The sequence below is a fragment of the Streptomyces novaecaesareae genome (assembly GCF_000716875.1).
Lineage (GTDB): Bacteria > Actinomycetota > Actinomycetes > Streptomycetales > Streptomycetaceae > Kitasatospora > Kitasatospora novaecaesareae.
The window spans coordinates 1-56,710 of record NZ_JNWQ01000033.1; the positions used below are offsets into that span (position 1 = coordinate 1).

Consider the following 56,710-nt stretch of genomic DNA (forward strand, 5'->3'; position numbering starts at 1 on the left):
GTTGCCCAGCAGCTGCGCCGGGGTGCAGCTGCCGCCGCCACCGGTGGTCACCGTCCAGGTGAAGCTGGTGGTGCCCGACTTGCCGGCCGAGTCCTTCACGGTGACGGTCACGTTGGAGGTGCCGGCCGCGGTCGGGGTGCCGGTGATCGCGCCGGTGGAGGCGTTGATCGCCAGCCCGGCGGGCAGGCCGGAGGCCGAGTACGACAGCGGGGCGGTGCCGCCCGAGGCCTTGATGGCCAGGTTGACCGCGGTGCCGACGGCGGTCGACTGGTTGCCCGGGCTGGTGACGGTGACGCCGCCCGGGTTGGGCAGCGAGCCGACGTTGACGGCGGCCCAGGCGGTGGCGACCGCGTTGTACTCGGCGCTGTTCGCGCCGTACAGGTCGGTGGCCGCGTTCAGGGTCGCGGTGCGGGCGGCGGCGTAGTCGGTGGTGGAGGTCATGTACGCGGTCAGCGCCTTGTACCAGACCTGCGCCGCCTTGTCCCGGCCGATGCCGGTGACGGTGATGTTGTTGACCGTCGGGCTGTTGTAGCTGACGCCGTTGATCACCTTGGCGCCGCTGCCCTCGGCCAGCAGGTAGAAGAAGTGGTTGGCGACACCGGACGAGTAGTGCACGTCCAGGTTGCCGACGCCCGAGTACCAGGAGTCCGCGGACTGACCGTCCTTGGAGGGCTTGTCCATGTAGCGCAGCGGCGTGCCGTTGCCGTTGATGTCGATCAGCTCGCCGATCAGGTAGTCCGGCACGTCCTTCGGCAGGTTCGCGTAGAACTCGACCATGGTGCCGAAGATGTCCGAGGTGGCCTCGTTGAGGCCGCCGGACTCACCCGAGTAGTTCAGGTTGGCGGTGGCGGACGTGACGCCGTGGCTCATCTCGTGGCCGGACACGTCGAGCTCGGTCAGCGGGTGGGTGTCGCCCGAGCCGTCGCCGTACGTCATGCAGAAGCAGCCGTCGTCCCAGAACGCGTTGACGTAGCCGGTGTCGTAGTGGACCCGGCTCATGGCGCCGACGCCGTCGTTCTTGATGCCGCTGCGGCCGAAGGTGTTCTTGTAGAAGTCCCAGGTGACGGCGGCGCCGTACTGGGCGTCCACGGCGGCGGACTCGCGGTTGCTGGCCAGGCCGTTGCCCCAGGTGTCGCTCGACTTGGAGAACAGCGTGCCGTTGCCGGAGGTGCCGTTGTTCATGTCGGTGGTGGACTGGCCACCGCGGGTGGCGTCCTTCAGCGAGTAGGTCGAGCCGCTCTGGGTGGTGGTCAGCGGCACGTTGCCGACGAACACGCCGTTGCCGGAGCCGCGCTTGATGCCGTCGGCCTTGCTGAGCACGTCACCGGTCTTGGCGTCGGTCACCACGTGCAGCTTGCTCGGGGTGCCGTCGGACTCGCGGCCGGAGACGACGGTCTCCCAGGCGAGCTTCGGGGTGCCGTCGGCGGCCCACACCACCAGGCGCGGGGCGGTGTCGACGGCGGAGCCCTCCTCGGCGGCGAGCGCGGCGGCCTGGGCCTTCGGCGCGGCCAGGGCCGGGGCGGTGTCGACGCCGGCGAGGTTGGCCTCGCTGGCCTTGGTCACGCTCTTGGTGGCACCGTTCGCGTCCTGGTGGACGATCAGGTCGCCGCCGAGCACCGGGAGTCCGGCGTAGGTGCGCTCGTAGCGCAGGTGGCGACCGCCGCTGGAGTCCTGGACGACGTCCTTGGTGACCAGCTTCTCCTGGCCGCTCAGGCCGAGGGCCTGGGCGAGGGAGGTGGTCTGCTGGTTCGCCGAGGCGATCAGCGCGGCCCGGGTGGTCTGCTGGGCGGCGACGGCGGCCGGCGCGTCCGGCGTGGCGGCCTGGGCGATGACCGGTATGCCGGTGACCAGCAGCGCGGTGGTGGCGGCCATGACGACCGCCGCCTTCCGGGCGTGAGCGTAACGGGACATGCGGACTCCTTTTCCGACCGGCACTGGGTCGCACCGGTGGAGAGAAAACCTGGGCCGCGGGGTTGCGGCGCAGTGGGGGCCCCCGCCGGGTGCGACGGAGGTGCGGTGGCGGGTTGCGGTGCTCTCAACCCGTTGCGAGGTCAGGACGCGCTGCACCTGGACTGGAACAGCTGCACCGGGAGGTGGGGCCCCCTCGTCTGCAGCCTGAGGAATCGTGGCAGCAAACCGGCCGCCAATGACAGATCCATGCCACGGATTGGCCGGTTCATTACCGAAACCGTATGCATGGTGGTTCATCAGTTGTGCTACGGGATTGCAAACTTGTGAACACGGTTTTCATGGTCTAGACAAAGTTCGATCACTACCGGCGGTCACTGACCAGCACTCAGGACCACAGCTCCTACTGCCGGGTAGCGCGCAGCGCCGCGCGGGCGGGGCACGTCACAGTTCCGGCCGTGCCACGGGCTGTTTCCGGCCAGTTCACGGCCGGAACGGAACCGGGCCCCGCGCCACCTCAACGGTGGTGCGGGGCCCGGTAATCGGTGAACTGTACCGATCAGTACCGGAATCGGCGCCGGGTCGGTGTCGGCTTCAGTGCCGGGTCAGTGCTGGACGAACACCGCCACGGTGCGGCCCGGCACGGTGAACGTGCCGGTCGCGGCGTCGAAGCCGGACTGCTTCACCACCTGGTCCGCCCCGCCCGCCTGGACGGGGTGCAGCGCCTGGCTCGTCCCCTTCAGGGCCGCCACGGTCTGCCCCTGCGCGGAGGGCGTGGCGTTGAAGACCACGGTGATGCCCTTCTCCGCGCCCGTCAGCCCGGCCCCGTCCAGGTGCAGGGTGATCACCCCGGGCGTCTCGCCGGCCGTACCGGAGAGCGGGTACGAGAGCCGCTGCTGGACGGCGGCCAGGGTCGGCAGGGAGAACAGCGGCGAGGACTGCTTGATCCGCAGGAACTCCTGGTACTGCGTCGAGGCGGCCCGGATGTCGGCCACGCCGACCGTCAACTTCGGGTTGGCCAGCAGCGATCCGGCGGTCGGCCACATCCCCTTGTTGTCGGCCGCCTGCGGCAGGCCGCGGCCCCAGCCGTTGCCGTCGACCGCCCCCGTCGACGGATCGGGCCAGTGGATGGCGTTGAACCAGTCGCCCGAGTCGAAGGAGTTGGAGTCCAGCGACTTGGAGCGCAGCAGGTCGCTGCCGGCCTGGGCGAAGCCCGTGCCCTGGGTGAGCGCGGTGAGCGAGAGCCCGAGGGCCTGCATCCGGGCCCGGTCGGCGGGCGCGGTGCCGGTCGGCAGCTTGTACGCGAGCGCGTCGAACAGGTCGGTGTTGTCGTGGGCGTCCACGTACTCCACCGCCTCGCCCGGCTTGGCCGCGTACCCGGTGGGGGCGCCGTTGTAGTCGACCTGGGCGCCGGTGACGGCCTTCCCGGAGCTGTCGGTGAAGGAGTAGCCGGCCAGGTTGCCGGTCAGCCCGACCTTCAGCTGGTCCATCTGGTGCAGCAGCCGGGCCTTCTGCTCCTCCGGGCTGCCGTTCGCGGCCGAGCCGTTGGGGTCGGTGAACAGGCCCGAGGCGAAGCCCTGTTGCGGCGCGGAGTCGAGCATGAAGTTGCCGCCGCGGGCGGCGTCGCGGATCCGGTCGTCGAAGGTGGCGATGCCGGTTCCGGCCATCGTGAGCTGGGTGGCCTGCTCGAACCGGGCGTTGTTCGCGACGGCGCCGAAGTTCCAGCCCTCGCCGTACAGGAAGACGTTCTTGCCGTCCACGCCGTCCGAGTCCGGTGTCATCTTCCGCAGGGCGGCCTGCACGTCCAGCATGGTGGACTTCGGGTCCAGGCCCATCAGGTCGAAGCGGAAGCCGTCCACCTTGTACTCGCGGGCCCACAGCGCCACCGAGTCGACGACCAGGCGGTTCATCATGGCGTGCTCGGGCGCGGTGTCGGCGCAGCAACTGTCCGTCGTCACCTTGCCGTTGGCGTCCAGCCGCTGGTAGTAGCCGGGCACCACCCGGTCCAGCACCGAGTGCTCGGCCTGCCCGCTGGCGGCGGTGTGGTTGTAGACCACGTCGAGCACCACCCGCAGCCCGGCCGCGTGCATCGCCTGCACCATCTGCCGGAACTGCACCGTCCGCGCCGTGCCGTTCGGATCGGTGGCGTAGGAGCCCTCCGGCACGTTGTAGTGCAGCGGGTCGTAGCCCCAGTTGTACGCGTCGTCGGCGGCGACGGCCGCCACGCACTCCTGCTGCTTCGGGCCGTCCGGGGGAAGGGACTTGAGGTCGCAGGCCGGCAGCTTCTGGTCGGCCCGGTTCTCCCGGATGGTGGCGATGTCGAAGGTCGGCAGCAGGTGGATCGTGGTCACGCCGGCCTTGGCCAGGTCCCGCAGGTGCTGCATGCCGGCCGAGTTCGACTCGGTGAACGCCAGGTAGGTGCCGCGCTCGGCGGCCGGGACGGTGGAGTCCTCCACCGAGAAGTCCCGGACGTGCAGTTCCTGGATCTGCTGCTGCGCGGGCGGGACGGCCTGCGGGCGGGCGTGGTCGTCCCAGCCCGCGGGCTTGAGCTCCTTGGCGTCGAGGTCGGCGACCAGGCTGCGCCGGGAGTCGGTGGACAGCGCCACCGAGTACGGGTCGGTCACGGTGTTGACCACGACCTGCTGGGCCGCGGGCGCCCAGACCTTCACCTGGTACAGGTAGTACTTTCCGTCCAACTCGCCCTTGTCGCGGACGACTTCCCAGACACCGGTCTCGTCGTCGAGCTTCAGCGGCAGCGTCTTCGGGGTGCCGCCGGTGGCGCCGTCGAAGACCTGGACGGAGACCTCCTGCGCGGTCGGCGCCCAGAGCGACAGCGCCACCTTGCCGTTGTAGTACGCCGGGCCGAAGTCGACCTTGCCGGTCCGCCCGGCGTACAGGTCGTCCAGCACGCCCGGGAGCTGCACCCCGGTGCCGGCCAGGACGGCTCCGCTGGGCAGGTGTTCGGTGAACAGCAGCTGGCTGCGCAGCGCGGCCGGGACACGGGCGGCGTCGCGGGCGTCCACGGTGAAGGCCCGGTAGCCCGCCAGGTGCGGGAACCTGGCCTTCTGCGCGTCGGTCAGCCCGCCCTTGACCGGAGTGAGCCGCAGCCACCGGCCGGGCTTGGTCAGTACGCCCTTGTCGGCCCGGATGCCGCCCTGCGGGTCGTAGACCAGCTGGGCACTCGTACCGCCGGCCAGGGCCTCGTCGGTGGCGCCGTAGTTCGCCGGGACGACGACGGTCTTCGCGTCGATCCACTGGGCCTTGGCACTGCCGAGGTCCACCTGCGAGGAGGCGGCCGGGTTCTGCGGCAGCAGGTAGCCCTCGCGGCCGCCGAGGATCCAGACCTCCCGGCCGTTGACCGCGAAGTCCAGCGACTGGTCGGCGGGCACGTCCTTGTCGTTGCCCTTGTGCAGGATGTAGCTGAGGCTGGTCGCGCCGGGGGCCAGCGGCACCTCGAAGACGGCGCCGAAGGCGTCGCGGCGCACCGGGGTCAGCGGCTTGCCCCAGTCGGTGGGGTTGGCGGCGCCGGTCCAGTCGTGCAGGCCCCAGCCGTCGTAGTCGCCGTCGGCCCGGTTGTAGTGGATGACGGCGGTGTTCGCCGGCTGGGTGTTGGTCGGGCCTGGGTTGGCGGTGCGGACGGCCGGGTCGCCCTGCTTGAGCCAGACCTCGCCGGTGCTGCCGACGTCGACGTGCCGGTCGGCGTCCACGTCCTTGACGCCGTTCTTCTCCACGATGAACCCGACGTCGGAGGCGCCCGGCTTGAGCTTCACGTACGCGAAGGCGCCGTACGCGTCCCGGCCGGTGAAGGCGTGTCCGGCCGGCCACTGGGTGGCCTCGCCGTCGGCGAGGTCGCCCCAGGCGTAGAGGTTCCAGCCGTCGTAGTCGCCGTCCGGCCGGTTGTAGTGGACGACGGCGTACGGGCGGGCTCCGGCGGTGGGCACCGGCTTGGGCGCGGGGGTGCCGGTGGTGAAGCTGCCGGTGGCCGAGCGCAGGTGGCCGCCGGAGTCCTGCACGACGGCCTTGTAGCGGACGACCGTGCCGGGGGCGACGGCGCTCAGGTCCTGGGTGACGCGAAGGAGTCTCTGGCCGTCGGAGCCGGACGCCCCGTTGTCGGCGGTGCCCAGCGTCTGCCAGGCCCCGTTGCCGATCTGGGCGGCGAAGCTCACCCGGTCGAAGCCGCCGCCGTCGACCTTCGCCCCGACGGTGACCAGCCCGGTCCCGCCGTCCGCGGGCGGCTGCACGGCGAGCTGCGGCGCGGCGCTCACGGCCGCGAGCCTGCCGCCCGCCTTGAACACCACGGAGGAGAGCGCCGGGACGGTCACGGTCACCTTGCGGTCCGCACCGCTGGTGACCGACGAGCCCGCCGCCGGGTAGATCCGGTCGAAGCCCATCCCGGCCGAGAAGGTGTCCAGCGTGACGGTCTTCGCCTCGGCGGCGTTGTTGACCGCCACCAGGTACTCGACCTGCTGCCCCGCGTCGATCCGGGAGAAGGCGTACACGCCCGCGCCGTCGGCGGCGTACCGCTCGATCTGGGCGCCGTCGGCCAGCGCCGGGTTGTCGCGCCGCAGCTTGGCCAGCCCCGCGATGCCCTGGTAGAGCTCGCCGCCCTGCCCGTACCGGTCGGCCGGGCCGGCGGGGCCGCCGAGCACCCGGTCGCTGTTGTAGGAGGCCGTCTTCGAGGCGAACAGGTCCTGCCGGGCGTCCTTGTCGCCGCCCGCGCCGGTGAAGCCCTGCTCGTCGCCGTAGTAGACGACGGGCTGGCCGCGGGTGAGGAACTGCAGCTCGTTGCCGAGCCGGTCCTTCCTCAGCAGGGTCGCCTCGTCGGCGCCCGGGTTGTCGGCGAGCAGGAAGGAGCCGAAGCGGCCCATGTCGTGGTTGCCGAGGAAGGTCGGCAGCTCGTACGCGTCGGTGTCGGCGCCGGTGTAGCGGTAGTCCTGGCCGTAGACGTCGGAGAGGGTCTTCGCCGAGCCGCCCTGGGAGACGTACGAGCGGGCCGCGCCCTGGAACGGGAAGTCCAGGGTGGCCTGCAGCTTGCCCTTGGTCACGTACGGCGAGGTGATCGCCGGGTCCCCGGAGTAGACCTCGCCGAACATGAAGAACTTCCTGTTGCCCTGCTTCGCCGCGAAGTCCTTGAGCGCGGGGGCCCACTGCTGCCAGAACGCCAGGTCGACGTGCTTGACGGTGTCGATTCGGAAGCCGTCCACGCCGGCGTCCTTGACCCACTGCTGGTAGACCTTCTCGAAGCCCTTCACCACCCGGGGGTTCTGGGTGTCGAGGTCGTCCAGGCCGCTGAAGTCGCCCTCGGTGGCGGACTCTCCGACGAAGGTCGAGTCGCCCCGGTTGTGGTAGAGCGCGGGGTCGTTCAGCCAGGACGGGGTCTTGGCGTTCGCGTCGGCGGGGTTGCGGAAGACCGGGGTGTAGGGGAAGGAGTCCTTGGTGATCCGCGGCCAGGGCGCGCCCGCGTCGGCGACGGCCGTCTCGTCCACCGGGTTGCCGTCCGCGTCGAGCGTCGGGTAGGCGCCGGTCGAGCGGTAGCCGTGCTGCTGCTCGGCGGCGTCGATGACGTCGGCGGTGTGGTTGGTGATGACGTCGAAGAAGACCTTGATCCCGCGGGCGTGCGCCTTGGCTATCAGCTCCTTGAGCTGCTCGTTGGTGCCGAAGTGCGGGTCGACCTGGGTGAAGTCGGTGATCCAGTACCCGTGGTAGCCGGCCGAGGCGTCCGCTCCGCTGCCCTGCACCGGCTTGTTCTTGAAGATCGGCGCCATCCAGATCGCGGTGGTGCCGAGGTCCTGGATGTAGTCGAGCTTCTGGATCAGGCCGGCCAGGTCGCCGCCGTGGTAGAAGCCCTTGTCGGCGGGGTCGAGGCCGTTCTCCAGCCTCCCGCCGGTGATGCCTCCGGTGTCGTTGGCCTGGTCGCCGTTGGCGAAGCGGTCGGGCAGCACGAAGTAGAACTGCTCGCGGGTGAGGTCGTGCCGCCCGGCGGTGGCGGCGAGCGCGGCGTCCGAGGGCGGGGCCGGCGGGGCGGCGGCCAGGGCCGCGGGGGCGCTGCCGAGGGTGGCGGCGGTCAGCGCGGCGGCCAGCAGGACGGCCGTACGGCCTGGCCTGCGTCGGCCAGCGCTCTGTCTGGCAGTGCTCCGTCGGGGGCGGAGCGGGGCGTCGGCCACTGAGGGCTCCCTTAGGGGGAAGGGGCGATCGATTTCCCAGGAAGCTAGCGGCCTGCAATATGTTTCAGCAAGATGCAGAAACGGTTTCTTCGGGGGAAAATCCAGGTCGGCGCCCCGCTCCGACCACCCCGATTACTCCCTCGGAGGGACGGGCGTGACAATGGGACGTATGCCAGTCCCACCGGTACGCACCAGAACCCCGAGCACCCCCTACCCCGGTGGGAGTCGCCCCCTAGCCCTCAAGGGGGACAGCCGGTGAAGAATCCACTTCCAGAGGATGAGCGGACGGCGACGAGCGGTCTGGCAGACTTGCCGCCCATGGGGGAACCGACCGAGATCCAGCGAGGCGACACCGTGCGCGCCGACGCGGCCAGCGGTGGCGGTTCCGGAACGGAGACGGCCGCCCCCGGCCGCCTGCCCGACGGAGCCACCCGCGCTGCCCAGACCCGCACCGCCGCCCTGCGGGGCTACGTCCGCGCGCAGCGCCGCTCACCCGCCCGGCCCCGGATCTGGTTCGAGCTGGCCCTGATCGGCATCAGCTACTGGATCTACTCGATCGTCCGCAACGCGGTCCCGGAGCAGGAAGCGATAGCCCAGAAGCACGCGCGCTGGATCTGGGACCTGGAGCAGAACCTCGGCATCGCCGTCGAGCGCTCGGTCAACCACGCCGTGGACGGCGTCGGGTGGCTCATCACGGGGATGAACTACTACTACGCGACGCTGCACTTCATCATCACGATCGGCGTCCTGGTCTGGCTCTACCGCAGCCACCCCGGCCGCTACGTCGCTGCCCGCACCGTGCTGTTCGTCACCACCCTGATCGCCCTGGTCGGCTTCTACTCCTTCCCGCTGGCCCCGCCCCGGCTGATGGCCGACGGCGGCTTCGTCGACACCGTGAAGACCCACGGCACCTGGGGCTCGTTCGCCTCCGGGCCCGCCGCGCACGTCTCCAACATGTACGCGGCGATGCCCTCGATGCACATCGGCTGGTCGATGTGGTGCGGCCTGGCGATCTTCTTCCTGGCCCGCCGGACCTGGGTCCGGGTGCTCGGCCTGCTCTATCCGGCGGCCACCCTGGTGGTCATCGTCTCCACCGCCAACCACTTCTGGATGGACGCCGTCGGCGGCGAGATCTGCCTGGCGGTGGGCTTCCTGGCCGCCCGCTGGATCTACCACGAGTGGGTCTACAAGCTGCCGCAGGTCCCCGTCCGGGAGACGGCGGCCGAGCAGCCGATCACCGTTCCCGAGCAGTGGAGCGAGCCCGCGGTCAGCACCGCGCGCCGCTAGCGACGACCTTCGAGAAGGGGCCCCGAGCAGGGGCCCCTTCCGCATGTCCGGGGCCACTGCGCACCGTTGCTGGGGGGACCTCCCGCCCCGCCGGTGGGCGCGGACTCACCCGACCCCGTAGCGGACTCACCCGACCCCGTAGAACAGCCGGTCCACCACCACCCGGGCCCGCCGGGTGGTCCGCCGGTAGTCGTCCAGCAGCTCACCGCTGTGCCCGGCGCCGTACCCGAGGTAGCGGGCCACCCCGGCCAGCTCCCGGGCCTCCCCCGGGAAGCTGTCCCCGGGCCGGCCGCGCACCAGCATCACCGCCGACCGCACCCGGGAGGCCAGCACCCAGGCCGCCTCCAGCACCTGCGCGTCCTGCGGCTTCACCAGCCCGGCCGCCACGGCGGCGGCCAGCGCCGCCCTGGTCCGGGTGGTGCGCAGGGCCGGCAGCTCGTGCCCGTGCTGGAGCTGGAGCAGCTGCACCGTCCACTCCACGTCCGCCAGCCCGCCCCGGCCGATCTTGGTGTGGGTGGTCGGGTCGGCCCCGCGCGGCAGCCGCTCGGCCTCGATCCGGGCCTTGATCCGGCGGATCTCCACCAGGTCCCGCTCCGGCACCCCGCCGCCCGGGTAGCGCAGCGGATCGATCAGCTGCCGGAACCGCGCGCCCAGCTCCGCGTCCCCCGCCACCGGCTCGGCCCGCAGCAGCGCCTGGCTCTCCCAGGCGTGCGACCAGCGCCGGTAGTACGCCGTGTACGAGGCGAGGGTGCGCACCAGCGGGCCGCTGCGCCCCTCCGGCCGCAGATCGGCGTCGACCAGCAGCGGCGGCTCGGTGGACGGCGCGCCCAGCTGCGCGCGCAGCTCGTGGCAGACCGCCTGGGCGGCCCGGGCGGCCTCCTCCTCCAGCGAGCCGAGCAGCGGCTCGTGGACGAAGAGCACGTCCGCGTCCGAGCCGTAGCCCAGCTCGTGGCCGCCGAAGCGGCCCATCGCGACGATCGAGATCCGGGTCGGCAGGTCCCCGTGCTCGGCCTCCCAGCCGGCGATGCAGGCCCGCAGCGCGCCCTGCAGGGTGGCGGCGTTGAGCGCGGTGAGCGCCTCCCCCGCGGTGTCCAGCGCCTCGCCCGGGTCCTCCCCGAGCCGACCGAGGACGTCCGCGGCGGCCGTACGGAACAGCTCCCGGCGGCGCACCGAGCGGGCCGCCGCCACCGCGGCCGTGGTGGACCCGGCCCGGCCGACGGCGGCCAGCACCTCGCCCTCCAGGGCGGACCGGCCGCGCGGCTCCAGGCCCTGCGGGTCGCCGAGCATGGCCACCGCCTCGGGGGCGCGCAGCAGCAGGTCGGGGGCGAGCCGGCCGGCCGACAGCACCCGGGCCAGCTGCTCGGCGGCGGCGCTCTCGTCACGCAGCAGCCGCAGGTACCAGGGGGTGCGGCCGAGCGCGTCGGAGACCTGGCGGAAGTTGAGCAGCCCGGCGTCCGGGTCGGCCGAGTCGGCGAACCAGCCGAGCAGCACCGGCAGCAGGGTGCGCTGGATCGCCGCCTTGCGGCTGACCCCGGAGGCGAGGGCGCTGATGTGCCGCAGCGCGGCCGCCGGGTCCGCGTAGCCGAGCGCCTCCAGCCGGGCCCGCGCGGCGTCCGGGGTCAGCCCGGCCGCGCCCGGCGGCAGCTCGGCGACGGCGTCGAGCAGCGGCCGGTAGAACAGCTTCTCGTGCAGCCGCCGGACCTCCACCGCGTGCCGCTTCCACTCGCGCTGCAGCGCGGCCACCGGGTCGGCACGGGTGTCGTCGTTGATCAGCGCGGCCAGCGAGCGGGCCAGTCGGCGCAGGTCCTCCGCCTCGGTGGGCATCAGGTGGGTGCGGCGCAGCCGGTACAGCTGGATCCGGTGCTCCAGCGAGCGCAGGAAGCGGTACGCGGTGTCCAGCGAGGCGGCGTCCGCCCGGCCGACGTACCCGCCCCGGGAGAGCGCGGCCAGCGCCTCCAGGGTGTTGCCGCTGCGCAGCGCCGGGTCGGTGCGCCCGTGCACCAGCTGCAGCAGCTGGACGGAGAACTCGACGTCGCGCAGCCCGCCCGGGCCGAGCTTGAGCTGGCGGTCCAGCTCGGTGGCCGGGATGGAGTCGATCACCCGGCGGCGCATCTGCTGCACGTCGGTGACGAAGTTGTCCCGGGCGGCGGCCTGCCAGACCATCGGGGCGAGCGCCTCGACGTACGCGGCGCCGAGTTCGGCGTCCCCGGCGACCGGCCTGGCCTTGAGCAGGGCCTGGAACTCCCAGGTCTTGGCCCAGCGCTGGTAGTAGGCGAGGTGGCTGGCCAGGGTGCGCACCAGCGGGCCGTTGCGGCCCTCCGGGCGCAGATTGGCGTCCACCGGCCAGATGGTGCCCTCGCCGGTGGTGTCCGCGCAGAGCCGGGTGAGGGCGGCGGCCAGCCGGGTGGCCGCCTTGGTCGCCACCTGTTCGTCCACGCCCTCGCGCGGCTCGGCGACGAAGATCACGTCCACGTCCGAGACGTAGTTGAGCTCGCGGCCGCCGCACTTGCCCATGCCGATCACCGCGAGCCGGCAGGCCGCGGCGGCGTCCGGGTCCTGCTCGGCGGCGAGGTCCAGGGCGGTCTGCAGGGTGGCGCCGGCCAGGTCGGCGAGTTCGGCGGCGGTCCGGGCGAGGTCGCTGGTGCCGGTCAGGTCACGGGCGGCGATGGCGAGCAGGCAGCGGCGGTAGGCGATCCGCAGCGCGTCGGCCGGGCTGCGGCCGCCGCCGCGGACGGGCTCGGCCCGGGCCCGCTCGGCTCGTACGCCCTCGGTCCGCACGCTCTCGGCCCGCACGCTCTCGGCCTGGGCCCGCTCGCCCCGGGCCCGCTCGGCCCGCACGCTCTCGGTCAGCGCGCGGCGGAAGTCCTCCGGGCCGGGGTGCATGTCGCGCAGTTCGAAGGTGACCAGCGCGTGCCAGTCGTGCGGGTGCCGGGCCAGGTGGTCGCCGAGCGCGGTGGAGACGCCGAGCACGCCGAGCAGCCGGTCGCGCAGCGGCTTGGAGGTGGTGAGGGTGTCGCGCAGGGTGTGCCGGTCCGCATCGTCGGCGGCCTCCAGCAGCCGGGCCAGGCCGAGCAGCGCGAGGTCCGGGTCGGCGGTGGCTCCAAGCGCGTCCAGCAGCACCGGATCGTCGGCCAGCCCCTCCAGCCCGGGGCCCTCCAGCAGTCGCACCGCCCGCGCCGGGTCGCCGAACCCGCGCCGCACCAGCCGGTTCTCCGGCCGGCTGACCCGGCTCCCGGCCCGCTGCTCCTCCACCGCCATCGGCCCCTCCGTCCGTCCGCCCAAGGGCCCCCAGGGCCCCAGGCCCTAGCAGGTTACGCGCCCGCGCGGCCCTCCGCCCTCCGCCGGCCGCCGGGACGGGGGCGCACGCCGCCGGCGCCCCACCCTCCCGGCCGGCTCCACAGCAGGGGCCCGCCGTCGTCCTCTCGAACGACAACGGGCCCGAAGCGGTTTGAACGGCCGTCAGCCGCTCACAGCACCTGGAGGTTCTTCCGCAGCTCGAACGGGGTGACCTCGGAGCGGTACTCCTCCCACTCCTGGCGCTTGTTGCGCAGGAAGAAGTCGAAGACGTGCTCGCCCAGCGTCTCGGCGACGAGTTCGCTGCGCTGCATCAGGTCGATGGCCTCGCCGAGGTTCTGCGGCATCGGCTGGATGCCGAGGGCGCGGCGCTCGGAGTCGGAAAGCGCCCACACGTCGTCGTCGGCGCCGGGCGGGAGCTCGTAGCCCTCCTCGATGCCCTTCAGGCCGGCCGCGAGGGTGACGGCGTAGGCGAGGTAGGGGTTGCAGCCGGTGTCGAGGGAGCGGACCTCGACCCGGGTGGAGCCCTGCTTGCCGGGCTTGTACATCGGCACCCGGATCAGCGCCGAGCGGTTGTTGTGGCCCCAGCAGATGTAGGACGGCGCCTCGCCGCCGGCTCCGGCGGTGCGCTGGGAGCCGCCCCAGATGCGCTTGTAGGAGTTCACCCACTGGTTGGTGACGGCGGCGGTCTCGGCGGCGTGCTTCAGCAGGCCGGCGATGAAGGATCTGCCGACCTTGGAGAGCTGGTACTCGGCACCGGACTCGTGGAAGGCGTTGCGGTCGCCCTCGAACAGCGAGACGTGGGTGTGCATGCCGCTGCCGGGGTGCTCGGAGAAGGGCTTGGGCATGAAGCTCGCGTGCACGCCCTGCTCCAGCGCGACCTCCTTCATGACCAGACGGAAGGTCATGATGTTGTCGGCGGTGGACAGCGCGTCGGCGTAGCGCAGGTCGATCTCCTGCTGGCCGGGGGCGCCCTCGTGGTGCGAGAACTCCACCGAGATGCCCATCGACTCCAGCATGGTGATCGCCTGGCGACGGAAGTCGTGGCCGACCCCGCGCGGGGTGTGGTCGAAGTATCCGGACTGGTCGGCGGGGATCGGCGCGGTGCCGTCGCCGGGCAGGTTCTTCAGCAGGAAGAACTCGATCTCCGGGTGGGTGTAGAAGGTGAAGCCCAGGTCGGAGGCCTTCTCCAGGGTGCGCTTGAGCACGAACCGCGGGTCGGCGTAGGACGGCGAGCCGTCCGGCATCAGGATGTCGCAGAACATCCGGGCGGTGCCCGGGGTCTCCGAGCGCCACGGCAGGATCTGGAAGGTCGTCGGGTCCGGCTTGGCGATCATGTCGGACTCGTACACCCGGGCGAAGCCCTCGATCGCGGAGCCGTCGAACCCGATGCCTTCCTCGAAGGCCTGTTCCAGCTCGGCCGGCGCCACCGCGACCGACTTGAGGAACCCGAGGACGTCGGTGAACCACAGCCGGACGAACCGGATGTCACGCTCTTCGAGCGTCCGAAGCACGAACTGCTGCTGCTTGCCCATGGGGACAGTCTCACCTCTGCTCTTTACGCTCGTGTTACGCCCCGGAGGCCTCCGGGCGACCCCTCGCGCGACTGCCCCCATCATGGCCGATCATCGCCCCGCGTCCACCCCGGGGGCACTCACCAGCCCGATTCGAACGGGTTCACCACCGGAACGCCGGCCCGGGCGACGTCCTTGGTGTTGCGGGTGACCAGCGTCAGCCCGTGCACCTTCGCGGTGGCGGCCAGCAGGCCGTCGATCGGAGGGAGCGGGTCGGGCACGTTCAGCCGCGCCCAGACCTCGGCGATCTCCGTCGTCACCGGCAGGATCCGGTCGGCATAGCCGCGCTTGACGGTCAGCAGCCATTCGGCGAGCCGCTCGGCCTGCACCCGGTCCCGTCGCCGGATCTGCTCAACGCCCTGCCGGATCTCGCCGATGACCAGGGAACTGGTGAACATCGGACCGTCCTGGTTCTCGGTCGCCCACGCCTCCACCGCCGGGTCCGGTCGGCGTTTGCGCAGCTCCGACAGGACATTGGTGTCGAGCAGGAATCCCATCAGTCGTCCTCCCCGAACGGCAGCGGGCGCGGCAGGTGGTCGGCCCGCCGAGCCACGATCTCGTCCAAGATCTCGGCCATCACGTCGTCGACGTACGGTTCGTCGCGACGGAGCAGGAAGTCCTCGAAGGAGACGTCCTGGCCCCGCAGCCGCCGGTACTCCCTTATGTCGATGACGACCGCGACCTCGTCGCCGTGGCGGGTGACGACCTGCGGCCCCTCGGCCTCCGCGAGCCGCAGCACCTCGCTGAACTTCTGCTTCGCTTCCTGCACTTGCCATCTCATATGACCATCACCTAATTCCGTCCAGACTGTCCAGACCCTGCCCCCATGCTACCCCTCCCGGGACATTGCGTCAGATAGACGATTACACTTTGAGCCATGCCCAATCTCCGTCTCGCCCTGAGCCAGATCGACCCCTGGGTCGGTGACCTCGACCGCAACAGCGATGAGGTGGTGCGCTGGACCAAGCAGGCCGTCGAGGCCGGCGCGCAGCTGGTCGCGTTCCCCGAGATGGCCCTCACCGGGTACCCGGTCGAGGACCTCGCCCTGCGCCGTTCGTTCGTCGAGGCCTCGCGCGGTGCGCTGGTCGAGCTGGCCGGCCGGCTGGTGGCCGAGGGGCTGGGCGAGGTGCCGGTGGTGGTCGGCTACCTCGGGCGTTCCGAGCACGCCTCGCCGCGCTTCAACCGCCCGGCCGGGTCGCCGCAGAACTGCGCCGCCGTGCTGCACCGGGGCGAGGTGGTGACCCGCTTCGCCAAGCACCACCTGCCCAACTACGGCGTGTTCGACGAGTTCCGCTGGTTCGTGCCGGGCGACCAGCTGCCGGTGGTCCGGGTGCACGGGGTGGACGTCGCGCTGGCGATCTGCGAGGACATCTGGCAGGACGGCGGCCGGGTGACGGCGGCCCGCGAGGCCGAGGCCGGGCTGCTGCTGGTGATCAACGGCTCGCCGTACGAGCGGAACAAGGACGACCAGCGGCTGGAGCTGGTCCGCCGCCGGGCGGCCGAGGCGGGCTGCACCCTGGCGTACGTCAACATGGTCGGCGGCCAGGACGAGCTGGTCTTCGACGGCGACTCGATCGTGGTCGGCGCGGACGGCGAGGTCCTCGCCCGCTCCCCGCAGTTCGAGGAGCACCTGCTGGTGCTGGACCTCGACCTGCCGGCCGCCAGCAGCGACCACACCGACGGCCTGCTGCTGAGCGACGGGCTGCACCTGGTCCGCTCCGAGCTGGGCGGCGAGCCGGGGCCCGCGCCCGCCGGGAGGCTGACCGCCGAGGTCGCGCCGCGGCTGTCGGACGAGGCCGAGATCTGGGCCGCGCTGGTCTCCGGCACCCGGGCGTACGTGGAGAAGAACGGTTTCCGCTCGGTGCTGATCGGCCTCTCGGGCGGCATCGACTCGGCGCTGGTGGCCTCGATCGCGGTGGACGCGATCGGCGCCGAGAACGTGTACTGCGTCTCGATGCCCAGCCGCTACTCCTCCGAGCACTCCAAGGGCGACGCGGCCGAGCTGGCCCGCCGCACCGGGCTGCACTTCCGGACCGTCTCCATCGCCCCGATGTTCGACGCCTACCTGGCCGCCACCGAGCTGACCGGTCTGGCCGAGGAGAACCTGCAGTCCCGGCTGCGCGGCACCCTGCTGATGGCGATCTCCAACCAGGAGGGGCACATCGTGCTCGCGCCCGGCAACAAGAGCGAGCTGGCGGTCGGCTACTCGACCCTGTACGGCGACTCGGTGGGCGCGTTCGGGCCGATCAAGGACGTCTACAAGTCGCTGGTCTTCCGGCTGGCCCGCTGGCGCAACGAGGAGGCCGAGCGGCGCGGCGAGGTGCCGCCGATCCCGGAGAACACGATCACCAAGCCGCCGTCCGCCGAGCTGCGGCCGGACCAGAAGGACAGCGACTCGCTGCCGGACTACGACCTGCTGGACAGCGTGCTGGCCCGCTACATCGAGGGCGACGAGGGCCGGGACGCGATCGTGGCGGCCGGCTTCGACCCGGCCGTGGTGGACCGGGTGGTGCGGCTGGTGGACACCGCCGAGTACAAGCGGCGCCAGTACCCGCCGGGCCCGAAGGTCTCGGTCAAGAACTTCGGCCGGGACCGGCGCCTGCCGATCACCAACCGCTGGCGCCGCGGCTGATCCTCACGCGGCCATCGTCACGCGGCCGATCCTCACGCGGCTGATCCTCACGAGGAGTACCGGTAGGTGGCGGCCACCGCGAGGTGGTCGCTGCCGTCCCGGGCCAGGGTGCGGGACTCGACCGGCTTGAGCCCGCCCTTGCTCATGATCTGGTCGATCCGGGCCATCGGGAAGGACGCCGGCCAGCTGAAGCCGAAGCCGTCCCCGGCGGCGCCCTGGGCCGAGCGCATCTGCGAGCTGACCGGCGCCAGGCTGCGGTCGTTCATGGTGCCGTTGAGGTCGCCGAGCAGCAGCACCTTCTTGACCGGCTCGGCCTGGATCGCGTCGCCGAGCGCCTGCGCGCTGACGTCCCGCTGGTCGACGGTGAAGCCGCCCTCGGCCTTCAGCCGCACCGAGGGCAGGTGCGCGACGTACACCGCGACCGGGCCCTGCGGGGTGGCGACCTCGGCCCGGAAGGCCCTGGTCCACCCCATCCTGAGGTCCACCGGCGAGATCCCGTCGATCGGGTACTTCGACCAGAGCCCGACCGTGCCCTGCACCGTGTGGTACGGGTAGGCCCCGGCGAGCCCGGTCTCGTACGAGCGCAGCGACGTGCCGGCCAGCTCCTGCAGGGCGACGATCTGGGCGCCGGAGGCCACCAGCCCGCGGACGGTGCCCGGCACGTCGGTGTTGCCGGCGGCGACGTTGTGGCTGACCACCGTCCAGTCGCCCTTGCCGCCGCTCTTGTCGGTCAGCAGGCCGCCGAACAGGTTGACCCAGAGCACGACGGGCAGCAGCAGGGCGAGCAGCGCGGTGGCGGAGCGACGCAGCAGCGCGGGCACCAGCAGCACCGGGACGGCCAGGCCCAGCCAGGGCAGGAAGGTCTCCATCAGGCTGCCGAGGTTGCCGACGCTGTTGGGCACCTCGGCGTGGAAGGCGAGCAGCGCGGCGGTGAGCGCGGCCAGGGCGGCGATCACCAGGCCGCGCCGCCAGGTGGTGGCGCCACGGGCGTCCCGGCCCCAGTGCCGCAGGCCGAGGAAGCCGCCGGGGCGTCCCGCGGGGGCCGAGTCGTCGGCTCCGCCGGGGGCCGCGATCCGTTCGGTCCTGTCCGCCTGCGCCATTCCGTGGCTCCCGTTCGCTCGTGCCGTCCGCCGGTCCGGAGTCCGGCCCGCGGGGTACGGGCACAGTGCCGGACTGGTGCCGGTTCGATCGGATTCCCGGCTCAGCCTATGCCGGGACAGACGTCACGCCTTCGGAGCGGGTTCCGGCGTGGCCCGGTTTGGTGAGCCAGGCCACGTCCGGCTGCGTCGGGGCCGGTCCGGCGCCGTCGGGGCCCGTCCGGCTGCGTCGGGGCCGGTCCGGCGCCGTCGGGGCACGTCCGGCGGGGTCGGGGCAGGCCCTACCGGGGCGCGAGGCCTTCGAGTACGGCATCGACCATCGTGCGGGCCAGGTCCGGGTCGTCCAGGTCGGAGTCGTCCCACAGGATGCTGCGGTAGAGGATCGGGCCCATCAGGAGGTCGCCGAGCAGGTCCACGTCGAGGTCGGCGCGCACCACGCCCTCGTCCACGGCGCGGCGGATCAGGGCGAGCCCGGCCTCGCGGCGGGGCTTGATCACCCGTTCGCGGTAGGCGTTGTGCAGTTCGGGCAGGCTGGCCATCTGGCCCAGGGCGGCCTTGAGCACCCAGCGGGTGCGCTTGGCGAGGCCGCGCCGGCGCATGTAGTCGATCATCTCGATCAGGTCGTCCCGGGCGCTGCCGCCGGTCGGCTCCGGCATCGGGGTCTCCAGCTTGCCGACCACGTCGACGAGCAGGGCCTCCTTGTTGGGCCAGCGCCGGTAGATGGTGGCCTTGCCGACGCCGGCGGCGGTGGCGATGCCCTCGATGGTGAGCTCGGACATCGTCGTGCCGCCTGCCATCAGCTCCTCGACCGCGGCGAAGATGGCCTGTTCGGCGGCCTCGCTGCGCGGCCGGCCGCGGCGTGCGGTGGCGCAGGCCTGCCCGGTGTCGGCGGTCGAGGTGTCCGTCTTCATCCCCGCTGCTCTCCCTCGCTGTCCCCGGGCGCGCGGGCGCCGTCCGTGTCGTTGGCGGTCCGTACGGCGGGCAGGGGCCCGCCGTACCGAGCCCTGCCACCCCTGGCGTGTTCGGGGTGGCAGGGACATTGTCACTCAGTCGTCATCGGCTGTTCGGCCCCGGGCTGGACATCCGCGGATCAGGTGCCCGCGGATCAGGCGTCCGCGGTCTCCCGGGGCTGGTCCTGCTGCTCGCCGGCCGGACCGGCGGGCGCGGCGGGACCGGCCGGGCCGCCGGGCGCGGCCGTACGGCGCGGCAGCAGGAACCAGGCGATCAGCGCGCCGCCCACCGAGATGCCCACGGAGAGCCCGGCGACCACGTGCATGGCGTGGATGAAGGCGTCGTTCGCCGGGGCGATCAGCGCCTTGCCGCCGGGGATCCGGTCGGCGATGGCCAGGGTGGCCTCCAGCGACTCGCCGGCCTTGTCCCGCAGGTTCTCGGGCAGGTGGGTCAGCGTGTCGGCCATTCCGTCGCGGTAGACGGTGGAGAGCACCGCGCCGAGCACGGCGACGCCCAGCGAGCCGCCGACCTGGCGGAAGGTGTTGTTGACGGCGGAGCCAGCGCCGGCCTTCTCCCGGGGCAGCGAGCCCATGATCGCGACGGTGACCGGCGGCATGACGTGGGCCATGCCGGCGCCCATCATCAGGCCGAGGACGATCAGCACCCAGATCGGGGTGGTGGCGGTCAGCACGGTGTAGCCGACGAAGCCGAGCGCGACCAGCAGCATGCCGACGGCGGCGGTGGCGGCGACGCCGAAGCGGTCGACCACCAGCCGGGCCCGCGGCGCGAACAGCAGCTGGGCGACGGCCAGCGGCAGCATGAGCAGACCGGCCTGCAGGGCGCTGTAGCCGCGCACGCTCTGGATGTAGAAGACGCCGAAGAACGAGACGCCCATCAGCGCGAAGAAGATCACGCCGAGGACCACCACGGAGGCGCTGAACACCTTGTTGCGGAACCAGGTGACGTCCAGCGCGGGGAACTTCGTGCGGCGCTCGAACCAGACGAAGGCGACCAGCGCGACCACGCCTACCAGGGTCGGCGCCCAGGCCTCGACGGCGGTGAAGTCGGCCAGCTCGCCGCCCTTGATGATGCCGTAGATCAGCGCGACCAGGCCGATGATCGACAGCAGCACGCCCACCGGGTCGAGCTTGCCCGGGTTCGGGTCCCTGGACTCGGGCACCAGGATCGCCATCGCGATCACCGCGACGATCACGATCGGGACGTTGATCAGGAAGACCGAGCCCCACCAGAAGTGCTCGATCAGCAGACCGCCGGTGATCGGGCCGATGGCGATGGCCAGGCCGACGGCGCCGGCCCAGACGCCGATCGCCTTGGGCTGCTCGGAGCGCTCGAAGACGTTCATGATGATCGCCAGCGTGGCGGGCATCGCGAGCGCGGCGCCGGCGCCCATCAGGGCGCGGAAGCCGATGAGTTCACCGGGCGAGCCGGCCATCGCGGACAGCAGCGAGGCGATCCCGAAGACCACCATGCCGGCCAGCAGCGCGAGCTTGCGGCCGAAGCGGTCGCCGAGCAGGCCCGAGGTGAAGAGCAGCCCGGCGAACACCAGGGTGTAGGAGTTGATCGACCACTCCAGGTCGCTCTGGGTGGCGCCGAGGCCGACCGGAGCGGGGGTCGCGATGGTCTTCATCGCGACGTTGAGGATCGAGTTGTCGAGCACGACGACGAGCAGGGCGAGCACCAGGGTGCAGAGGATCGCCCAGCGCCGACGGTGGATGGCTTCCGGCACGCGCGGTGGCGCGGCTGCGGTGGTCATGGTCTTCCCCGTCCGAGTTGGCGTGGCACTGGCGGGCAATTCCGAGTCGCAGACGTCTCGTAACCCCCCGCACCAGAGTAGCGGGGAATACGATACGAGACGACCCCGTTTCGTAAAAACCCGGCAAAGCCCGACGGGTGTGGCGCGGAGCACACCGGGACGAACGCACCCCTCTTTGCGCCCGCGCCGGGGCGTGCAAGCATGGAGGTGATCCGGGGACGCCGCACGGCGCCACGAGACGACAACCCTTCAGGAGCCCGTTCCATGAACGCTTCTTCGCCTTCGCCTGCCCAGAACCAGGCGTCGACCGCCACGCTCTACGGCGGTGTCACCAACCGCCGCGTCACCGTCCGCGACCTCGCCACCGCCAAGCAGCGCGGCGAGAAGTGGTCGATGCTGACCGCCTACGACGCCCTGACCGCAGGCGTGTTCGACGAGGCCGGCATCCCGGTGCTGCTGGTCGGCGACTCGGCGGGCAACTGCCACCTCGGCTACGAGACCACCGTGCCGGTGACCATGGATCAGATGGTGATGCTCTCCGCCGCCGTCGTCCGCGGCACCAAGCGCGCGATGATCGTCGCCGACCTGCCGTTCGGCTCGTACCAGGAGTCCCCCGCGCAGGCCATGCACAACGCGGCCCGGCTGATGAAGGAGGCCGGGGTCGGCGCGGTCAAGCTGGAGGGCGGGGAGCGCAGCGCCCGCTCGATCGAGCTGCTGGTCGAGGCCGGCATCCCGGTGATGGCGCACATCGGCCTCACCCCGCAGTCCGTGCACGCCTTCGGCGGCTACCCCGTCCAGGGCCGCGGCGACGAGGCGGCGCACCAGCTGCTGCGCGACGCCAAGGCCGTCCAGCAGGCGGGCGCCTTCTCGGTGGTGCTGGAGGCGGTGCCGGCCGAGCTGGCCGCCCAGGTCACCGAGCAGCTGGCGATCCCGACCGTCGGCATCGGCGGCGGGCCCGACACCGACGCCCAGGTACTGGTCTGGACCGACATGGCCGGCATGACGGCCGGGCGGGTGCCGAAGTTCGTCAAGAAGTACGCCGACCTGCGGACCGTCCTGGGCGACGCCGCCCGGGCGTTCGCCGAGGACGTACGCGGCGGCGCCTTCCCGGCGGAGGAGCACAGCTTCCACTGACCGAGCCGACTCGGCCCCGCTCCCTCGCCGGAGCGGGGCCGCCGTCGTCCCCGGACAACCGCTGACAACCGCTGACAGCGGCCCGACAGCGTCGTGACAGCGGGCCGTCCGGGCCGCGGCCGCGCTGACAGGGGGCTGACAGCCGGGGCGGACAACCTGATGGCATGACACGAATCGCCACCGCCCGGAACGACCGGGGAAGCGCCGCGGGCAACGCCGTCGAGGTCCACGGCATCGTCAAGCACTACGGCGCCACCAAGGCCCTCGACGGGGTCGACCTCACCGTGCAGGAGGGCACCGTCCTCGGTGTGCTCGGCCCCAACGGCGCCGGCAAGACCACCCTGGTGCGCGTTCTCTCCACCCTGATCAAGCCGGACGCCGGCACCGCGTTCGTCGGCGGCTACGACGTCCTGCGCCAGCCCAAGCAGCTGCGCCGCACGATCGGCCTCACTGGCCAGTACGCCTCCGTCGACGAACTGCTCTCCGGGTACGAGAACCTCTACCTGATCGGCCGCCTCCTCGACCTCCCCCGCCGCGAGGCCAAGGCCCGCGCGACCGAGCTGCTGGAGCGCTTCTCGCTCACCGAGGCCGCCAAGCGGCCCGCCAAGACCTACTCCGGCGGCATGCGCCGCCGCCTCGACCTGGCCGCCAGCATGATAGGCCGCCCCCGGGTGCTCTACCTGGACGAGCCCACCACCGGCCTGGACCCGCGCACCCGCAACGAGGTCTGGGACGAGGTGCAGCGGATGGTCGCCGAGGGCACCACCGTGCTGCTCACCACCCAGTACATGGAGGAGGCCGAGCAGCTCGCCGACGAGCTGACCGTCATCGACCGCGGCAGGGTGATCGCCAACGGCCTGGTGGCCGACCTCAAGGCCAAGGTCGGCGGCCAGACCCTGCAGGTCCGCCCGGTCGACCCGGGCGAGCTGCCCCGGATGGCCCGCTGCCTGCACGACACCGGGATCACCACCGCCACCTACTCCGCCGACACCGGCCTGCTCGCGGTGCCGATCACCGGCGAGGAGCAGCTGACCGCGGTGATCGGCGTGCTCGGCGGCCACGGCTTCGCGATCGCCGGCATCGACACCAAGGTGCCCAGCCTCGACGAGGTCTTCCTCGCCATCACCGGCAAGCCCGCCTCCGCGGACGCCGCCCCCAGCCTCGTCAAGGAGCCCGTCGCATGACCACCGCCACGCTCGCCCCCGCCGTCCGGGCGGAGGACTCCCGGATCGGCCTGGCCGGCACCCTGCGCCACGTCGGCGCACTGACCCGGCGCAACCTGATGCGGATCAAGGCTGACCCGGAGTCGATGTTCGACGCCGTGCTGATGCCGATCATCTTCACCGTCCTGTTCGTCTACGTCTTCGGCGGGGCGATGGCCGGCAGTCAGGACGACTACCGGCAGTACCTGGTCCCCGGCCTGCTCGGGCAGACCGGCCTCACCCTCGCGATGGCCGTCGGCACCGGTCTCAACACCGACTTCCAGACCGGGGTGATGGACCGCTTCCGGACCCTGCCGATCGGCCGGGCCTCCGTCCTGCTGTCCAAGATCGTCGCCGAGACCCTCCGGGGGCTGCTCTCCTTCGCGATCCTGATCGGCTTCGCGATGTGCATCGGCTTCGAGGTCAGGACCGGCCCCCTGGAGGTGCTGGCCACGATCGGCCTGGCCCTGCTGTTCGGCATGTCGATCGTCTGGATCTCGATGCTGCTGGGCATGGCGCTGCGCAGCGCCCAGGCCGTCCAGGGCGTGGCCATGCTGGTCCTGATGCCGATGCAGTTCGGCAGCTCGATCTTCGCCAGGACCGACACCATGCCGGGCTGGCTGCAGTCCTTCACCAAGATCAACCCGCTGTCGGCGCTGGCCGACGCCTCGCGCGCGCTGCTCAACGGCGAGGGGGCGGTGGCCCACCCGGTGATGATCGTGCTGGTCTGGTCCGCCGCCGTCACCGCGGTCTTCGCGCCGCTCGCGGTCGCCCGCTTCCGCAAGCGGACCTGACCTCCGGACCACCGTCGGCCCGCCTCCGGGAGGGCCGACGGACGGGGGGCCGGCCGCCCGGGACAGGCGCCGGCCGTCGTACGGGCCCGGCGGGCCGGTGACCAGGGGACGGACACCGGCCCGCCGGGCCCACACCTGTCGGGGGGGGGCAGTGCCTGGTCGGGCAGTGCCCGGTCGGGCAGTGCCCGGTCGGGCAGTGCCCGGTCGCGCAGCGCCTAGTCGAGCAACTCCGCCAGCAGGGCCTGGGTCTGGTCCTGCGTCATCCCGTCGCCGCGGCCGTAGGCCTCCTCGTACGCGGCGTCGCCCAGCAGCTCCCGCAGGGCGGCCGCCGACCGCTCGCGCTCGACGCGGTCCAGGTAGCCGCCCTTCGGGCCGTTCAGTCCGCTGTGCGCACCCAGCAGGAGCGCCGCGAGCCCGGCCCGCTCCAGGTCCCGGTCGCGTTCGGCGAACACCCGCAGCACCCCGACCACGGCCGGCACCACCATGACCGTCATCTGCTGCACGAAACCGTTGGCCGTGACCGAGCGCAGCGTCCGCCGGCCCTCGCGGAGCAGTTCGAGCCCCTGCTCAGGCTCTCCGGCCCGGGCCGTGATCCAGCCCCGGGCCGCGCTCAGCAGCCCGGCGACGACACTCGGCGCGAAGAAGTCGATCTTGGCCAGGTGCAGCCGGTCCAGCTCGGCCAGGGCCTGCGCGTACTCGCCGCGTTGGGCGTGCACGCCGCAGAGCGTCAGGTGGCCGAACAGCCAGGCCCCGGTGCCGGACTGGTTCATGCCCGAGGAGTCGAGGTCCGCCAGCGCCTCCCGGACGACCCGCTCGCCGCGCTCCAGGTCCAGCTCCAGCAGGGCGTTGCCGAGGTTCACCTGCAGCATCGGCACCTCCTGCGGTGCCCCCAGTTGCTCGGCCAGCTCGATCGCCCGCTCGTACGCGGCGGCGGCGGCCTCCGGCTCGCCCCGGTTGGCCAGCGCCTCGCCCTGCGCGGACAGCGCCTGGGAGATCCCCCAGAGGTTGCCGGCCTGCCGGTACAGCTCCAGGGAGCGCTCGCCGTCCAGGACGCCCTGCTCCTCCCCGCCCGGCCAGTCGTTCATCACCTTGGCCCTGAGCTGCAGGATGAACGCCATGTCGTTGGCGCCGCCGTGGCGCTCGCAGCCCTCGACGGCCTCGTCGAGCAGTTCCTTCATCACGTCCACCCGGCCGGCCAGGAAGGCGCCGAAGACCCGCATCAGACCGGGGAAGCGGTAGGCCTGCGGCAGCTCCGGAGTGTAGGCGTCCAGGAGCCGCTGGGCGACCTCGACGGCCCGCGGGTCGCCGAGCACCTCCAGGTTCCCCTCGAAGAGCCCGATCAGCCGGTACATCGCGAGCAGTCGGCGGGCCTCCTCGACCACCCCCTCGGGCATCGGCAGGCCGTACGCGAGCACGTTGCGCTCCAGCGGCACCGGCGGCGGGACGTCCGGGCCGAACGGGTCCGGGCCCAGCGCGGCCACCGCGTTGTACCAACTCCTGGCCTCCAGGCTGTAGTTGCGCAGCGACCAGTACCAGCTCATGCCGAGGGCGAGGGTCAGCGCCTGCTCCTCGTCCCAAAGGTCGATCGCGCGGCGCAGCGCGGCCCGGATGTTGTCCAGCTCGCGCTCCAGCACGGTCAGGCAGTGCAGCTGCCGGGGGCCGTGGACCTGCAGGTCGGCGTCGACCACCACGGAGCGGAAGTGCGCCAGGTGGCGGGCCTCGGTGGCGGCGCGCTCGGCGGCGGACGCGGCGAGGCGCTCGGTCGCGTACTCGTGGATGGTCTCCAGCATCCGGTAGCGCGGCAGGCTGGCACCGTCCAGGTCGGCGACCAGCAGGGACTTGTCGACCAGTGACAGCAGCAGGTCGGCGACCTCCCCCGGGGGCACCTCGACGCCGTCGGCGCAGACCGCCTCGGCGTCCTCCAGCTGCCAGCCGCCCGCGAACACCGAGAGCCGGCTCAGCACCGCCCGCTCCCGCTTGCCCAGCAGGTCCCAGCTCCAGTCGACCACCGCGCGCAGGGTCTGCTGGCGCGGCAGCAGGGTGCGGCTGCCCGCGGTGAGCAGCGCGAACCGGCCGTCCAGCCGGTCGGCTATCTGGCGGGCCGTCATCACCCGTAGCCGGGCGGCGGCCAGTTCGATGGCCAGCGGCAGCCCGTCCAGGCGGCGGCAGATCTCCGCGCAGGCCTCCGGCTCGCCCTGCGGATCGAAGCCCGGACGGGCGGCGGCGGCACGCTCGGCGAACAGCTGCAGCGCGACCGGGTCGGGCAGCGGCTCGACCGGTAGCACCGTCTCGCCGGGCACGCCGAGCGGCTCGCGGCTGGTGGCCAGCACGGTCAGCCCGGGGCACTCGGCGAGCAGCACGTCGACGAGGTCGGCGGCGGCCTGGATCAGGTGCTCGCAGTTGTCCAGGACGAGCAGCATCCGGCGGTGCCCGCAGTACTCGACGAGTCGGCGCAGCGGGTTCTCGACGCGCTTCTCCATCACCTCGGCGACCATGCTGGCGCTGTGCAGCACGATCTCGCGCAGGCCGAGCGCCGAGACCACGGCGGCGGGCAAGGCCTCCGGGCTCTCCAGCGGGGCGAGTTCGGCCACCCAGACGCCGTCCGGCCAGGTCCCGGCGGCCTGTTCGGCCCGGCCGGCCTCGACCGAGAGGCTGGTCTTGCCGGAGCCGCCGGGGCCGGTCAGGGTCACCAGCCGACGCTCCGTCAACAGGTCGCGCAGCGAGGCGAGATCGGACTCCCGGCCGACGAAGCTGGTCAGTCGGCCGCGCAGGTTGCCGCCGGCGCGCGGGAGTTGGGCGGCGGGCTCCGGCTTCGGCGCCGGCTCCGGCGTCGACATCGGTGCCGACATCGGCGCCGGACTCGAACTCGACTCCGGCGCCTGCTCCGCCACCGGGGCGAGCAACTCGGCGTGGAGGGCCTGGAGTTGACGGCCCGGGTCGACACCCAGCTCATCGACCAGGGCCCGCCTGGTCCGCTCGTAGTGGCGCAGCGCCTCGGCCGTCCGGCCGCTCGCGTGCAGGGCCCGGATCATCAGCAGTTGCAGCGGTTCGTCCAGCGGCTGGCGCTCGCACAGCTCGGCGAGCTCGGCCACCAGCTCGGCCGCCCGGCCGAGCCCGAGGTCGGCGGTGATCCGGTGGCGGCGGACCTCCTCCCGCTGGGCCTCCAGCCGGGCGCCCGGGCCGGTGCGGTCCGGCAGGTCGGCGAGGGCGGGGCCGCGCCACAGTGCCAGGGCGGCGCGCAGCCGCTCGGCGGCGAGCACGTGGTCCCCGGCGTCCAGGGCGCGGCGGCCCTCGGCGGTCAGCCGCTGGAAGTCGGCGAGGTCGGTGGCGGGGCCGGTCAGCCAGTAGCCGGCCGGGCCGGAGCCGACCTCCTCCCGGCCGATGGTGCGGCGCAGTCGGCCGACCAGGGTCTGCAGCGCGGCGGAGGAGTCCTGCGGCGGCTCGGCGTCCCAGACCTCGTCCACCAGCAGGTCGGCCGGCACCGGGCGCCCCTGCCGCAGGGCCAGTGCGGTCAGCAGCGCCCGCAGCCGGGCGCCGCCGAGCGGTACCGGGGTGCCGTCGTCGTGGTGGGCCGTGGTCGTACCGAGGATCCCGTAGTGCACCGGACCATTCTGGTCGATCGGCGAGGATGGGGGCGCACAATTGTGCGTAGCCCCCGTACGCGCACGGGAACGCGGAGGAACACGGCCGGGCGGCCGGACGTTCATCCGGAGCGGCTTGTCCGGTCACGGCCCGCCCGGCATGATCGAGCCCGACCCGTTCCACCCCTTCCCTCTGCCCACGGAGCACCCACACCATGACCTTCGCCGCCACGCCGCGCTCCCGCAGCGAGGACCGCCGGATCAGCCCGGTGTTCTGGGTGCTCCTCGCCATACTCGGCACCTCCGGCTGGGCGGTGTACGCGGGCTACGGCAACGCGTCCTTCGGGGTGTTCCTGTTCGTCGTCGCGGGCTGGATGGTCTCGCTCTGCCTGCACGAGTACGCCCACGCCCGCACCGCGCTGCACGGCGGCGACATCACCGTCGGCGCCAAGGGCTACCTCACGCTCAACCCGCTGAAGTACGCCAACGTGCTGCTCAGCTTCGTGCTGCCGATCGTCTTCGTGATCCTCGGCGGCATCGGCCTGCCCGGCGGCTCGGTCTGGATCGAGCGGCACCGGATCCAGGGCCGGCTCAAGCACAGCCTGATCTCGGCGGCCGGCCCGCTGGTCAACCTGCTGATCGCGGCGGCGCTGCTGATCCCGATCGGCGCGGGCTGGCTGGACGACCCGACGGTGCACGCGTTCTGGAACGGCTACGAGCTGACCATCTCGCCGTTCTCCGGCGCGCTCGGCTTCCTCGGCTTCCTGCAGCTCAGCGCGGCGGTGCTGAACCTGCTGCCGGTGCCGGGCCTGGACGGCTACGGCATCGTCGAGCCCTGGCTGTCGTACAAGACCCGGCGCGCGGTCGAGCCGTTCGCGCCGTACGGGATGCTCGCGGTGTTCGCGCTGCTGTGGCAGCCCGAGGTGAACTCGTTCTTCTTCGGGATCGTCCACGACCTGATGAACCTCTTCGGCGTGGACCAGGACTACGCGACGCTCGGCCGGTACCTGTTCAGCTTCTGGAAGAACTAGGGCGTGTCTGTTCAGCCCTGCTCGGCCGCCGCCGCGGCCTCGGCGATCTTCGCCCGGCGGCGGTTCAGCCACAGCACGTTGCTGGCCACACCGGCCATCGGCAGCCAGATCAGGCCCAGCCAGAAGCCCTGGGTCAGCGAGAAGACGGCGGCGGCCAGCGCGAGGACGACGACGATCAGGGCGAGCAGGGACGTGCGGGGCATGGCGGAAGGCTCCTAGAACGGGTGCGGCCGACCGGGTCGCGGCCGCCACCCATTGTCGCCGACCTCACCTCCGGGACGGGCCCAGGGGTGAGGTCGACACGGGTGAGGTCGACACTGCGGAACCGGCGGATCACACGTCGGTGATCCGCAGGCCCGCGTGGGCCTTGTAGCGGCGGTTGACCGAGATCAGGTTGGCCACCAGCGCCTCGACCTGGTGGGCGTTGCGCAGCCGGCCCGCGTAGATGCCGCGCATGCCGGGGATCCGGGCGGCCAGGGCGCGCACCACGTCGGTGGCGGCGCGCTCGTCGCCGAGCACCATGACGTCGGTGTCGATCGCCTCCACCGACTCGTCCTGCAGCAGCACCGCCGAGAGGTGGTGGAAGGCGGCGGTGACCCGGGAGTCCGGCAGCAGCGCGGCGGCCTGCTGGGCGGCGCTGCCCTCCTCCGGCGTCAGCGCGTACGCGCCCTGCTTGTCGAAGCCGAGCGGGTTGACGCAGTCGACGACGATCTTGCCGGAGAGTTCCTCGCGCAGCGCGGTCAGGGTGGCGGCGTGGCCGTCCCACGGGACCGCGATGATCACCACGTCGCTCTCCCGGGCGACGGTGGCGTTGTCGGCGCCGCGCACGCCGAGGCCGAGTTCGGCGGCCGAGGCCTCGGCCCGGGCGGCGTCGCGGGAGCCGATGATCACCTGCTGGCCGGCCTTGGCCAGCCGCAGGGCCAGGCCCCGCCCCTGGTCGCCGGTGCCGCCGAGGACGCCGACCACCAGCTGTGAGACGTCCGGCAGTTCGTGGGCCGGGTTTGTCGCTGAATCGAGGGAAGTCATGGGCCGATCCTGCCAAATCCCCGGCCCGGCGCGACATCCTGGCCCGCATGGACGCGGTGAGAGTTTCGGCACTCCGGGAGCGGCTGACGGGCACGGGCTGGCTGGAGGCGGTCGGCGGCTTCGCCGGTTCGCTGCGGCGCTCGGTGGAGCGGCGCGGGGCCGCCGGGCTGCTGCTGGTCGGCACCGAGGCGTACGAGCCCTGGCACCTGGCCGCCCACCTGGAGGACGAGGCCGCCTGGTCGGCCGTCCCCCGGCTGGCGCCCACCCTGCTGCGGCACCGTCCGCCGGCGGGCGCCCCGGCCCACCTGGCGCACGACCTGCGGCGGCTCGCCGAGGCCGGGCGCGGCGCCACCGTCCTGCTGGTGGCCCCGGAGGCGGCCGGGGCCCCGCTGCTGGAGCGGGTGCACGACGCCCGGCGGCAGGGCGCGACCGTCCTGGCGCTGGACGGCGCGGCCGCCGCCGAGCCGGGCGACCTCGGCGGGCTCGCGCACGAGCGGCTGGCCGTCGGCACCGCCGCCGAGGAGCCCTTCGACCTCGCCCAGCACCTGGTCAGCGCCGCCGCGGGCCACCCGCCCGGCCACCGCACCGCCCTGAACCGCCTGGCCGCCCTCGCCGCCCGGCTGACCTCCGCCCCCACGATCAGCCGCTGGTAGGCCCGATCGCGCGCGGTTGGTCACGAACGCTGCGTCATCACGTGTGGTAGACCGTGGAACGGTGGCCGACATGGACGACCCACACCACCAGCTGTCCGTCGTCGATCGTGTAGATGATTCGGTAGTCGCCCACGCGCAGGCGTCGGCGATCGGGCTGCGACACCAGCGCAGTGGTGCTGAAGCCGAACGGATCGCTTTCCAGCTCCGTCAGCTTGGCCAGGATACGAAGCGCCATGTCGCGGGGGATCTTCCGGAGTTCGGCCTGAGCCTCCGGCCGGAAGACGGTCCGGTAGTCACTCACTGCGGGCCAGCGTCTCCCTCATGACGTCCTCGATGGCAATGCCCGGCGAGGAGTTGGCCATGCGTTCGTCGATGATCCGGTTGATCTCCCGCTCTTCCCACTCCTGGTACTTCCGCAGGACCTCGATCGACACGACGGCGGCGACCTCCTTTCCGCGGCGCGTGATCACGGTGGGCACGTCATCCCGGTCGGCCCGCTCGACGACCTCGGCCAGGTGCGCGCGGACGTCGCGGATCGACTCTATGGGCAACGGTTGCGTCATGCGCCCAAGCGTACAGGGTGTCCCATGTGTACACAACGGTTATCGGTCGCGCGCGGCTGGAAAACCCTTTGCGGGAGCGGGGGCCGCCGTCTCAGGATGATGGTTCGTGAACGTCGACGAACCCCCGCATCCCCCCACGCCCGGGCGGGCCCGGGCGCTGCTGCGCTCGCTGACGCCCGATCTCGCGCCCTGGCGTGCCTCGCGCGACTTCCGCTACCTCTGGACGTCCGGCTGCGTCACCAGCTTCGGCAGCTTCCTGACCCTCGTGGCCGTGCCGATGCAGATCAAGGAGCTCACCGACTCCTCCCTCGCGGTCGGCCTGGTCGGCGCCGTCGAACTCGTCCCGCTGATCGTCTTCGGCCTCTGGGGCGGCGCCCTCGCCGACGCCCTGGACCGCCGCAGGCTGGTGCTGCGCGCCGAGGCCGCGCTCGGCCTGCTGGCCGGGCTGCTGCTGCTCAACGCCCTGCTGCCGCACCCGCTGCTCTGGCCGATCTACCTGGTCGCCGCGCTGGTCGCGGCCGCCGACGGCCTGCAGCGCCCGGCGCTGGACTCGCTCACCCCGCGGATCGTCCCGCACCAGCACCTGACCGCCGCGTTCGCCCTCAAGTCCCTGTACCACAACGCCGCTTCGGTGGCCGGGCCGGCGCTGGCCGGTGTCGTGGTGGCCTTCGCCGGGGTGCAGACCGCGTACGCGCTGGACGTGCTCACCTTCGCCGTCTCGCTGCTGCTGCTCGTCCGGATCAAGGCCGTCCCGCCGCCCACCGGTGCCGAGCGGCCGTCGGTACGGGCGGTGCTCACCGGCGTCCGGTACGCCTGGAGCCGCAAGGACCTGCTCGGCACCTACGCGATCGACGTCTGCGCCATGCTGTTCGCCTACCCCGTGGCCGTCTTCCCGTTCCTGGCCTCGGACTTGGGCGCGGACTGGGCGCTCGGCCCGATGTACGCGGCCTCCGCGGCCGGCGCCCTGCTGGTCGGGGCGACCAGCGGCTGGACGTCCCGGATCCACCGGCACGGGCGGCTGCTGGTCGCCGCCGCCGTCGCCTGGGGTGCGGCGATGGCACTCGCCGGGCTGTCCGGGAGCATCTGGCTGGTGCTGCTCGGGCTGGCGCTGGCCGGCGGCGCCGACGAGATCAGCGGGCTCGCCCGGTCGACCATGTGGAACCAGTCGATCCCGGACGAGGTCCGCGGCCGGATGGCCGGTGTGGAGCTGCTCAGCTACTCCGTCGGCCCCCAGCTCGGCCAGGTCCGGGCCGGCACGATGGCCGGGCTGGTCGGGGTGCGCGCCGCCGTCTGGACGGGCGGTGTCGCCTGCGTCGTCGCCGTCCTCGCGGTCGCCGCCGCGCTGCCGAGGCTGCTCGCCTACGACGACCGCACCGACCCGCACGCCGCCGCCGTCCGTGCCGAGCACGAGCGGGCGCAGCGGGAGGCGGCCGCTGCGGCGTGACGCTACTGCGCGCGGTCCTCCGGCTTGTCGCTCCACCGCGGGTCGTTGCTCCACTCCCGGTTGCGCTCGTCCGCGATCCGCAGCGCCTGGGCGGCCTCCTCGGGGCTGTCGTACGGCCCGAGGCGGTCCTTCGCCGGGCACTCCGGGCCCTCCTCGACCTTGTTGTGCTTGATGCAGTAGAACCACTCGCCGGGCTTGCCGGTCGGCTTTCGGTGGAATCCGAGGGGCATGGCGCTCTCCCGTTCAGACGGCTGGCGTTCAGAGGTTGGGTCGGTACCGATCATTCCCCGCCCCGGGCCGCCCTGCACACCGCCCACCCCTGCGACACCCGCGACTAGACTCGCGGCCATGGCTCTCGTACCCGGCATCCAGTCCCCCACCCGCAAGGTCCCGGCGCACATCGCGCGTCCCGAGTACGTCGGGCGGCCCGCTCCGACGCCGTACACCGGGCCCGAGGTGCAGACCGCCGAGACGGTCGAGAAGATGCGGATCGCGGGCGGGATCGCCGCCCGGGCGATGGAGGAGGCGGCGAAGCTCATCGCCCCCGGCGTCACCACGGACGCGCTGGACGCCGTCGCCCACGAGTACATGTGCGACCACGGCGCCTACCCGTCCGACCTCGGCTACCGCGGCTTCCCCAAGTCCGTCTGCACCTCGATCAACGAGGTGATCTGCCACGGCATCCCGGACTCGACGGTGCTGCAGGACGGCGACATCGTCAACATCGACGCCACCGCCTACATCCACGGGGTGCACGGCGACCTCAACGCCACCTACCTGGTCGGCGACGTGGACGAGGAGTCCCGGCTGCTCGTCGAGCGCACCCGGGAGTCCCTCAACCGGGCGATCAAGGCGGTCAAACCGGGCCGTCAGATCAACGTCATCGGACGGGTCATCGAGTCCTACGCCAAGCGCTTCGACTACGGCGTGGTGCGGGACTTCACCGGACACGGCATCAACACGTCGTTCCACTCCGGCCTGATCGTCCCGCACTACGACAGCGAGCGGGCCACCGAGGTGATCAAGCCGGGCATGACCTTCACCATCGAGCCGATGCTGACCCTGGGCACCTACGACTACGAGATCTGGCCGGACGGCTGGACGGTCGTCACCAAGGACCGCAAGCGCACCGCCCAGTTCGAGCACACCCTGGTGGTCACGGCGGACGGCGCGGAGATCCTCACCCTGCCGTAGGTCAGCCCCGGAGCCCCGTCAGCCGATGAGCCACTGCTCCTCGGCGACGGCGCCCACCTCGGTGCAGGCGTCGGTCAGCACGTCCAGGACGCGCAGCGGGTCCGGCAGCGGCTGCTCGGGCCCGCGCAACCACCGCACCTGGGAGCCGTCCGGCAGCGCGGCCGGCGGGAGCAGGGTGTACGAGCCGCGGCAGTGCCAGCGCAGGCCGGGGTGCTCGGACATGGTGTCGGGGGTGGAGTCGAGCGCGCTTGGCCACCACTCGTCCTCGTCCTGCGGGGTGCCGCGGGTGGCGGTGAAGAACAGGTACCGGTCCTCGCCGACGGCGGCGACCGGGCCTTCGACGCCCAGTGCGGTCAGCCGCTCCAGCGCCAGCCGTCCGGCCTCGGCCGGGACGTCCAGGACGTCGTGCACCCGGCCGGTGGCAGTGATGAAGTTGGCCTGCGGGTCGCGGGCGAGCCAGCGGGACAGCTGCTCGGGGTCGGTGGTGGCCTGCGTCTGCCAGGCGAAGGAGACCGGGTGCTGGGCCGGGGCCGGACAGGCCACCCGGTCGCAGGAACATCGGTAGCCGGCCGGGTGTGCGGCCGGGGCGAGCGGGAATCCGGCGCGCGCGGCGCCGAGCAGCTGGTCCAGCCCTTCGGCCGGACCGTCCGGGCCCCCCGCCCGAACCCGCTGACGATCACGCTTCTGCCACCAGGTCGTCCACCTGCCGCCGGCTTCCATCGGGCCCCTTCCGCGCAACTGCCGTGCCTGGTGCGACACAGCGTTCGACGTACCACTCCGACGCAACGCGCGGCGCCCCCCACTGCTTCCCGGGAGTGCTCGGCCCTGCCGTCCGCGCCCTGTCGGCCGCGGCCCGGGGTCACCGGACGGCCGACGCCCGGGTCACGGTACGCAGTCACGGCAGCATGCTGTCCGCGCCAATTCGGCCGGAGGGCGCGCGGATCCGCGCCTCGCCCGGCCCGTACGGGGCCCGCTGACCCGGGGGAACCCCGAGGGCGTACAGGAAAGGATAGGGGTGCGCGGGGCCTCCGGATGACCGGGGGCGGTGCCTCTCCGGTCACACTCCCGTGCGCACCCCGGGCACACTCCCGGCACGCGGCCCTCACCAGGCCTCCCGCTCCCCGTCCCACCCGGGTGTTCCCGGTCACGCTCGCGGGGGTGAGACCCTGGGGGGATGAAGAGCGCGGACACCGAATTCGTCGGCGGCCCCCTGGACGGGCGGATCCTGCCGATCCCGCTGGGGCCGATGCTCGGCGTGCCCAGGAAGTACAAGGTCCCGGTCCCCGCGCACGGCGAGGCTGCCGCGCGCACACTGGTGTACGTCCGGGCCAAGCAGGTACGGGGCCTGAGCTGGTTCTGGCGCTACGAGTACGACGAGGCGGCCACCGCCAAGGCCTCCGCCTGACGGCCGCCCGCTTCCTCCGCAGTCCCCCCGGGGAGGTCGGCATGGCGAGGACGGTACGGCACCCGAGGGACCGCTCCCGGGCGGTCGCCCACCACAACCGGCAGGTCGCCGCGGTCACCGGGGTGCTGCTGCTGGTGGTGTGCCTCTACAGCGTGGCCATCGGGCCCGACGGCTGGCTCTGGTTCGGCTGGGGGGTGCTGCTGCTCGTCAGCGTGGCGCTGTTCCTGGTCCGCCCCTGAGCAGCAGCACCGCCCGTCGTGCCGGCGCCTCTCCCCCTCGCCGGCCGGTCTCCCTCGCCGGTTGGTCCCCCCTCGCCGGTCAGTCATCCTCGGCGAGGATGAGGTACAGCTTCTTGCGGGCCTCGGTCAGCACGGCCAGGCCCTTGGCGCGCTGCGCCTCGGTGCCGGTCCGCATGACCTGCTGGACGGCCTGCTCGACCGCGGCGAGCGCCTGACCGACTTCCTGGACGGCCTCCCAGTCGACCTCCCGGCCGGCCTCGGCCCACGGCTCCGCCGGCCCGGCCTCGGCCTCGACCCGGCCCGCCTCGGTGAGCGAGACCAGCCGCTTGCCGCCGACCTCCTCCGCGGTGATCAGGCCCTCCTCCTCCAGCAGCTGGAGGTTGGGGTAGATCGAGCCCGGGCTGGGCCGCCAGGCCCCGCCGGTCCGCTCGGCGATCTCGGCGATCATCTCGTAGCCGTGCATCGGCCGCTCCTTGAGCAGCGCCAGCAGCGAGGCGCGGACGTCACCGCGCCGGGCCCTGCCACCGCGCCGCCCGTGCGGGCCGCCGCGCCGCCCGCCGTGCCCACCGAAGCCGTGCCCGAACGGGCCGCCCATCGGCCGGCCGGGGCCGGGGCCGCCGAACGGCGGGCCGAACCCGCCGAACGCCTCCCGGCCCCCGAAGCCCTCCCCGGGCATCCCCCGGAACTCCGACCCCGGCCCGCGCCGGCGACCGCCGCCGGGGCCCTCTCCGCGAAATCGCATTCCTGAGCGCATGGCGCCCACCTCCTGGTTCTCCGAACCACTTCGCCGAAACAGTCGAGTTACTGTCTCGATAGTTCGACGATATATCGGTGACTGTCGCTCGTCAACGGTTTACCGATAGCCCGCCGACTGCCGCCCGACCACCGCCCGGCGACCCCGACACGGCCAACACCCGGGCGCGTCCGGCGCCCAGCCGCTACGGTGACGGGCATGGCCGGAGAACGAGATCTTGCGACGCTGCTGCGCGGGATGCGCCCGCTGCTCAACCCGGGGCGGTACGTGTACTGCACGCTCCCCGCGAAGGTGCCCGCCGGCATGCGTCCGGTGGTGACGGTCGCCGAGCCCGAGGGGGTGACGGTGGTGGTCGCCCAGGAGGAGGCGGACGCGCTCGGGCTGCGCTACGAGTTCGTGGCGGCCTGGATCACCCTGCAGATCCACTCGGCGCTGGAGGCCGTCGGGCTGACCGCGGCCGTGGCCGGGCGGCTCGCCGAGGAGGGGATCAGCTGCAACGTGGTGGCCGGCTTCCACCACGACCACCTGTTCGTCGCCGCCGACGACGCCGAACGCGCCGTCCGCGCCCTGGCGGAGCTCTCCGAGCGATAGGGACGGCAAGACACGCCCTGGGGCTCTCTGACAGTCCCGCCGGGTGGCCGCCGCCGACCGGGCCTTCGACACTGGGAACAGCCGCCCCGCCGGGGGCGGCCCCACCGGAAGGAGACGGCCGCCATGGCCATCTGCGTCACCTGCGGCAACGACTACTGGCTGGCCTTCGAGATCAAGACGGTCACCGGCGACACCTACACCTTCGACAGCTTCGAGTGCGCGATGGAGAAGCTCGCGCCGCGCTGCGAGCAGTGCAACGTCCGCATCGTGGGCCACGGCGTCGAAGTGGCCGGGATGTTCTTCTGCTGCGCGAACTGCGCCAGGGTCAACGGCGGCCTCGGCGAGCAGATCCGCGACGCCGTCGGCGCGCACCCCGCGTAGCCGGGGCGCGGCCCCGCCCGGTCACCGGGCGGGAAGGGGGCGGAAGAGTCGGCCTGTACGCCGGGTTCTGTCTCCCGGGTTGCTTGCGCGGCCCGGGGAGGCGGCCATCCATCTAGGGCTGCCGTTGCCGACAGCCTCGTGCGGTCCACCCGCGGACTCGGGCGAGCAGCCTTCAATCGTCCGCGCACGGCGCCCGCAGGCGCCGATCTTGACCTTGCTCCAGGTGGGGTTTACCTAGCCGGCCGGGTCACCCCGGTCGCTGGTGGTCTCTTACACCACCGTTTCACCCTTACCCACCACGAAAAGCGGTGGGCGGTCTGTTTTCTGTGGCACTGTCCCGCGGGTCACCCCGGGTGGGCGTTACCCACCACCCTGCTCTGTGGAGCCCGGACGTTCCTCGGCGGGTCCGATGACCCGTCGCGACCGCCCGGCCGACTCTTCCGCCGTAGTGGTCATCGTAGCCGCTCGGGCGGTGCCTCCCGTACACCGGACCGGACGGCCGGCGGCTCGCCGCCGAGGCGGGCGGCCACCCGGGCGGCCGTCGCGCTCGCCCAGGCGGTGGTGACGGCGAGGCCGAGGACGAGGATCGCGCCGCCGAGGCCGACCAGGATCCACCAGCCGGCGTGGCTGGCCGGGGCGAAGCCCGTCGCGACCGGGCCGACCACGGCCGAGGTGACGACCGTGCCGATCACCGCCACGCCCAGCGACTGGCCGACCTGACGGCTGGTCGAGGCGACCGCAGCCGCCACGCCCGCCTGGGCGCGTGGCATCCCGGAGACGGCGGCGTTGGTGATCGGCGCGTTGACCATGCCGAAGCCGAAGCCGAACAGCGCGTACGCGACCAGCAGCAGCGCCGGCGGGGAGTCGGCGGCCAGGCGGGTCAGCAGCACGCCGCTCGCGGCGAGGCCCAGCCCGGCCGCGACCAGCGGCAGGCGCGGGCCCCGGCTGCCGACGATCCGTCCGGACAGCGGCGCACAGACCAGCATCATCCCGGCCATCGGCAGCGTCCACAGGCCCGCCTCGACCGGGCCGTAGTGCCGGACGTCCTGGAGGTAGAGGGTGTTGAGGAAGAGGAAGCCGCCGAGCGCGGCGAAGGCGCAGACCGCGGTGACGGTGGCGCCGGCGAACGGCGCGCTGGCGAAGAACCGCGGGTCCACCAGCGGCTCCGCCACCCGCCGCTCCCAGAGCGGGAAGGCGACCAGCGCGGCCAGCGCGGCCGCGGCGAGGGCGAGGATCAGCGGGGAGGTCCAGCCGTTGGCCGGGCCCTCGATGATCGCGGCGGTGCCGCAGCCGAGCAGCACGACCATCAGCAGCTGCCCCACCGGGTCCAGTCGGCGCGGCCGGGGCGAGCGGGACTCCGGCACGAAGCGGGCGGTCAGCAGGATCGCGGCCAGCGCCACCGGGACGTTGATCAGGAAGATCGACGGCCAGCCCGCGCCGTCCACCAGGAAGCCGCCGAGCAGCGGGCCGAGCGCCATCGAGATGCCGACCACGCCGCCCCAGACGCCGATCGCCCGGGCCCGCTCCCTCGGGTCGGTGAAGGTGTTGGTGATGATCGACATCGCCACCGGGTTGAGCATCGAACCGCCCACCGCCTGCAGCGCCCGGAACGCCACCAGCCACTCCAGGCTCGGCGCCAGGCTGCACAGCAGCGAGCCCAGCGCGAAGCACACCAGCCCGGTCTGGAACACCCGGCGGCGGCCGAACCGGTCCGCCACCGAGCCGAACAGCATCAACAGCGAGGCCAGCACCAGGGTGTAGGCGTCGATGATCCACTGCAGCCCGGAGGCCGGGGCGTCCAGGTCCCGCTGGATCGCCGGCAGGGCGATGTTCACCACGGTGTTGTCGAGGCCGACGATGAACAGGCTCAGGCAGCAGATCGCGAGGACGAGCAGCCGGCGGCGGCGCCCGGACGCGGGCGCGGGCGCGGTGGTGAGGGGCAGGGCTTCGGGCACGGACCGATCCTCCCACCACGCGGCGGCGCCGGGCAGACCGGACGGACCGTACGGGTCGCGGGCCGGACCGCCGGCGAACACAGGCCCTAGACCGCCGCGAAGCGGACGGTCCGGGTGGCCGGGTCCGCCGTCGTCAGCCGGACGTCGATCACCCGGCCGAGCGGCAGCCGGCCCGCGTCGCCGTCGGCCTTCGCCTCGCAGCGGGCCCGTACGGCCGGGTCGCGCAGTTGCACGGTGCCGGTGGCGGGCCGCTTCTCGTCCACGTCGATGACCACCGCGGAGAAGCCCTCGCCCTCCCGGCCCGCCAGCAGCTCCGCCTCCACCAGGTCCACGCAGGCGCGTTCGACCTCCCCCGCGCGGCGGTCCCCGCTCGCCATCAGCGCCGGAACGGCCGGCAGCGCCTCCCGCGCCCAGCTCGGCACGTCCTCCCCCGCCGCCACCGCCGCGCACACCTCCTGCGCGAAGCGGTCGCCGAGCCGGCGCAGCGGCGCGGTGCAGTGCGCGTACGGGGCGGCCAGCGCGGCGTGGTCCGGCTCGGGGGGCGCGGGCAGGCCGCGGGCTTCGTCGAAGGCGTGGTAGCCGGCGCCGCGCAGCAGGCCGGTGCAGGCGTTGAGGAAGGCGGCGTTCAGCGGGACGTCCGGGTCCAGGGAGCGGATCAGCTCCGGGTACGGGAGCGCCTGCGGCCACTCCACGTCCAGGGCGGCGGCGATCCGGCGCAGCCGCTCGTACGCGACGGCGGGCGCGGCGGGCAGGGTGCGCAGCAGGCCGACGCCCGCGTCCAGCATCAGCTCGGCCGCGGCCATGCCGGTGAGCAGGGAGATCTGGGCGTTCCAGCCGTCGGCGGGGTTCGGCGCGCGGTAGCCGAGGACGTAGCCGTGCAGGGTCTCCTCGACCTCCTGCTCGGGCACCGGCAGGCTGATCCCGCCCCGGGCGCGCTCCTGCTCCTCGCGCAGGCGGCCGACGGTGGCGAGCAGGGCGAGCTGCTCGTCGGCGCCGCCCAGCTCCACCGCGCGCTGGACGGCGAGGTAGTCCAGCCGGCGGTGGGAGCGGACCAGGGCGCGGCGCAGGTCGGCGAGGACGACGGCGCCGTCGGCGTCCAGGTCGAGCTGCCAGAGCAGCGCGGGCCGGGGCTCGCCGGGGAGCAGGCTGGCGGCGTCCTCGGAGATCCGGGTGGGGTGCAGCGGGACGCGGTGGTCCGGGAAGTAGAGGGTCTCGACGCGGCGGCGGGCCTCGGCGTCGATCGCCCCGCCGGGGCGGACGAAGGCGGCGACGTCGGCGATCGCGTAGTACACGCGGTAGCCGCCGCCGGAGCGGTGGGTGAGGTGCATGGCCTGGTCGAGGTCGCGCGAGCCGGGCGGATCGACGGTGAACAGCGGCAGGTCGGTGGCGTCGTGCTCGGGCAGCCGGGGGCGCTCGGCGGCCTCCTCCGCCTCGGCGAGCACGGCCTGCGGCCACTCGGTGTGGATCTCCAGGCGGGTGCGGAGTTCGGTCAGCTCGGTGTTGATCCGGGCGGAGTCGGCGGCCTTGACGCGCAGTTTTCGGCGAGGCATGGAGGCAGCGTAGGGCGAATCGGGTGATTCCGGACGGAGGCTCAGCGCCCGGGCAGGACTTCGGGCCTTCGCCGCGGGCCCCACCGCGTCCTCGTGGCCCCCCGGTGGCGGGCCGCGGTGCGGCCGTCGACGGGGGTGTAAGGGTTCGTAGGGTGGAGGCAGGTGGGCTTCGGCGGAGGGGGTTCGGGTGATGAGCGGTGCGGTGCGGGTGGCGGGGGCCGCGGTGGCGGCGGTGTTGGGGGCGACCGGGGCGCTGCACGCGGTGTGGGCGGTGACGCCGTGGCCGTTGGGGACGCCGGAGGAGTTCGCGGACGCCGTGGTGGGGACGGGCGACGGGGTGCCGCCCGCGGCGGCGTGCGTCGCGGTGGCGGGGCTGCTGGGGACGGCCGCGTACCTGGTGGGGGCGGAGGCCGGGGTGCTGCCGGGGGTCGGGCCGGAGCGGTTGCGGCGGGCCGGGGTGCGGACGGTGGCCGGGGTGCTGCTGGCGCGCGGGGTCGGCGGGCCGGTGGTGTTCGGGCGGGTGTCCGAGCGGTCGGAGCGGTTCCGGCGGTTGAACGTGCGGTACTACTCACCCCTCTGTGTGGCTCTGGGGGCAGGAGCGGCGGCAGTAGGGTGGCGGGGTTCGTCCGCCACAAACTGTTGAGGAGTCCGCTGTGCTGGTGCTGTTGCCGCCCTCGGAGGGCAAGGCCGCGTCCGGTGACGGCGGGCCGGTGGAGCTGGACGGGCTGTCGCTGCCCGGGCTGACGGCGGCGCGCGGGGCGGTGCTGGACGCGCTGGTCGGGCTCTGCCGGGGCGACGAGGACGCCGCCGCCGAGGTGCTCGGCCTCTCCCCCGGGCTGCGCGGCGAGATCGCCAAGAACGCCGGGCTGCGGACGGCGGGTGCCCGCCCGGCGGGCGAGGTGTACACCGGGGTGCTGTTCGACAACCTCGGGCTGGCCACCCTGGACCCGGCCGCGTACGACCGGGCCGAGCGCTCGCTGCTGGTCTTCTCCGGCCTCTGGGGCGCCGTGCGGATCTCCGACCGGATCCCGTCCTACCGCTGCTCGATGGGCGTGAAGCTGCCCGGGCCGGGGGCGCTCGGGCCGTACTGGCGCGGCGCGATGGCCGCCGTGCTGCCGGAGGTGGCGGACGGGCTGGTGCTGGACCTGCGCAGTTCCGCGTACGCGGCGGCGTGGAAGCCGGCCGGTGAGGTGGCCGCCCGGACGGCGACCGTGCGGGTCCTGCAGGAGCGCAACGGCAAGCGCACCGTGGTGAGCCACTTCAACAAGGCGACCAAGGGCCGCCTCGTCCGGGACCTGCTGGTCGCCGGGGCCGAGCCGAAGACGCCCGGCGAGCTGATGGACGCGCTGCTGGAGCTGGGCCACCACGTCGAGCTGGCGGCGGAGGGCACGGCGCGCAAGCCGTGGCAGCTGGACGTGGTGGTCACCGAGGTGCACTGATCCGCTCCTGCTGGGCTGACCCGCCTTCCGCGGGTCAGTGCCGGGCAGGTCAGCGCAGGTGCGAGGTGTCGTTGAGCAGCCGCAGCGAGGCGTTGCCGTCCCCGTAGTACTGGACGGCGCAGATCGAGGCGGCGCTCAGCTCCATCCGGTACATCGAGTCCGGCGGGGCGCCGATCGCCAGCCGGACCAGCGTCTTGATCGGGCTGACGTGCGAGACCACCAGCACGGTCTTCCCCGCGTACCGGGCGATGATCTTGTCCCGGGCGACGCCCGCCCGGTGGGTGAGGGTGGTGAAGCTCTCGGCGCTGCCGGTCGGCTTGGCCTTGGCGGAGCCGAGCCAGGCCGACAGGTCGTCCGGGTACCGCTCCTGCACCTCGGCGAAGGTCAGGCCCTCCCAGTCGCCGAAGTCGACCTCGCGCAGCCCGTCCTCGTACCGGACCTCCAGGCCGAGCCGGGCGGCGACGGTCTCGGCGGTCTGCCGGGTGCGGAGCATCGGGGAGGCGACGACGGCCTGGATGCTGCCGCGCGCGGCGAGCGCCTCGGCGGCCCGCTCGGCCTGCCAGCGGCCCTTGTCGGAGAGCTCCGGGTCGGTGCCGCCGCTGCCGGAGAAGCGCTTCTCCGGGGTGAGCGGGGTCTCGCCGTGGCGCAGCAGGACGAAGGTGGTCGGGGTGCCGAGGTCGGCCGGGGCGGCCCAGCCGGCCTTGGGGGCGGCGGTCTCCAGCGGCGGCTCGTCCGCGACGGCGACGGCAGCGGCGGGCTTCCGGGGCTCCCACTGGCGCCCGGCCTTGCCCGCGTCCATCGCCTCGTTGGCCAGCCGGTCGGCGTCCTTGTTCCGCTCGCGCGGGATCCAGGTGTACGTGACCCGGCCGCGCGGGAGGACGGTGCGGGCCTCGGCGGCGAGCGGCTGCATGTCGGGGTGCTTGATCTTCCAGCGCCCGGACATCTGCTCGACGACCAGCTTGGAGTCCATCCGGACGTCCACCGAGGCGTCCGGGTCGAGCTCCCGGGCCGCCTTGAGGCCGGCGATCAGGCCCTTGTACTCGGCCACGTTGTTGGTGGCGTGGCCGATGAACTCGGCGGCTTCGGCGACGATCTGCCCGGTGTCCCCGTCGCGGACGACCGCGCCGTAGCCGGCCGGCCCCGGGTTGCCCCGGGACCCGCCGTCCGCCTCGACGATGAAGCGCGCCGCCATCGGATCAGACGCCCGCGTCGGCGGTGCGCACCAGGATCCGCGAGCAGTTCTCGCAGCGGACCACCTTGTCGGCGGGCTCGGCCTTGATGGCGTTGAGCTCGGTGATCGAGAACTCGGTGCGGCAGCCCTCGCAGCGGCGCTGGTAGAGGCGGGCCGCGCCGACGCCGCCCTGGGTCTCGCGCAGCTTGGTGTAGACCTTCAGCAGGTCGGCCGGGATGACGGCGGCGATGGTCTCGCGGTCGCGCTTGACCTTGTCGGCCTCGGCGTCGATCTCGGCGAAGGCGGCGTCACGGCGGCCCTCGGCCTCGGTGAGGACGACGGTGGAGTGCTCCAGGCGGGCGGACAGCTCCTCGACCCGGCTCTTGGCGCTCTCCTGGCGCTCCATGATCTCCAGCACGACCTCCTCCAGGTCGCCCTGGCGCTTGGCGAGCGAGCCGATCTCGTGCTGGAGGTTCTCCAGGTCCCTCGGCGAGGTGATCGCGCCGGAGTCCAGGCGCTGCTGGTTGCGGGCGGCACGGGCGCGGACCTGCTCGACGTCCTGCTCGGCCTTGGTCAGCTCGCGGGCGGTGTCGCCCTTCTGGGCCTCGGCGGCGACGACGAGGTCCTTGAGCGCGGTGTGGTCGGCGGTGGCCTTGTCGATCTCGGCGTGCTCGGGCAGGCTCCGGCGCCGGTGGGCCAGCTGGTCGAGCTTCGAGTCGATGGCCTGGAGGTCGAGCAGGCGGATCTGGTCGGCGGGCGCGGCGTTCAAGCGGAGAGCTCCTGTGAATCGGGTCAGGCGGTGAAGGACATGGGGGCGTGTGCGGTCCACGGGTCGGTGACCCGGTGGGAGACCTTGGTCTCCACGGCCCAGCCGCGCTTGTCCGCGGCGGACTGCAGGGCCCGCTCGGCCACGGCGAGCCAGGGCCACTCGGTGGCCCAGTGGGCGGCGTCGATCAGTGCGACGGGCGCCGCCTCGGCGGCCTCGGAGGCCGGGTGGTGGCGGAGGTCGGCGGTCACGTAGGCGTCCACGCCGGCCGCCCGTACGTCGGCGAAGAGGCTGTCGCCCGAGCCGCCGCACACGGCGACCCGGCTGACCAGCCGGTTCGGGTCGCCCGCGACGCGGACGCCGGCGGCGGTGGCGGGCAGGCCCTCGGCGACCTGCGCGGCGAACGCGGACAGGGTCAGCGGGGGCTCCAGCAGGCCGATCCGGCCGGTGCCGCGGCGGCCCAGCGGGTCGGTCGGGTCCGGCACCAGCGGGCCGGTCACCCGCAGGCCCAGGGCCTCGGCGAGGGCGTCCGAGACGCCCGGGTCGGCGTGGTCGGCGTTGGTGTGGGCGACGTGCAGGGCGATGCCGTTGGTGATCAGCGAGTGCACCACCCGGCCCTTGAAGGTGGTGGCGGCGACGCTGGTGGTGCCGCGCAGGTAGAGGGGGTGGTGGGTGACGACCAGGTCGGCGCCCCACTCCACGGCCTCGTCGACGACCGCCTGGACGGGGTCGACGGCGAACAGCACGCGGTTGACCTCGGCCTGAGGGTCTCCGCAGACCAGGCCGACGGCGTCCCAGGACTCCGCCCACTGCGGGGGGTAGACCTCTTCGAGGGCGGTGATGACGTCGGACAGTTTCGGCACCTGTCGAGACTACCGTGCGCGCGGGGGCGGTCGGGCCTCGGCCGTTCGGGGCCCGGCGTTCGAGCCGCTCCGGGCGGGGGTTCGGACGGGGGTGCCGTCGGCGTACGGATGCGCGTCAACCTGCGGCGAAGGCGCCCGACGCGGCCAGCAGGGGGGCGCACGCGGGCCCGCGCGGGCGTGCGCGCCGGTGCGCCGGGCGCCTATTGCTCACATCAGGGCTCTCGTACGAATTCGAAACCGCCCTGGGATCACCCTTACGAGTGAAGTGACCGGCTCTGCGTTGAGCAGGCGGTTTTCTCGAAACTAACTTCACTCCTGCGAACGGGAGTTGCCCCGTCAGTAGCCCCGAGCAGGGGTCGCTACAGGAAACCGATCAGGCCGGGCCGTACGCCCGGGTGCCGGAGCCCCGGGTGCCGGAGCAGTGGGCACCCGCGGGGCGGCGGCCGAGACGAAGGGATGTGGTGGCGGATGAAGGCGGGCACATCGCTGCGTACGGCCGAGGGCGGGGGATCGGCGGGGCACGGGCCGGGTGCGGCCGGTTCGTGGCCGGAGACGACGCGGGCGGCGCTGGCCGGTGCCGGCAGCCGGGGAGGCGACGGCGGCTGGGACGTCACCGTCGGTGGCTTCTGGTGCACGGCCAGGCCGTCCGCGTCCTCGTCCCTGCGCGACCTGCCCGAGCACGGGTGGAAGCTCCATGTGAGCGCGGCGTCGGTGGTCGGCGAGCAGGTGCTCGCGGCGGTCGTCCGGGTGCTCGCCGAGGATCCGTGCAGCTTCAAGTTCGCCGCCGGGCAGGAGCGGCTGCGGGAGCTCAACTCCCGTAACAGCGAACGCGGTTCGGTGGGCAAGTTCATCACCGTCTACCCGGCGGACGACGCGCAGTTCCAGCGGCTGGCGGCCGGGCTCGACCGGGCCACCGCCGGGCTGCCCGGGCCGGTGGTGCTCTCCGACCGGCCGTACCGGCCCGGGAGCCGGGTGCACTACCGGTACGGCGCGTTCGCGCTGCCGGCGGAGCTGGGCAACGACGGGGAGTACCGGTCGGTGCTGCGCGGGCCGGGCGGGGAGCGGGCGGAGGACGTCCGCGGCGGGTCGTACCGGGCGCCGGGGTGGGTGCGGGATCCGCTGCGCGCGGAGGGTGCCGGCGCTTCGGATGGAGGAAAGGGCGGGAAGCCGAAGGGCGGGGTGCTGCTGGCCGGGCGGTACGCGGTCACCGCCGCCGTACGGCACGGCGCCAAGGGCGGGGTGTTCCTCGGGCGGGAGGCGTCCAGCGGCGTCGAGGTCGTGGTCAAGCAGGCCCGCGCGCACATCGAGGTCGACCGGGCGGGCACCGACGCCCGCGACGCGCTGCGGCACGAGGCCGCGCTGCTCGACCGCCTGGACGGGCAGGGCCTGGCGCCGCGCGCCGTCGAGCTGATCGAGCAGGACGACTCCGTCTTCCTGGTGCAGGAACGAGTCGCCGGACAGCCGCTGGGCAGCTGGGTCGCCGCCCGGCTGCGGCGCGACGGCCACCCGGACGTCGACTGGGCCGAGGCCGGACCGCTCGCGCACGCGCTGCTCGACCTGGTCGAGCGGGTGCACGCCCAGGGGCTGGTGCTGCGCGACCTCTCCCCCGGCAACGTCATGGTCCGCCCCGACGGCACCCTGCGGCTGGTCGACCTCGAACTCGCCGCCGAGACCGGCCGGACCGCCGGATCGGCCGGCACCCCCGGCTACCGCGCGCCCGAGCACGGGCCCGGCCGGCTCGCCCTCGCGGGCAGCTGCGTCGCCGACCCGGCCGTCGACCTGTACGCCCTCGGCGGCCTCCTCTTCCTCCTGGCCACCGGCCACGACCCGCTCCTGCCGGAGGACCTCCCGCAGGCCCGCCCGGCCGCCGAACGCCTGGGCCGCTGGCTCGCCCTCGCAGCGCGGACGGGGGCGACGGCGCGACGGCTGGCACCGGTGATACTCGGGCTGCGGGCCGAGGAGCCGGAGCAGCGGTGGGAAATCGGGCGCGTCCGGGAGGCACTGCGCGCGGACGGGCCCGGCGAGGCCGGCGTCGTGCCCGGCGAGGCGGGCGTGGTGCCGGAGCGGGGTACCGGAGCCGCGCGGCCCGCCGTCGTCACACCGCTGTGGCACGCCCCCGCCCGGCAGGCCGCGGACACCGGTACCGCCCGCGCCGACCGCGCCATCCGCGCCGACGACACCGACGACACCCCGCCGCTCGACCGGCTCCTGCACGACGGCCTGCGCCACCTCGCCGCCACCGCCACACCGGAGCGGCCGGACCGGCTCTGGCCCGTGGTGCCCGCCGGGGAGCGCACCGATCCGTGCAACGTGCAGCACGGCGCCGCCGGGGTCCTGGCCGTGCTGGCCCGAGCGGTCACGGCCGGGCACCTGCCGGACGGGGTGCGGGAGGAGGCCGCCCGGACGGCCCGCACCGCCGCGGACTGGATCGAGCGGCGCATCGCCGCCGAGCCGGTGGTCCTGCCCGGCCTGCACTTCGGGCGCTCGGGCACGGCCTGGGCACTCCTGGACGCCGCCCGGGCCCTGGGCGACCCCGGGCTGGCCGGCCGGGCCGCCGCACTCGCCCGCCGGATCCCCGTCGAGTGGCCCAACCCCGACGTCTGCCACGGCGCGGCCGGCTCCGGGTTCACCCAACTCCGCTTCGCCGCCGACGACTTCACCGATGCCTCCGCCGGGGGCCAGGACTTCCTGGACCGTGCCGCCCACGGCGCCCGCACCCTGCTCGCCGCCGCCCGCCACGAACCGTACGGAGCGGTCTGGCCGGTGCCCCGGGACTTCGACTCCGCGCTCGCCGGGATCACCCACCTCGGCTTCGCCCACGGCGTGGCCGGTGTGGGCGCCTTCCTCCTGGCCGCCGCCGAGGCCACCGGCGACCAGGCCCTGATCGCCGGCGCCGCCGCGGCCGGGCGGACGCTCGCCGCGACCGCCCGGTGGGGCGACGGGCGCGGGACGGCCTGGTGGCCGCAGAGCGCGGACGACCCGGAGCACATCCGGCTCTCCCACTGGTGCAGCGGCTCCTCCGGCGCGGGCAGCTTCCTGCTGCGGCTCTGGCGGGCCACCGGCGACGCCGACACGCTCGACCTGGCCCGGGCCGCCGGACGCGCCGTGTCGGCCGCCCGCTGGCACGGCGGGGTGAGCGCCTGCCACGGGCTGGCCGGCGACGGCGAGTACCTGCTGGACCTCGCCGAGGCCACCGGAGAGCCCGAATTCCGTACCGTAGCCGAGCAGTCGGCCACCCTCATCGCCGCCCGGGCGGCCCGGCGCGACGGCCTCCTGGTGCTCCCCGACGAGACCGGTACGGGCTGCGCCCCCGCCTACGGCACCGGCACGGCAGGCCCCTTGGCCTTCCTGCTGCGACTGCGCCACGGCGGCCCCCGGCTCTGGCTGGACCCGGCACCGCCCACCGTACGCCGACTCCCCTCCGACACAGGCGGGGTGAGTGGAGCATGAACGTGGCCACCCGGACGATGACCCAGGCCCTGCGCCGGCTGAGCTTCACCTTCGCCGCCGACGGCAGCCACGCCGCCTGCCTCGCCTCGTCCGCCGACAGCGGCTGGTACGCGGAGAGTTGGCGCCTGCCGCAGGACGGCACCCCGGCCGCGCCGCTCGCGCTGCCGCTGTCCGGCAACCGCTCGGAGAGCCTGCGCGCCCAGTTGGTCGCCCTGCCGGACGGCTCGGTGCTGGTCTGCCGGCACGACGGCGAGCGGCACGACCTGGTCCGCCTCTCCTACGGTGAGAACGGCGCCGTGGAACAGCCCCTGGCCTCCCTCCGGATGGCCGGGCTGCGCCTGGTGCCGCTCCCGGTACCGGACGGCGCCGGCCCGCGGACCCCGGTGGTGCTCGCCCTCGGCACCGACACCCGCCCGGCGACCACCGCCTGGCTGGTGCGCACCGACGGCAGCGCCCCCGAACAGGTCGCCGAACTCCCCGGGTTGCACGGCGGCGGCGTCTGGCTGGACCACGCGGGCGCGCTGCTCGCCCTGGACCGGGTGAACGCCGGCCTGGTGCGCAGCGTGGTGCTGGACCTGCGCACCGGCGTCGCCACCCCGCTGCTGGAGATCGGCGAGCGCAGCAACGACCGCCTGGTGCTGTACGACCCGGACAGCCGGTTCGCGATGGTGCGCAGCGACGCCCCCGGCACCGACCGGCTCGGCTGGGGCATCCTCGGCGGCGGCGAGCCGCTGCGGTTCCCGGAGTGCCTGCACGTCGCGGGCATGTTCCTGCGGCCGGTCGCGCTGCGGCGCCGGGCGGACGGCCCCCGGGTCGTGGTGCAGATCGACCACGGCGCCGGCTCGGCGCTCGCCCAGTGGCAGCCCTCCGCCGGACGGCTGGACCCGCTGCCGGTGCCGCCCGGGCGGCTCGGCGCCGTCGGCCACTGGGACGCGGCGGGGCTGCGGATGCCGTACTCCTCGCCCGACCACCCGACGGCGCTGGCCACCCTGGACGTGGACGCCCTGCTGGCCCACGGCCCGCTGCCCGCCGGCACCGCCCCGATGCCGCTGCCGCTCCAACTCGCGCCGCTGGCCTCCGGATTGCCGGGCCCCTGGCGGGACACCGTACTGCCCTGGCAGCCCGGCGGGGTGCGCACCGTACGGACCCCGCCTCCCGGTTGGCGGCTGGACGGCAGCACCCCGCCCGGGGACGGCGGCCGCTGGTACCCCGCGCAGAGCCTCGAACTGGCGGGCCCGGCCGGCCCGTTGGAGGCCGTGGTGTACGGCGGGGACGCCTGGCTGAGCAGCCCGCACCTGGTGCTGGCGCTGCACGGCGGCCCGGCGGACGCCTGGCGGCTGGAGTTCGACCCGGCGCTGCAGCGGATGGCCGCCGAGGGCCTGGCCGTGGTCGCCCCCAACCAGCGCGGCTCCACCGGCTACGGCGTGCCGCACGCGATGGCCATCCGCGGCGCCTGGGGCGGGCCCGACCTGGACGACGTGCTGTACCTGCTGGACGGCATCACGGGCCAGCGCGCGGCGCTCGGCCTGGAGCCGCCCGCACTGTTCGGGGTCAGCTACGGCGCGTTCCTGGCCCTGCTGGCGGCCGCGCACGCGCCGGCCGGGCAGGTCGCCCGCTGCGCCGTCGTCGCACCGTTCCTGTCCGGCGCCCGCCTGCTGGCCGAAGCGGCGCCCCCCGTACGGGCGTTGACCACCCGCCTGGGCGCCGGCGAGCCGATCACCGACGCCCGCGGACCGCGCGACGTCCTGCAACTGGCCCACCGGCTGACCGCGCCGCTGCTGATGGTGCACGGCAACCGGGACGAGGTCGTGCCGGTGAGCCAATCCCGCTCCCTGCGGCACGAGTTGCTGCGGATCGGACGGGTCGAGGGCGAGGACTTCCGGTACGTCGAGGCGGCCGGTTCCGGGCACGAGGTGCTCGCCGAGGAGGGCGGCGCCGTGCTGCACGAGCTGCTGGCCGCCTTCCTGCGGACCGGCCGGCCGGGCTGAGCCCGCGCCCGTACCCACCAGACTCCCGGGCCCGCCGAGGCCCGGGGCACACCCCCGGCGCGGTGGATGGAGGCCGCCCGGGGAGCGACACCCGGTGCCCGCACGCAGATCGCGGCGGGCGCACCATCAAGGGGAGGAAACACTCATGGAGAACACGGTGGACTTCGAGACCGACCTCGCGGCGCTGCAGAACCTGCCGGAGACCGAGTCCGTCGAGCTGACCGGCCACGGCAACGGCTGCCAGTACACCTGTCTCATCCTGACCTGCCTGCTCTTCACCGTCAGCTGAGCCACCGGCTCGGCCGACCGCTGATCGGGCGGTAGCCACCGGGTGCCGCCCCTGCCTGTCCGGACAGGCAGGGGCGGCACCCGTCTTCCTCTCTCAACTCTCCGACGGGAGCTTCCAGTTGCTCCGCCGCCCCACCGGCTGGCCCATCACGCTCGGCATCGCCCTGCCGGTCGAGGCCGCCACCACCCTCGCGCTGCCCGCCGTCCTCGCCGGGGCCGTCGACGCCGCCCTCGGCCGACCGGCCGGGCCCGGCGCGCTCCTCCTGCTCGCGCTCGTCCTGGCCGCGGCGGCCGCCGCCGACGCCACCGCCGCCGCGGCCGGACCGGCCTGCTCCGCCGAAGCCACCGCCGCCCTGCGCGGACGCCTCGTCCGCCACCTGCTCGCCCTCGGGCCCGGCGGCCGGCTGCGCGGCGGCCCACCACCCGGCGACCTCGCCGCCCGGCTGCTGGGCTCGGCCGGCGACGCGGGCGGGCGGCTGCCCGCCGTCCTGGGCGCCGCCACCGCGCTGCTCACCTCGGTCGGCGCGATCGTCGGGCTCGGGGTGCTGTCGCCGTGGCTGGCGCTGGCGTTCTTCGCGGGCGTGGTGCCGGGCGTGGTGCTGATCCGGCTCTTCCTGCGGCAGGCCGGGCCGGTGTTCGCCCGCTACCAGGAGGTCCAGGGCGTACTCGCCGCCCGGCTGGGCGGCGCCCTCACCGGGCTGCGCAGCATCCACGCGGCGGACGCCGAACAGCGCGAGGCCGCACGGGTGTTGGCGCCGCTGCCGGAGCTCTCGGCGGCCGGGCACGCGCTCTGGGCGGCGCAGCGGCGCACCGCCTGGCAGGCGACCCTGCTGATCGCCCTGGTCGAGGTCGCGGTACTCACCACCGCCGGCGCCCTGCTCGCGGACGGCGCCCTCGCCCCCGGCGCGCTCGCAGCGGCAGCGGGCTGGGCGGCGCTGGGCGCGGGGCTGTTCGAACAGGTCGAGGCGCTGGTCGGGGTGGCGCACGCGCGCGCCGGGCAGGCCCGGGTGGACGAGCTGCTGGCGCTCGCGCCCGCGCCCTGCGGTGCGCAGACGCTCCCGGCGGACGGCAGCGGGCAGGTCGAGCTGCGCGGCGTGGTGGTGCGCGACGGCGACCGGGTGCTGCTCGGCCCGCTCGACCTCACCGTCCCCGGCGGCCGTACCGTCGCCATGGTCGGGCGTTCCGGCTCCGGCAAGTCCCTGTTGGCCGCCTTGCCCGGGCGGCTGCGGGACGCCGACGAGGGCACCGTGCTGATCGACGGTGTCCCGGTGGGCGCGCTGGCGCCGTCCGAGCTGCGGCACGCGGTCGGCTACGCCTTCGCCCGGCCCGACCTGGTCGGCCGTACCGTCCGCGACGCCCTGGCGGGCGCGGGCCCGGCCGAGGCGGCGGCCGCCCACACGGACGGGCTGCTGCGGCGACTGCCGCAGGGCTGGGACACCCCGCTCGACGAACTCCACCTCTCCGGCGGCGAGTTGCAGCGCCTCGGGCTCTCCCGGCTGCTGGCCCGGCCCACCCGGGTGGTCGTCCTGGACGACGCCACCTCGGGCCTGGACCTCGCCACCGAGTACCTCGTCACCCAGGCCCTCGACCACGCGACCCACGGCCGCACCCGTCTGGTGGTCGCCCACCGCGCCGCCGTCGCCGCGCGCGCCGACCTCGTCGCCTGGCTCGACGACGGGCGCCTGCGCGCCCTGGCCCCGCACACCGCCCTCCTCGCCCACCCCGGCTACCGCGCCACCCTCTCGGACACCGCCCTGCGAGCGGCGGCCGGCTGACCGGCCCGCGCAGGAAGTCGGCCGGGCCGACTTCTCGTGCGGTTCCCGAACCCGCCCGCGGCCGCGGGGCGGTCACTCCTCACAGAAAGTCCGCCAGTCCGATCTCCCATGCAGCCCACACCGCCGCTCCCCACCGCCGACCCCGCCCCACCCCACCGCACAGGAAGTCGGCGACACCGACTTCCCACGCCCCCGGCGCCGCAGCGGAGCCACCACGCACGCCGCCGGCCGCCCCAGCCACCCGCGCGCCACGGCACCGGAAGTCGGCGGGGCCGACTTCTCGTGCGCGGCTCCTCCCCCGGACGGGAACTGCTGCTCCGGCAGTTGACGCTCACCCGGGGGCCGCTGCTGCGGATGCTCGCGTGGTCCGGGGTGGAGGCGCTGCCGCCGCTGGTGTCCGGGCTGTTCGTCTCGGCCGCCGTCGACCAGGGGTTCCTGGCCGGCCGGCCCGGTGCCGGGGTGGCCTGGCTGGGCGGCTTCGGCGCGGCCATGGCCGTCCGGGCGTACGCGACGCGCGCCGGGTTCCCGCACCTCGCCGGGGTGGTGGAGCCGCTACGGGACGCCCTGGTCGAACGGGTGGTCCGCAGCGCGCTCTCCCGCCCCTCGGCGGATCCGGCCGCAGTCGCCCGGCTCACCGAACAGGTCGAGTCCGTACGGCAGTTGACCGCGACACTGCTCCGCACCCTGCGCGGGGTCGGGGTCACGCTGGCCGCCGCCCTGATCGGCCTGACGCTGCTCGCACCCGCCGTACTGCCCCTGGTCCTGCTGCCGCTGGCGGCCGCCGGGCTGCTCTTCGCCCGGCTGCTGCGCCCGATGGTGGCGCGCAGGAGGGCCGTGGTCCTGGCCGAGGAACGGCTCGCCGCCGAGGCCGGACGGGCGCTGCACGGGCTGCGCGACGTCCAGGCCACCGGCACCGGAGACGAGGCCGCCGAGGCGCTGACCGAGGCCGCCCGGGAGAGCGCGGCAGCCTCACAGGCACTCGGCCGCGCCTCGGCCCTGCGCGCGCTCGTCGTCGCACTCGGCGGACGCCTGCCCGTCCTGGCCGTCCTCGCGGCGGCACCGTGGCTGCTCGCCCACCACGCCCTGACCCCGGGCGAACTGCTCGGCGTCGCCACCTACCTCCTCCAACAACTCGACCCGGCCGTCCGGACCCTGGCCGGCACGGTCGGAGGCTGGCTGCTCAGCCTCGCCGTCGTCCTCGACCGCCTGGCCACGACCACGGCCGCCACCACAGCCGATGCCACGGCCGGGCCCGCCCACGACTCCTCGACCCCGGGTAGGGAGACCGCCGCCGAGGTCCGGTTGGCGGAGGTCCGGTACGGGCACGGCGGCGGAGCCGTACCGGTACTGGAGGGCCTCGACGCGGCCCTCCGGCCGGGCGAGCACGTGGCGGTGGTGGGGCCGAGCGGGGCCGGGAAGTCGACGCTGGCGGCGCTGCTGGCCGGGGTGCTGGTGCCGACGGCGGGGCGGGTGACGGTCGGCGGGGTGCGGCCGGAGCCGGCGCGGCAGGTGGCCCTGGTGCCGCAGGAGGCGTACGTGCTCCCGGGCTCGGTACGGGACAACCTGCTCTGGCTCGCGCCGGACACCGACGACGCCCGGCTGGCCTCGGCCGTGGCCCTGCTGGGCGCGGAGGCGCTGGTGGCGCGGCTGGGCGGGCCGGCCGCCGTGCTAGGCGATCCGGGTGAACTCTCCGCAGGTGAGCGGCAGTTGCTGGCGCTGGTACGGACGTACCTGTCCCCCGCCCCGGTCGTCGTGCTGGACGAGGCGACCTGCCACCTGGACCCGGCCGCCGAGGAGCGGGTCGAGCGGGCCTTCGCCGCCCGGCCGGGGACGCTGGTGGTCGTGGCGCACCGCATCAGTTCCGCGCTGCGGGCGGACCGGGTGCTGCTGCTGGACGGCGGGCGCGGGCTGCTGGCCCGGCACGGCGATCTGCAGGTGCTGTCCCCGCTCTACCGCGAGCTGGTCGGTCACTGGCTCGGTTCCGCGCCCCGGACCGGCGCGGGGCCGGCGCCGTGATCTCGATAGGATCTCATCCGCTCCGGCCGTTATGGTGGCCGGGAAAAACGGGCCGCGATCACCGGCTACGGGCGTACCGAGCGCCCGATCGGGGACCCGACCGTGCGCCTGCGGCGCCGGGCGGGCGCCGATGACCAGCACCCTCCGCACGGAAGACGATTTCTCATGTCCGACACCCTCACCGACACCACCGGACCCGCGGTCAACGGGACCGACGCCGACGAGAAGACGGCCGACGACAGCGCGCACGGCCGTCACCGCGGCCGTTCCGCCGCCGACGACACCTCGGAGTCCGACCCGCACGGCCGCCACCGCGCGGCCGGAGCCCGGGGCTGACCGCACCCGCGAACCCGCGGCACGCGACGGGCAGCACGCAACACGCGACACGCACCGGGCCCGCCCGGGGAGCAGCGCTCCCCCGGCGGGCCCTCGCGCGTCAGAGCACCACCGGCGCCCGAAGGCCGTCAGCCCATCGTCACGACGGTGCGCAGCGCCTCGCCGCTGTGCATCTGCGCGATCGCGTCGTTGACGTCCATCAGCGCCACCCGGTGGGTCACCATGCCGTCGAGGTCGATCCGCCCGGCCCGCCAGAGGTCCACGACGAGCGCGATGGTGCGCCGCACCGTCGCCCCGCCGTAGAGCGAGGGCAGCAGGCGCTTCTCGTTGAAGAACAGCTCGCCCATGGTGAACTGCGCGAGGTCGTCCTGGGCGCCCGCTCCGATGACGACCACCGCGCCGCCGCGCCGGGCCGCGTCGTAGCCGGCCCGCACGGTGGCCGCGCGGCCGACCGCCTCGAAGACGTAGTCGAAGCCGCCGCCGGGCAGCTTCTTGGCGACGGCCTTCAGGTCCTCGGGGGCGACGGCCTCGGTGGCGCCGAAGGCGAGGGCGCGCTCGCGGCGCGAGGCGACCGGGTCGACGACGGTGATCCGGCCGGCGCCGCAGACCCGGGCGCCCTGGACGGTGGCCACGCCGACACCGCCCGCGCCGAGCACCGCGACGGAGGCTCCCGGCTCGACCTTGGCGGTGTTCACCGCGGCACCTATGCCGGTGGTCACCCCGCAGCCGATCAGCGCGGCGGCCTCGTACGGGAGGTCGGCGGGCACCTTGATGACGGCGTCGGCGCAGACCACGACCTCCTCGGCGAAGGCGCCGGTGCCGTAGAAGCCGGAGGCGGTCAGGCCGCCTTCCTCGATCCGGAAGCCGGGGGCGCCGAGCCGGCGCAGGCTGGCGATGCACAGGTGGCCGCGGTCCTGCCGGCAGTGGTCGCAGAGGCCGCACGGGGCCATCCAGCAGAGCACCACGCGGTCGCCGACGGCGAGGCCGGTCACGCCCTCGCCGACCTCCAGGACGTCCCCGGCGCCCTCGTGCCCGGGGACGAACGGCGCGGGCTGCGGGAGGACGCCGCTCATCGCGGAGAGGTCGGAGTGGCAGAGGCTGGCGGCGCGCATCCGGACCCGGACGGTGCCCTCTCGGAAGCCGACCGCGGTCACGTCCTCCCGGACGTCGAGGGTGTCCTGGCCGGTCTTGTGCAGGATGGCTGCGCGCATCTGGCTGCTCCCTGTGTGCATCGCGTGACGCGGAGTGGGTCCTCGGACGGGCCGATTCTGGCACGGGCTCCGCGTCGCCAGGGGAACGGGTTCCCCGAGGGGGGCGAAGAGCCGGAGGCCCCGGCCGTCCCGTTTCGTCCGCTGCTCCGGGCCCGCTCCCGGCACCGCCGCTACCGTCGAGTAAGGTCCGACCACGTCCGTCCACGACCCCGAGGAGCATCGCATGTCCGACCTGCTGCAGAGCGCCCGCCCGGCGCCCGAGGTGCTGTCGGCGTTCGAGGCGGCCACCGGGTTCATGCCGGTGGACGAGGGGCTGGCGCTGTACGCGGCGGCGGTCGCGGCGGCCACCGGGACCGGCCTGCCGGTGCTGGAGATCGGCACCTACTGCGGCCGCTCGGCGATCCTGCTGGCCGCGGCGGCCCGGGAGGCCGGCACGGTCGCGCTGACCGTGGACCACCACCGCGGCTCGGAGGAGCAGCAGCCCGGCTGGGAGTACCACGACCCGACCCTGGTCGACCCCGAGGTCGGCCTGATGGACACCCTGCCGCGCTTCCGCCGCGCACTGCACTCCGCCGGGCTGGAGGAGCACGTGGTGGCGCTGGTCGGCCGCTCGCCGCGGATCGCCGCGCTGTGGGGGCGCCCGCTCGGGCTGGTGTTCATCGACGGCGGGCACACCGACGAGCACGCGACCGGCGACTACGAGGGCTGGGAGCCGCACCTGGCGCCGGAGGGCCTGCTGGTGGTGCACGACGTCTTCCCGGACCCGGCGGACGGCGGCCAGGCCCCGTACCGGGTGTACCTGCGGGCGCTCGCCGAGGGCTTCGAGGAGGTCTCGGTGACCGGCTCCCTGCGCGTCCTGCGCCGCCCCACCCGCTGACCCCCGCCTGCTGAGCCCCACCCGCCGACCACCGGCACCGATGCTCCAACGTCGTGCCAGGGCGGGGGTTCGAACGGTACGGTGGCCGCGCAGCACCAGGCAGAGCATCGGCGGACGGTGGGGGCCAGCAGCGACATGACCGACCAGCAGAACACCGCTCCGGCGGTCTGGGACCCGACGGCGCGCGGCGGCGCCGGCGGCTGGGTGCGCGGCCCGCAGCACCCGGCCGGCGCCGCGCCCGCCCCGGAGGCGGCCGCGGCGCCCCAGCCGCCCGTCTCTCCCCAGGCCCCCGCCGACCCCCGCCCCGGCCCGGTGTCCCCGCCGCCCGGGCCCGGCGCGGTCGGTGACCAGG

46 protein-coding genes and 1 other RNA gene (1 of these 47 cut by a window edge) are annotated in these 56,710 nt (G+C 74.0%); 23 read left to right on the forward strand and 24 right to left on the reverse strand.

Annotated features, from left to right (window positions below; all coding sequences use genetic code 11):
- Both OP86_RS14695 and pulA read right to left on the reverse strand, forming a co-directional pair.
- A partial coding sequence (locus OP86_RS14695) for a M4 family metallopeptidase (RefSeq protein ID WP_033331955.1) occupies positions 1 to 1,911 on the reverse strand: 1,911 nt, incomplete at its 3' end.
- Positions 1,912 to 2,513: 602 nt separating this feature from the next.
- A complete protein-coding gene (gene pulA, locus OP86_RS14700; RefSeq protein ID WP_030258799.1) occupies positions 2,514 to 8,072 on the reverse strand; it encodes a pullulanase-type alpha-1,6-glucosidase in 5,559 nt (1,852 codons plus the stop codon).
- Between the two features lie 318 nt (positions 8,073 to 8,390).
- Here pulA and OP86_RS14705 point away from each other — a divergent pair, with 318 nt between their 5' ends.
- Positions 8,391 to 9,359: a phosphatase PAP2 family protein gene (locus OP86_RS14705; protein ID WP_030056954.1), complete on the forward strand. Its 969-nt coding sequence runs from the start codon at positions 8,391 to 8,393 to the stop codon at positions 9,357 to 9,359.
- Between the two features lie 126 nt (positions 9,360 to 9,485).
- On the opposite strand, the gene OP86_RS14710 is transcribed toward OP86_RS14705, so the two are convergent.
- From OP86_RS14710 to OP86_RS14725, 4 genes are all read right to left on the reverse strand, one after another.
- The gene (locus OP86_RS14710) at positions 9,486 to 12,617 is read right to left on the reverse strand and encodes a bifunctional [glutamine synthetase] adenylyltransferase/[glutamine synthetase]-adenylyl-L-tyrosine phosphorylase (protein WP_030258802.1); all 3,132 of its coding nucleotides are present in this window, start codon (positions 12,615 to 12,617) and stop codon (positions 9,486 to 9,488) included.
- Positions 12,618 to 12,826: 209 nt separating this feature from the next.
- Complete coding sequence (glnA, locus tag OP86_RS14715; RefSeq protein ID WP_030056948.1) at positions 12,827 to 14,188, reverse strand: type I glutamate--ammonia ligase; 1,362 nt, start codon at positions 14,186 to 14,188, stop codon at positions 12,827 to 12,829.
- 119 nt (positions 14,189 to 14,307) lie between these two features.
- A complete protein-coding gene (locus tag OP86_RS14720; RefSeq protein ID WP_030056947.1) occupies positions 14,308 to 14,724 on the reverse strand; it encodes a type II toxin-antitoxin system VapC family toxin in 417 nt (138 codons plus the stop codon).
- Complete coding sequence (locus OP86_RS14725; RefSeq protein ID WP_209440344.1) at positions 14,724 to 14,996, reverse strand: type II toxin-antitoxin system Phd/YefM family antitoxin; 273 nt, start codon at positions 14,994 to 14,996, stop codon at positions 14,724 to 14,726. Before OP86_RS14725 ends, OP86_RS14720 begins: the two co-directional genes overlap by 1 nt.
- Before the next feature lie 108 nt (positions 14,997 to 15,104).
- Between OP86_RS14725 and OP86_RS14730 the strand changes: the two genes are divergently transcribed.
- Positions 15,105 to 16,859 (forward strand): NAD+ synthase, encoded by a 1,755-nt coding sequence (locus OP86_RS14730; RefSeq protein WP_030056945.1) that lies wholly within the window; start codon positions 15,105 to 15,107, stop codon positions 16,857 to 16,859.
- A gap of 47 nt (positions 16,860 to 16,906) precedes the next feature.
- Here OP86_RS14730 and OP86_RS14735 read toward each other — a convergent pair whose 3' ends face one another.
- The 3 genes from OP86_RS14735 to OP86_RS14745 all read right to left on the reverse strand — a co-directional run bounded on the left by OP86_RS14735 (position 16,907) and on the right by OP86_RS14745 (position 20,681).
- Complete coding sequence (locus tag OP86_RS14735) at positions 16,907 to 17,959, reverse strand: endonuclease/exonuclease/phosphatase family protein (RefSeq protein ID WP_030056944.1); 1,053 nt, start codon at positions 17,957 to 17,959, stop codon at positions 16,907 to 16,909.
- Between the two features lie 278 nt (positions 17,960 to 18,237).
- Positions 18,238 to 18,867, reverse strand: a complete 630-nt coding sequence (locus OP86_RS14740; RefSeq protein ID WP_030056943.1) for a TetR/AcrR family transcriptional regulator — start codon at positions 18,865 to 18,867, stop codon at positions 18,238 to 18,240.
- 194 nt (positions 18,868 to 19,061) lie between these two features.
- Positions 19,062 to 20,681: a DHA2 family efflux MFS transporter permease subunit gene (locus OP86_RS14745; protein WP_033331958.1), complete on the reverse strand. Its 1,620-nt coding sequence runs from the start codon at positions 20,679 to 20,681 to the stop codon at positions 19,062 to 19,064.
- Positions 20,682 to 20,945: 264 nt separating this feature from the next.
- Between OP86_RS14745 and panB the strand changes: the two genes are divergently transcribed.
- The 3 genes from panB (at position 20,946) to OP86_RS14760 (ending at position 23,811) form a co-directional block, all read left to right on the forward strand.
- Positions 20,946 to 21,815, forward strand: coding sequence for a 3-methyl-2-oxobutanoate hydroxymethyltransferase (gene panB, locus OP86_RS14750; RefSeq protein WP_030056941.1), 870 nt, complete (start codon positions 20,946 to 20,948; stop codon positions 21,813 to 21,815).
- 164 nt (positions 21,816 to 21,979) lie between these two features.
- Positions 21,980 to 22,999, forward strand: a complete 1,020-nt coding sequence (locus tag OP86_RS14755; protein ID WP_033331960.1) for an ATP-binding cassette domain-containing protein — start codon at positions 21,980 to 21,982, stop codon at positions 22,997 to 22,999.
- On the forward strand, positions 22,996 to 23,811 hold the full coding sequence (locus OP86_RS14760; RefSeq protein ID WP_030056939.1) for an ABC transporter permease: 816 nt from the start codon (positions 22,996 to 22,998) through the stop codon (positions 23,809 to 23,811). The genes OP86_RS14755 and OP86_RS14760 overlap by 4 nt, the downstream gene beginning before the upstream one ends.
- 215 nt (positions 23,812 to 24,026) lie before the next feature.
- Here the strand turns inward: OP86_RS14760 and OP86_RS14765 are convergent, their stop codons facing one another.
- On the reverse strand, positions 24,027 to 27,413 hold the full coding sequence (locus tag OP86_RS14765) for an AfsR/SARP family transcriptional regulator (RefSeq protein ID WP_030056938.1): 3,387 nt from the start codon (positions 27,411 to 27,413) through the stop codon (positions 24,027 to 24,029).
- Between the two features lie 194 nt (positions 27,414 to 27,607).
- Here OP86_RS14765 and OP86_RS14770 point away from each other — a divergent pair, with 194 nt between their 5' ends.
- Positions 27,608 to 28,423 carry a site-2 protease family protein gene (locus OP86_RS14770; protein WP_030056937.1) on the forward strand — a complete coding sequence of 272 codons (816 nt, stop codon included), beginning with the start codon at positions 27,608 to 27,610 and terminating at the stop codon, positions 28,421 to 28,423.
- 11 nt (positions 28,424 to 28,434) lie between these two features.
- On the opposite strand, the gene OP86_RS14775 is transcribed toward OP86_RS14770, so the two are convergent.
- Both OP86_RS14775 and npdG read right to left on the reverse strand, forming a co-directional pair.
- On the reverse strand, positions 28,435 to 28,626 hold the full coding sequence (locus OP86_RS14775; RefSeq protein ID WP_030056936.1) for a hypothetical protein: 192 nt from the start codon (positions 28,624 to 28,626) through the stop codon (positions 28,435 to 28,437).
- A gap of 130 nt (positions 28,627 to 28,756) precedes the next feature.
- On the reverse strand, positions 28,757 to 29,449 hold the full coding sequence (gene npdG, locus OP86_RS14780; RefSeq protein WP_030056935.1) for an NADPH-dependent F420 reductase: 693 nt from the start codon (positions 29,447 to 29,449) through the stop codon (positions 28,757 to 28,759).
- A gap of 47 nt (positions 29,450 to 29,496) precedes the next feature.
- Between npdG and OP86_RS14785 the strand changes: the two genes are divergently transcribed.
- Positions 29,497 to 30,102 carry a hypothetical protein gene (locus OP86_RS14785; RefSeq protein ID WP_030258814.1) on the forward strand — a complete coding sequence of 202 codons (606 nt, stop codon included), beginning with the start codon at positions 29,497 to 29,499 and terminating at the stop codon, positions 30,100 to 30,102.
- 37 nt (positions 30,103 to 30,139) lie between these two features.
- Here the strand turns inward: OP86_RS14785 and OP86_RS14790 are convergent, their stop codons facing one another.
- Together OP86_RS14790 and OP86_RS14795 are read right to left on the reverse strand one after the other, a co-directional pair.
- Positions 30,140 to 30,403, reverse strand: a complete 264-nt coding sequence (locus OP86_RS14790; protein ID WP_030056932.1) for a type II toxin-antitoxin system RelE family toxin — start codon at positions 30,401 to 30,403, stop codon at positions 30,140 to 30,142.
- Positions 30,396 to 30,665 carry a type II toxin-antitoxin system Phd/YefM family antitoxin gene (locus OP86_RS14795; protein ID WP_030056931.1) on the reverse strand — a complete coding sequence of 90 codons (270 nt, stop codon included), beginning with the start codon at positions 30,663 to 30,665 and terminating at the stop codon, positions 30,396 to 30,398. The genes OP86_RS14790 and OP86_RS14795 overlap by 8 nt, the downstream gene beginning before the upstream one ends.
- 106 nt (positions 30,666 to 30,771) lie before the next feature.
- On the opposite strand from OP86_RS14795, the gene OP86_RS14800 reads away from it, so the two are divergent.
- Positions 30,772 to 32,109, forward strand: coding sequence for an MFS transporter (locus tag OP86_RS14800; protein ID WP_030258818.1), 1,338 nt, complete (start codon positions 30,772 to 30,774; stop codon positions 32,107 to 32,109).
- A gap of 2 nt (positions 32,110 to 32,111) precedes the next feature.
- On the opposite strand, the gene OP86_RS14805 is transcribed toward OP86_RS14800, so the two are convergent.
- On the reverse strand, positions 32,112 to 32,339 hold the full coding sequence (locus tag OP86_RS14805) for a hypothetical protein (protein ID WP_030056928.1): 228 nt from the start codon (positions 32,337 to 32,339) through the stop codon (positions 32,112 to 32,114).
- 118 nt (positions 32,340 to 32,457) lie between these two features.
- Here OP86_RS14805 and map point away from each other — a divergent pair, with 118 nt between their 5' ends.
- Positions 32,458 to 33,303, forward strand: coding sequence for a type I methionyl aminopeptidase (map, locus tag OP86_RS14810; RefSeq protein WP_030056927.1), 846 nt, complete (start codon positions 32,458 to 32,460; stop codon positions 33,301 to 33,303).
- 18 nt (positions 33,304 to 33,321) lie between these two features.
- Here the strand turns inward: map and OP86_RS14815 are convergent, their stop codons facing one another.
- Positions 33,322 to 34,023, reverse strand: a complete 702-nt coding sequence (locus OP86_RS14815) for a bifunctional DNA primase/polymerase (RefSeq protein ID WP_030056926.1) — start codon at positions 34,021 to 34,023, stop codon at positions 33,322 to 33,324.
- A 454-nt stretch (positions 34,024 to 34,477) separates the two neighbouring features.
- Here OP86_RS14815 and OP86_RS14820 point away from each other — a divergent pair, with 454 nt between their 5' ends.
- Entirely contained in the window at positions 34,478 to 34,708 is a 231-nt protein-coding gene (locus OP86_RS14820; protein WP_033331962.1) for a hypothetical protein, read from the forward strand.
- Positions 34,709 to 34,749: 41 nt separating this feature from the next.
- Positions 34,750 to 34,947, forward strand: coding sequence for a hypothetical protein (locus OP86_RS14825; RefSeq protein ID WP_030056924.1), 198 nt, complete (start codon positions 34,750 to 34,752; stop codon positions 34,945 to 34,947).
- Positions 34,948 to 35,026: 79 nt separating this feature from the next.
- Here OP86_RS14825 and OP86_RS14830 read toward each other — a convergent pair whose 3' ends face one another.
- Positions 35,027 to 35,701, reverse strand: coding sequence for a PadR family transcriptional regulator (locus OP86_RS14830; protein ID WP_418952630.1), 675 nt, complete (start codon positions 35,699 to 35,701; stop codon positions 35,027 to 35,029).
- 198 nt (positions 35,702 to 35,899) lie between these two features.
- Here OP86_RS14830 and OP86_RS14835 point away from each other — a divergent pair, with 198 nt between their 5' ends.
- Together OP86_RS14835 and OP86_RS14840 are read left to right on the forward strand one after the other, a co-directional pair.
- Positions 35,900 to 36,292, forward strand: coding sequence for an ACT domain-containing protein (locus OP86_RS14835; protein WP_030056922.1), 393 nt, complete (start codon positions 35,900 to 35,902; stop codon positions 36,290 to 36,292).
- A gap of 123 nt (positions 36,293 to 36,415) precedes the next feature.
- A complete protein-coding gene (locus OP86_RS14840) occupies positions 36,416 to 36,673 on the forward strand; it encodes a hypothetical protein (protein ID WP_030056921.1) in 258 nt (85 codons plus the stop codon).
- Between the two features lie 40 nt (positions 36,674 to 36,713).
- Here OP86_RS14840 and rnpB read toward each other — a convergent pair.
- The 3 genes from rnpB to OP86_RS14850 form a co-directional block, all read right to left on the reverse strand.
- Positions 36,714 to 37,112, reverse strand: an RNA gene (gene rnpB / locus OP86_RS33575) — RNase P RNA component class A.
- 13 nt (positions 37,113 to 37,125) lie between these two features.
- The gene (locus tag OP86_RS14845; protein WP_234435017.1) at positions 37,126 to 38,628 is read right to left on the reverse strand and encodes an MFS transporter; all 1,503 of its coding nucleotides are present in this window, start codon (positions 38,626 to 38,628) and stop codon (positions 37,126 to 37,128) included.
- 86 nt (positions 38,629 to 38,714) lie between these two features.
- On the reverse strand, positions 38,715 to 40,178 hold the full coding sequence (locus OP86_RS14850; protein ID WP_030258825.1) for an RNB domain-containing ribonuclease: 1,464 nt from the start codon (positions 40,176 to 40,178) through the stop codon (positions 38,715 to 38,717).
- Between the two features lie 190 nt (positions 40,179 to 40,368).
- Here OP86_RS14850 and OP86_RS14855 point away from each other — a divergent pair, with 190 nt between their 5' ends.
- Together OP86_RS14855 and yaaA are read left to right on the forward strand one after the other, a co-directional pair.
- Positions 40,369 to 40,821 (forward strand): DUF3995 domain-containing protein, encoded by a 453-nt coding sequence (locus tag OP86_RS14855; protein ID WP_063832382.1) that lies wholly within the window; start codon positions 40,369 to 40,371, stop codon positions 40,819 to 40,821.
- A gap of 10 nt (positions 40,822 to 40,831) precedes the next feature.
- Positions 40,832 to 41,617, forward strand: a complete 786-nt coding sequence (yaaA, locus tag OP86_RS14860; protein ID WP_030258828.1) for a peroxide stress protein YaaA — start codon at positions 40,832 to 40,834, stop codon at positions 41,615 to 41,617.
- 49 nt (positions 41,618 to 41,666) lie between these two features.
- On the opposite strand, the gene OP86_RS14865 is transcribed toward yaaA, so the two are convergent.
- From OP86_RS14865 to OP86_RS14875, 3 genes are read right to left on the reverse strand one after another with little or no spacing between them, the layout of a single operon-like run.
- Positions 41,667 to 42,809 carry a bifunctional RNase H/acid phosphatase gene (locus OP86_RS14865; RefSeq protein WP_030258830.1) on the reverse strand — a complete coding sequence of 381 codons (1,143 nt, stop codon included), beginning with the start codon at positions 42,807 to 42,809 and terminating at the stop codon, positions 41,667 to 41,669.
- A gap of 4 nt (positions 42,810 to 42,813) precedes the next feature.
- Complete coding sequence (locus tag OP86_RS14870; RefSeq protein ID WP_030056913.1) at positions 42,814 to 43,557, reverse strand: zinc ribbon domain-containing protein; 744 nt, start codon at positions 43,555 to 43,557, stop codon at positions 42,814 to 42,816.
- Between the two features lie 23 nt (positions 43,558 to 43,580).
- Positions 43,581 to 44,417: a Nif3-like dinuclear metal center hexameric protein gene (locus OP86_RS14875; protein WP_030258833.1), complete on the reverse strand. Its 837-nt coding sequence runs from the start codon at positions 44,415 to 44,417 to the stop codon at positions 43,581 to 43,583.
- 468 nt (positions 44,418 to 44,885) lie between these two features.
- On the opposite strand from OP86_RS14875, the gene lanL reads away from it, so the two are divergent.
- The 6 genes from lanL (at position 44,886) to OP86_RS37175 (ending at position 54,270) form a co-directional block, all read left to right on the forward strand.
- Complete coding sequence (gene lanL, locus OP86_RS14880) at positions 44,886 to 47,867, forward strand: class IV lanthionine synthetase LanL (RefSeq protein WP_051830099.1); 2,982 nt, start codon at positions 44,886 to 44,888, stop codon at positions 47,865 to 47,867.
- Positions 47,864 to 49,855, forward strand: a complete 1,992-nt coding sequence (locus tag OP86_RS33570; RefSeq protein ID WP_106973424.1) for an alpha/beta hydrolase family protein — start codon at positions 47,864 to 47,866, stop codon at positions 49,853 to 49,855. Before lanL ends, OP86_RS33570 begins: the two co-directional genes overlap by 4 nt.
- A gap of 145 nt (positions 49,856 to 50,000) precedes the next feature.
- Positions 50,001 to 50,144 carry a VenA family class IV lanthipeptide gene (locus OP86_RS36605; RefSeq protein WP_157849740.1) on the forward strand — a complete coding sequence of 48 codons (144 nt, stop codon included), beginning with the start codon at positions 50,001 to 50,003 and terminating at the stop codon, positions 50,142 to 50,144.
- Between the two features lie 118 nt (positions 50,145 to 50,262).
- A complete protein-coding gene (locus OP86_RS14890; protein ID WP_051830101.1) occupies positions 50,263 to 51,918 on the forward strand; it encodes an ATP-binding cassette domain-containing protein in 1,656 nt (551 codons plus the stop codon).
- 282 nt (positions 51,919 to 52,200) lie between these two features.
- Complete coding sequence (locus OP86_RS14895) at positions 52,201 to 53,934, forward strand: ATP-binding cassette domain-containing protein (RefSeq protein ID WP_051830102.1); 1,734 nt, start codon at positions 52,201 to 52,203, stop codon at positions 53,932 to 53,934.
- Between the two features lie 165 nt (positions 53,935 to 54,099).
- Positions 54,100 to 54,270, forward strand: coding sequence for a hypothetical protein (locus tag OP86_RS37175; RefSeq protein ID WP_167344208.1), 171 nt, complete (start codon positions 54,100 to 54,102; stop codon positions 54,268 to 54,270).
- Positions 54,271 to 54,398: 128 nt separating this feature from the next.
- On the opposite strand, the gene OP86_RS14900 is transcribed toward OP86_RS37175, so the two are convergent.
- Positions 54,399 to 55,481, reverse strand: coding sequence for an alcohol dehydrogenase catalytic domain-containing protein (locus OP86_RS14900; RefSeq protein WP_030056902.1), 1,083 nt, complete (start codon positions 55,479 to 55,481; stop codon positions 54,399 to 54,401).
- A gap of 223 nt (positions 55,482 to 55,704) precedes the next feature.
- Between OP86_RS14900 and OP86_RS14905 the strand changes: the two genes are divergently transcribed.
- Positions 55,705 to 56,358, forward strand: a complete 654-nt coding sequence (locus OP86_RS14905) for a class I SAM-dependent methyltransferase (RefSeq protein ID WP_030258848.1) — start codon at positions 55,705 to 55,707, stop codon at positions 56,356 to 56,358.
- A gap of 135 nt (positions 56,359 to 56,493) precedes the next feature.
- Positions 56,494 to 56,710, forward strand: the start of a protein-coding gene (locus OP86_RS36610) for a hypothetical protein (protein ID WP_030258852.1). 1,088 nt of this gene lie beyond the right edge of the window; the window shows 217 of its 1,305 coding nt (coding positions 1–217); it begins with the start codon at positions 56,494 to 56,496; its stop codon lies beyond the right edge, outside the window.

Coding starts and splice junctions, on each gene's coding strand:
- OP86_RS33570 (WP_106973424.1), top strand. CDS start 47,864: ATGAACGTGGCCACCCGGACGATGACCCAGGCCCTGCGCCGGCTGAGC.
- OP86_RS36605 (WP_157849740.1), top strand. CDS start 50,001: ATGGAGAACACGGTGGACTTCGAGACCGACCTCGCGGCGCTGCAGAAC.
- OP86_RS14805 (WP_030056928.1), bottom strand. CDS start 32,339: ATGCCCCTCGGATTCCACCGAAAGCCGACCGGCAAGCCCGGCGAGTGG.
- OP86_RS14785 (WP_030258814.1), top strand. CDS start 29,497: ATGGACGCGGTGAGAGTTTCGGCACTCCGGGAGCGGCTGACGGGCACG.
- OP86_RS14760 (WP_030056939.1), top strand. CDS start 22,996: ATGACCACCGCCACGCTCGCCCCCGCCGTCCGGGCGGAGGACTCCCGG.
- panB (WP_030056941.1), top strand. CDS start 20,946: ATGAACGCTTCTTCGCCTTCGCCTGCCCAGAACCAGGCGTCGACCGCC.
- OP86_RS14835 (WP_030056922.1), top strand. CDS start 35,900: ATGGCCGGAGAACGAGATCTTGCGACGCTGCTGCGCGGGATGCGCCCG.
- OP86_RS14825 (WP_030056924.1), top strand. CDS start 34,750: ATGGCGAGGACGGTACGGCACCCGAGGGACCGCTCCCGGGCGGTCGCC.
- OP86_RS14820 (WP_033331962.1), top strand. CDS start 34,478: ATGAAGAGCGCGGACACCGAATTCGTCGGCGGCCCCCTGGACGGGCGG.
- OP86_RS14815 (WP_030056926.1), bottom strand. CDS start 34,023: ATGGAAGCCGGCGGCAGGTGGACGACCTGGTGGCAGAAGCGTGATCGT.
- OP86_RS14900 (WP_030056902.1), bottom strand. CDS start 55,481: ATGCGCGCAGCCATCCTGCACAAGACCGGCCAGGACACCCTCGACGTC.
- OP86_RS14830 (WP_418952630.1), bottom strand. CDS start 35,701: ATGCGCTCAGGAATGCGATTTCGCGGAGAGGGCCCCGGCGGCGGTCGC.
- OP86_RS14710 (WP_030258802.1), bottom strand. CDS start 12,617: ATGGCGGTGGAGGAGCAGCGGGCCGGGAGCCGGGTCAGCCGGCCGGAG.
- glnA (WP_030056948.1), bottom strand. CDS start 14,188: ATGGGCAAGCAGCAGCAGTTCGTGCTTCGGACGCTCGAAGAGCGTGAC.
- OP86_RS14775 (WP_030056936.1), bottom strand. CDS start 28,626: ATGCCCCGCACGTCCCTGCTCGCCCTGATCGTCGTCGTCCTCGCGCTG.
- map (WP_030056927.1), top strand. CDS start 32,458: ATGGCTCTCGTACCCGGCATCCAGTCCCCCACCCGCAAGGTCCCGGCG.
- OP86_RS14705 (WP_030056954.1), top strand. CDS start 8,391: ATGGGGGAACCGACCGAGATCCAGCGAGGCGACACCGTGCGCGCCGAC.
- OP86_RS14770 (WP_030056937.1), top strand. CDS start 27,608: ATGACCTTCGCCGCCACGCCGCGCTCCCGCAGCGAGGACCGCCGGATC.
- lanL (WP_051830099.1), top strand. CDS start 44,886: ATGAAGGCGGGCACATCGCTGCGTACGGCCGAGGGCGGGGGATCGGCG.
- OP86_RS14755 (WP_033331960.1), top strand. CDS start 21,980: ATGACACGAATCGCCACCGCCCGGAACGACCGGGGAAGCGCCGCGGGC.
- OP86_RS14855 (WP_063832382.1), top strand. CDS start 40,369: ATGAGCGGTGCGGTGCGGGTGGCGGGGGCCGCGGTGGCGGCGGTGTTG.
- OP86_RS14850 (WP_030258825.1), bottom strand. CDS start 40,178: ATGCCTCGCCGAAAACTGCGCGTCAAGGCCGCCGACTCCGCCCGGATC.
- OP86_RS14730 (WP_030056945.1), top strand. CDS start 15,105: ATGCCCAATCTCCGTCTCGCCCTGAGCCAGATCGACCCCTGGGTCGGT.
- npdG (WP_030056935.1), bottom strand. CDS start 29,449: ATGACTTCCCTCGATTCAGCGACAAACCCGGCCCACGAACTGCCGGAC.
- OP86_RS14865 (WP_030258830.1), bottom strand. CDS start 42,809: ATGGCGGCGCGCTTCATCGTCGAGGCGGACGGCGGGTCCCGGGGCAAC.
- OP86_RS14735 (WP_030056944.1), bottom strand. CDS start 17,959: ATGGCGCAGGCGGACAGGACCGAACGGATCGCGGCCCCCGGCGGAGCC.
- OP86_RS14745 (WP_033331958.1), bottom strand. CDS start 20,681: ATGACCACCGCAGCCGCGCCACCGCGCGTGCCGGAAGCCATCCACCGT.
- OP86_RS14840 (WP_030056921.1), top strand. CDS start 36,416: ATGGCCATCTGCGTCACCTGCGGCAACGACTACTGGCTGGCCTTCGAG.
- OP86_RS37175 (WP_167344208.1), top strand. CDS start 54,100: ATGTCCGACACCCTCACCGACACCACCGGACCCGCGGTCAACGGGACC.
- OP86_RS14740 (WP_030056943.1), bottom strand. CDS start 18,867: ATGAAGACGGACACCTCGACCGCCGACACCGGGCAGGCCTGCGCCACC.
- OP86_RS14905 (WP_030258848.1), top strand. CDS start 55,705: ATGTCCGACCTGCTGCAGAGCGCCCGCCCGGCGCCCGAGGTGCTGTCG.
- OP86_RS14795 (WP_030056931.1), bottom strand. CDS start 30,665: ATGACGCAACCGTTGCCCATAGAGTCGATCCGCGACGTCCGCGCGCAC.
- OP86_RS14720 (WP_030056947.1), bottom strand. CDS start 14,724: ATGGGATTCCTGCTCGACACCAATGTCCTGTCGGAGCTGCGCAAACGC.